Genomic DNA, 46,461 nt, shown 5'->3' on the forward strand with positions numbered 1-46,461 from the left:
TGTTGACCCGCATCCGGAATGCGTATGGCGCTTATCATAATGATGTCGCCATCCCGACTTCCAAGATGAAGTCTTCTATCGCGGGTATTTTGAAGGAAGAAGGTTATATCACCGACTACGCTGTCGAGGACAGGGACATCAGTATTACCCTCAAATACGTTGACGGAAAACCGTTGGTTACTGGCCTGAAAAAGGTCAGTAAGCCCGGTCGTCGCGTGTACGTTGGTGCTTCTGATATCCCCCGAGTCCAGAACGGCATCGGTATTTGTATCGTGTCTACATCCAAAGGTTTGCTCGAAGGCGCCAAGGCCAAAGAGGCCAATGTTGGCGGCGAGCTTCTCTGCGAAATCTGGTAAAGAGGTTCCACTATGTCTCGTATAGGAAAGAATCCCATCGACATCCCTTCGGGTGTTGAGGTATCTGTTGGAGCCTCCGAGATCCAGGTTAAGGGCCCTAAGGGGACCTTGCAGACTCCGGTCCACCCGACCGTTGAGTATAAGATCGAGGATGGCAAGGTGTATGTCTCCCGCATTGATGATTCCCGTCAGGCGCGTGGTCAGCATGGTCTTCGTAGGACCTTGCTTGCCAACTGCGTTGATGGCGTGACCAAGGGTTTTGCAAAGACCTTGGAAGTTATCGGTGTAGGTTACAAGGTGTCCGTGCAGGGCAAAAAAATCGTTCTTAACGTCGGATATTCTCATCCGGTCGAGTTCGATCTTCCTGCCGGTCTCGAAGCTAAGGCGGAAGGCTCCAAGCTGACCATCGAAGGCCTCGATAAGCAACTTGTTGGAGAAGTCGCGGCACAAATCCGCCGTGTGCGTCCGCCGGAACCCTACAAGGGTAAGGGCATCAAGTACGCTGACGAATACATCCGCCGCAAGGCTGGTAAGTCCGGCGCTAAGTAGGGGTATAAGTCATGAGTAAAAGCAAAAATGCACAGAGGCTTCTTCGGAAGCCCCGCATCAGAAAGAAAATATCCGGTACAGAAGTTCGGCCTCGTTTGGTCGTCTATCGTTCCAACCAGCATGTTTATGCTCAGTTGGTCGATGACGTGAACGGCGTGACTCTGGCCTCCGCAAGCACTCAGGTGCTGAATAAGGACGGCGAGACTCTCAAGGCAAATAAGGATTCTGCAACCAAAGTTGGTAAGGCAATAGCCGAAGCCGCTTTGGCCAAGAAAATTGATTCCTGTGTCTTCGACCGGAGTGGTTACATCTATCACGGCAAGGTAAAAGCTCTTGCCGACGGCGCCCGTGAAGCCGGGCTTAAATTCTAGGTAGCTAGGAAAGAACAATGGAACAGAATGATAGTGGATTGATTGAAAAAATCGTCTACCTCAATCGCGTCGCCAAGGTTGTCAAGGGTGGCCGCCGTTTCAGCTTCAGCTGCCTGGTGGTCGTCGGAGACGGTGAAGGTGGAGTCGGATATGGTCTGGGTAAGGCTAACGAAGTACCTGAAGCTATTCGCAAGGCGTCTGAACGCGCCAAGAAGAACATGATTAATGTTCCTCTGCTGGATGGCACCCTGCCGTATGAGGTCTTGGGACGCTACGGTGCAGGCCGCGTTATGCTGAAGCCTGCCAGTCGTGGTACTGGTATTATTGCTGGTGGTCCCGTTCGTGCGATCATGGAAGCCGTTGGCGTCCATGATATCCTGACCAAAGCTATTGGCACTAATAATCCGCACAACGTGCTGCGTGCCACCATGGCTGGTCTGGAATCCCTGCGGAGTGCCGAGGAAATGACCGCCCTGCGCGGAGTCCCGGTGTCTACGCCGAGAAAGTAAAGGAGATCGCCGTGATTAAAGTAAAACAGATCAAAAGCAAGATCGCGTGTAAGCCTGACCAGGTTAAAACCCTGGAAGCATTGGGCTTACGTCGTATCAGCCAGGTCAAAGAACACGAAGATACCCCGGTTATTCGTGGTATGATCTATAAGGTCAGACACCTGGTGGAGGTAGTAGAATAATGAAACTGCATGAACTCTACGCCTTCCCGGAAGAATATAAGAATCGTAAGCGTATTGGTCGTGGTTCCGGATCCGGTTGGGGTAAAACCTCCGGTAAAGGCCACAAGGGTCAGAACGCCCGCTCCGGCGGTGGTGTTCGTCCCGGCTTTGAGGGTGGCCAGATGCCTCTGGCTCGCCGTCTGCCCAAGCGCGGATTCAAGAATCCCTTCCGCGAAGAGTACCAAGCTGTGAACGTTGGTCGCCTTTTGGCCATGTTCGAAGGCAAGGACGAGATCACCCTGACCGATATGTATGAACGTGGTGTTGTCAAAGACAATGCCCCGGTCAAGGTTCTTGGAACCGGTGATGTCGCAAAGGCCGTGACCATTGAAGCTCATCGTTTCAGTGCGTCTGCAGCCGAGAAGATTGCCAAGGCCGGCGGTACCGCCAAGGCCATTGAAGCTTAACTCTATACTCGAAGGGTATTGATACGATGTCAGGAGTTGATAATATTGCCCGATTGCCAGAGCTGCGTAACAAGCTGCTCTGGACGTTCGCACTGCTTGCTGTCTACCGGATGGGCATTCATATACCTATTCCCGGCGTCGACAGTGCGGCTCTGACGGAGTTTTTCGCTCAGGCGCAAAACACCCTCTTCGGGATCTTCGATATGTTCTCGGGCGGTGGACTGTCCAACATGTCCATCTTCGCACTGGGCATCATGCCCTACATTTCGGCTTCCATTATTCTTCAGCTCTTGACCGTCGTGTCGCCTGAGCTGAAGCGCCTCCAGAAGGAGGAAGGTGAGGCCGGAAGGAAAAAAATTACCCAGTACACTAGGTACGGGACAGTTCTTATTACCATTGTGCAGGGCTTTGCCATTGCCACTGGTCTTGAGTCCATGAGCAGCCCTACGGGCGCGCCTATGGTGCTGTTTTCCGGCATAGGGTTCAAGATGATGACCATCTTGACCCTGACTGCTGGTACCGTGTTCCTGATGTGGTTGGGTGAGCAAATGACTGAAAAGGGGATCGGAAATGGTATCTCCCTGATCATCTACGCTGGTATTATTGCGGGCCTTCCGGCTGCAGTGATCAATACCATCCAGTTGATGACTGTGGGTGAAATCACACTGTTCATCCTCCTCTTTCTCATGATTGTGATGGTTGCCACTTTGGCCTTCATTGTTTTCATGGAAAGAGGACAGCGCAGAATTCCGATTCACTATGCCAAGCGTCAGCAAGGACGTCGCATGTTCGGTGGGCAGACTACGCATCTGCCTTTGAAGATTAACACCGCTGGTGTTATCCCGCCGATCTTTGCATCTTCCATTCTGATGTTCCCTGCAACACTCGCTCAGTTTTCGAACAATGAGTTCTTGCAGGATTTTGCAGCCATCATGAGTCCGACTTCCATTGTGTACAACTTGTTGTTCATTGGAATTATCATATTCTTTTGCTACTTCTATACGGCGATCATGTTTGATCCCAAAGGAATTGCAGAGAATATTCAAAAGCAGGGCGGCTTCATCCCGGGTATTCGCCCAGGTAATCGCACCCGTGAATACATTGATAGAGTGTTAGCCCGCATTACTTTGTGGGGAGCCTTCTATGTATCTGCGGTGTGTGTGCTTCCCATGTTTTTGATCAGCAAGTTTAGCGTGCCGTTTTATTTCGGCGGAACTTCGCTGCTGATCGTGGTCGGCGTGGCCATGGACTTCATGGGGCAAATCGAGTCTTATCTGATCTCTCGTCAATACGAGGGACTGATGGGCAAAGCAGGCAAATTGAAGGGCAGGCACTAGCCTTGAAAAAGTTCAGGGGTGTCTTCCTCAAAAATGATAAAGAGATTGGCCTCATGCGTGAGGCCAATCGCATTGTTTCCACCATTCTTGATGAGTTGGCAGAGAACGTCAAACCTGGCGTTTCCACCATGCTTTTTGAGGATATATGTCGATCCATGTGCGACCAATATGGCGTACGTCCGGCATTTTTAGGGTACCAAGGTTTTCCTTTTGCCCTATGTTGTTCAGTGAATGAAGAGATTGTGCACGGCTTTCCTTCCAAGGAACGCATTCTGAATGAAGGCGACATTGTCAGTGTTGACATGGGCGTTGTGTACGAAGGGTTTTACGGTGATTCTGCTCGGACCTTTGCGGTAGGAGCGGTTTCTGACGAAGCGAAAAAGCTTATGGACGTAACCCGAGAGTCTCTTTATAAGGGTATTGAGAAAGCCGTTCCTGGAAACAACTTGTATGATATCTCCGCGGCAATACAGTCATACGTTGAAGGGTTCGGTTTTGGTATAGTTCGTCGTTTTGTAGGACACGGGATCGGAAGTCATCTTCATGAGAAGCCTGAGATCCCCAATTTCGTTCCCAAGGGCATGCCCGGCGTTCCTCTTAAAGCCGGTATGGTGCTTGCCATTGAGCCGATGGTCACGGTTGGGAGCCACGAAGTTGAAGTTCTAGAGGATAAATGGACAGCGGTGACAAAGGATAGGAAACTGTCTGCTCACTTTGAGCACACCATTGCCATTACCTCCGATGGACCGATGATATTGAGTTTGTCGGATTAGCTCCCATGGAGATGGGCAAATTTAGACTTGCTTATTGTCGTAAAACGCTGTAGAAAACACAGCTTCGTTTAAAAGGCCACCCCCGAATTGGGGGCATAGGCATTATTGTATTCAGACAATGGAGATGGTCATGAAAGTAAGACCTTCTGTTAAGAAAATGTGTTCCAAGTGCAAAGTAATCAGGCGCAACGGTGTCCTGCGGGTGATCTGTGAGAACCCACGGCATAAGCAGCGTCAAGGATAGAGGGAAATAACTATGGCACGTATTGCTGGTGTTGATCTGCCGAAGAACAAGCGCATTGATGTTGCGCTGACGTACATTTACGGCATCGGCCGGACCATGGCCCTGCAGATTCTCGATACCACGAAAGTGGACTGGAAGACCAACAGTGATAATCTCACTGCTGATGAAGTCAGCCAGATTCGTCTCGAGATTGAAAACAACTACAAAGTTGAAGGTGATCTTCGTCGTGAGATCACTACCAACATCAAACGTTTGATGGACATCGGCTGCTACCGCGGTCTGCGCCATCGTCGCGGTCTGCCCGTTCGCGGTCAGAAATCCAAGACCAACGCTCGTACCCGTAAGGGCCCCCGTCGTTCTGTCATGGGCCGCAAGAAGAAATAAGTACGCGACATCGCGAAATATCGTTTACTGTCTGAGACAGTGAGCGTTAAATAGACATTTATTCAACGGAGATTAAGGCAATGGCTAAACCCCGTCGATCTGGGAAGAAGAAAGAGAAGAAGAACATTCCCGTCGGGATTGCCCACGTCAAAGCCACGTTCAATAACACGATCGTGACTTTCACAGACGTCAAGGGTAATGTCGTCAGTTGGGCTTCCGCAGGCGCTCATTTCAAGGGCTCCCGCAAGTCCACTCCTTTCGCGGCACAGATGGCAGCTGAATCCGCCGCCAAGCGCGCTCAGGATTCCGGTATGCGTACCGTCGGCATCTACGTCAAGGGCCCCGGCTCTGGACGTGAGGCCGCTATGCGCGCCATCAACAACGCAGGCTTCAAGGTTACCTTCATTCGGGATATCACTCCGATTCCCCACAATGGTTGCCGTCCGCCTAAACGCCGCAGGGTCTAATTAAGGAGAAGTATCGTGGCAAGATATACTCAAGCAAAATGCAAGCTGTGCCGTCGCGAGGGAGAAAAGCTCTTCCTCAAGGGCGATCGCTGCTACACCGATAAGTGCGCTTACGAAAAGCGTCCATACCCACCGGGACATTCCGGCCGCATGCGTCACAAGATGAGCGATTACGCCATCCAGTTGCGCGAAAAGCAGAAGGTTCGTCGCATGTACGGCGTTCTGGAAGGCCAGTTCCGTATGTACTACCATCGTGCCGACGGCATGAAGGGCGTCACCGGTCATAATCTGTTGATGCTCCTCGAACGCCGTCTTGACAACGTGATCTATCGTCTTGGCTATGCCAATTCACGTGATCAGGCTCGTCAGTTGGTTCGTCATGGTATCTTCAAGCTCAATGGCCGACGTGTGAACATTCCGTCCATGCAGGTTCAGTCTGAGGACGTCATTGAAGTCCGTGAAGAAGCCCGCAAGATCCCCGTGATCAATGAAGCTCAGGAAGTCATTGCCCGCCGCGGTTGCCCTGAGTGGTTGGAATCTGACGGTGCCAACTTCAAGGGCACGGTTAAGGCCATGCCGAGCCGGGAAGATATACAGTTCCCGATCAACGAGCAGCTTATTGTCGAATTGTACTCCAAGTAAATAGGGGACTTCATGCTTATTGAGAACGGCGACAAACTCATCAACACCCGCAATTGGAGCGAACTGGTCAAGCCCGAGAAATTGGTGCGCGATCTCAAGTCCTCTGAGATGTACGGTAAATTCATCTGTGAACCTTTGGAGCGTGGTTATGCTACCACTATTGGTAACGCCATGCGCCGGGTTCTTCTTTCCTCCATGCAGGGGTGTGCCATTGTGTCCGCCTCCATTGAGGGAGTGCAGCATGAGTTCACCACCGTACCTGGTGTTCTTGAGGACATGACCGAGGTCGTGCTGAACATGAAACTTGTTCGTATGGCAATGACCACGGACGAGCCTCAGCGCTTGACACTTGAAGCTAACAAGAAGGGCCAGGTTACGGCTGGCATGATTCAGGAAAATCAGAACGTCACTGTTTTGAACAAGGATCAGCTCATTGCTACCCTGACCGAGAACCGTAGCTTCAAGATGGAGTTGGAAGTCCGCATGGGCAAGGGCTATGTCCCTGCTGATATGCACGAAGGACTGACCGACGAAATCGGCTCCATGATCCTCGACGCCAGTTACTCCCCAGTCAAGAAGGTCGCGTACGCCGTCGAACAGGCGCGTGTCGGCCAGATGACCAACTACGACAAGCTCATTCTCGAGGTCTGGACCGATGGTTCGGTTTCCCCCGAGGATGCCTGTGCATACAGTGCCAAGATCCTGAAAGAGCAATTGTCTGTCTTCATTAACTTCGATGAACTCTCATCAGAGACTCAGGAAGAAGAAGATGATGCAATTGATCTGAACCCGAACCTCTTCAAGTCCATTGATGAACTCGAACTTTCAGTTCGTGCCACCAACTGCTTGAAGGCCGCTAACATTCAGTTGGTTGGTGAACTGGTTCAACGTACCGAACAGGCCATGTTGAAGACCAAGAACTTTGGTCGTAAATCCTTGGACGAGATCCGTCGCGTTCTGGATGCCATGACTTTGAAGTTCGGTATGACGGTTGAGGATTTTGACAAGAAATACCAGGAATGGTTGAAGAGGAAAGAGAAAAATGAGGCATAGAAAGTCAGGCCGTAAACTGAATCGGACCAATACTCATCGTGCCGCCATGTTTAAAAACATGGCCCGCGCACTGCTGACTTACGAGCAGATTCGCACGACTGAACCTAAGGCCAAGGAACTCCGGAGCATTGTTGATAAGCTTATCACTTTGGCTCTGCGTAACGACTTGCATGCACGTCGTCAGGCTTACAAGGTCCTCGGTAGCCATCAGATGGTCCAGCGTCTCTTTGACGAGATCGGTCCTCGCTTTGAAGGTGGTACGGGTGGTTACACTCGTATTATTAAACTCTCCCAGCCCCGTAAGGGTGACTGCGCGCCTATGGTCATCATTGAATTGACCAAGTTGGCCGTAGAAGCTCCGGCTGAGAAAGAAGAAAAGCCTGCCAAAGAAGAGAAGAAGGCTGCTCCGAAGAAGAAGGCTGCTCCTAAGAAGGCTGCTGCCAAGAAAGAAGAAAAGGTTGAAGAGAAGCCTGCTGAAGAAGCTGCTTCTGAAGAAACCGAAGATAAGTAATATTAAAAAGGGCAGGTCAATGACCTGCCCTTTTTTTGGTTTTATCTATAGATGATTTCAATCATAAGGATAGATGGAAATGGACGTTCGTAAGCTTGAAGCATTTTGCAGGGTGTATGAATTGCAGAGTTTCTCCAAGGCAGGCGAAGCCATGTTTTTGTCTCAGCCAACCATTAGTTCCCATGTAGCAAATCTCGAAGAAGAGCTTGGCGTTAAGTTTTTCGACAGGCTGGGGCGCAAGGTTATGCCTACCCAAGCCGGAGATGTTCTCTATGGGAGTGCGACAAAAATTTTTGCGAATCTGGATCGTGCCAAGGCATCGATTGAGATGTTGCGAGACAGAGTTGTAGGGGATCTTGGCATCGGTTGTAGTACGATTCCTTCCCTGACTCTTTTGCCGGAGTTATTGGCTGGTTTTTCCCGGAAATATCCTGAAGTGAGTTTTTCTGTACATACACATGATTCTTCCGAGGTTCTCAAGCGGGTGCTTTCTGGAGAATGGCCTATAGGTATTGTTGGTCAAAAACCAGAAGAGGCCGAACTTGTTGCGCATCATATTGCGGACGATGAGATAATGGTCGTAGCAGCACAGGGAGCATCATGGCTGCCAGGTAAGGGACCTGTTTCACTTGCTCAAGCTGCTTCTCTGCCTTGGATTATGCGAGAACGGGGTTCTGCTACCCGGCGAGTCTTGGAAAAGGCTTTAGAGGGCGTTGGGAAAAATGTTCAGGACCTTCTTGTACGCTGTCAGGTTGAAGGAACGTCGGAGAGTCTTGCCCATGCAGCCCATGGTGTAGGTATCTGCTTTACATCAAGGTTGGTCGCGGAAGATATGATTTCACGCGGAGTGTTGACTGCTTTAGATATACAAGAGCTTTCAGGGACAAGACAGTTTTACCTCGTGTATCACCGTGGCCGTCATATGTTTCCTGCCCTGAAAGCATTTGTTGACTTCAATACCAAGTAGTTCATCCACTACGGGATGAAATGCAATTCAGGTATAGCGTTGATCAGGCCATTTTTTTTGAGATGTGAGTAGAAAAGAGTGAGACCATCAATTTCATCTTTGGCAAGATCATAGACTAGCCCGTTAAAGTACGAACACATTTCTTTATCGGATAAGCAACTTTCATTTGCTGCCAGTGTGCACATTTGCTGGATGTTTTTTACACCCCAATCTTTGGCTTCGATCAGTTTGCTAACAGCATCCATGAGCGTTTTTTTTGATGCTTCCCAGCTTTCTCGTTGAACAATCCAAACTCCGAAAATAAAAGGCAATCCTGTGAGCTCCCGCCAAGCCTCGCCTAGATCAATTCTGTGCGGATAATCAGGGTGGAATCGCAGGTTTAATGCTTCGTCTCCAATGGCCAATATGGCGTCTGGCCGTTCTCCTTTTTCGAGAGTTGCCGTTGCATTACCTGTGGTGTAGCCGGTTTCAATTTTCCAGAGTTCGTTTTGCAATACAGAGAGTAAGGCTGCCGAAGTATGCGTTTGTGAACTCACCAAAATTGTTTTTTCCTGAAGTTCTTCTACTGGATACCGACTTAAAAGGAGAACGCTTTGGACAGGGCCGCGACTTCCGATAGCAATATTGGGTACGAGATAATATTTTTCTGGGTGGCGAGCATATTCAATGGAAGAGGCCGCTGAAATATCCAGTTTGCCGTCGTCCATGAGGTTATTTAATGCAGCCGGTGGTCCTGATTGTATCTGAAAGTCGTTGGTAATCAGGCCTGATTCCAATGGATGATAAATAGGCAGAACGTTGAGATAGCCGATTTTTCCAAGCTGAATGGACATTAACAATTCTCCAGAACGGTGTAATCCATGGACCGTTGTTTTGGTAAGAACCCGGCAGCCGTGACGAGACGATTGATTTCTTCACGTGAAAGCCGAAATGAAATGCCGGCTGCTTTAACAACATTTTCTTCGAGCATGGTTGACCCGAAGTCATTACCACCAAAATATAGGGCAAGCTGGGCGATCTTTGGCCCCATTGTTACCCATGAAACCTGGATGTTATCCACGTTGTCGAGCACAATACGGGAAACTGCCAGAAGTCGTAAGTATTCGATACTTGTCAGTTTTCGGCAGTGGGGAAGTTCGGTGTGATCCGGTTGAAAAGTCCACGGAATAAATGCTGTGAAGCCACCTGTACGGTCCTGTGTCTCGCGCACGGCGAAGAGATGCTGCAACCGTTGCACCGGAGTTTCTTCGTGACCGAACATCATGGTTGCGGTGGTTTTTAATCCCTGATTATGTGCTTCTTCCATGACATTGAGCCATTGAGTTGCGGGACATTTGTTCGGTGCGACTTTTGATCTGACTTCGTCCACGAGAATTTCTGCGCCCCCACCAGGGATTGAGTCCAGCCCAGCTTTATGCAGGCGATCAATAACTTTGGCAATTGGGATATCTTCCATTTCACTCCAGAATACAATTTCTGGCGGTGAAAAAGCGTGGATGTGGACTTTGTAATTCTTTTTAATATATCGAAGCATGTCCTCGTACCATGTCAGCGGCAGATCAGGGTGGTGGCCTCCCTGCATGAGAATTTGTGTGCCTCCGAGATCAAGTGTCTCCTGGATTTTGTCCCCGATTTCTTCATACGTCAGCACATAACCGCCGTCTTCGCCTGGTTCGCGATAAAAAGCGCAGAATTTGCAGCAACACACGCATACGTTGGAATAGTTGATGTTGCGGTCTACCACATAAGTAACGATCGGATCAGGATGCTTTGTTAATCTGACATGGTGGGCCAACCGCCCGAGGTCATGGAAATCAGCTTTTTCATAAAGACACTGGGCTTCGTAAAAATCAATACGTTTACCACTCAGAACTTTCTCAAAAATATCTTCAAGTCTGCACATATTTTTACTCACATGGATAATACGTCATTTTTTCTTCTCCTGCGCAAATGCGGCCCACAAAATTGGGAAAGAGAAGGACAGGGGCTGAAGGTATTAAATTTCGTTAAAAAAACCGTCGCGTTCTACGGGAGTGCAACCGCATCCCTTGATCATCTCGGTCAGTTCAGATCGTGTCATTCCCTGTTCGGAAGTGGCTCCGGCTTCGTGACCTATTTTCTCTTCGACCACAGTGCCGTCGAAGTCGTCTGCACCGAATTTGAGGGCAGCCTGCGCTTGCTTTACTCCGAGCATCACCCAATAGGCCTTGATGTGTGGAATGTTATCAAGCATCAAGCGACTGATGGCTATGGCGCGTAATTCATCCAATCCTGTCAGAGGATTTTCAATGGTTAACTGGCTGTTTTCAGTCAGGAAGGGCAGGGGAATAAAACAGGTGTAACCGCCGCCACGATCTTGGGATTCACGTAATTGAATTAAATGATCTATGCGATCTTCAATGGATTCGATGTGACCGAAAAGCATGGTGCAGTTCGTTTTTAATCCCAGTGCGTGAGCTTCTTCGTGGACAGCCAGCCATTCTTTGGCCGTGGATTTGCGGGGACAAATCTGTTCCCGTGTTTCGGGGGCGAATATTTCGGCACCGCCGCCAGGTAACATATCAAGCCCAGCGGTTTTGAGTCGAGTAAGTACTTCGTGTGTTGAAATATTTTCAAGTTGTGCGAAGTGCGCGATTTCAACAGCTGTGAAACATTTGAGGACAACCTCAGGCAGTCGTTCCTTGATGGCATTGAGAATATCTTCAAAATAATCCAGTTTGAGTTTTGGATGACAGCCACCGACAATGTGTATTTCACGTGGAGTCAGTGCGGCACTGTCTATTTTTGCAATGACATCTTCTTTGCTCAGTACGAAGCCGCCTTCCTGTCCCTCTTCACGTTGATAGGCACAGAATACGCAGCCATTGACACATACGTTGGTGTAGTTGACGTGTTGGTTAACCACGTAGAATGCCTTGTCGCCGTGCAGTCGGGTACGGACCATATGGGCGAGCGCTCCTACAGCCAGTGGTTCAGGACATTCAAAAAGTTTGATGCCGTCTTCGAAACTCAGCCGTTCGCCGACCTCGACCTTGTCTCTAATGTCGGCAAGGCCCATGTTCGCATAATAATCACTGTTGAATAGACGCATTGCTTCTCCCGTATTCAGGATGGATTACCCAGTCCACGCCGGAGAAAATCCGTTATGGCGCGGGCTTTGTTTTCCGTTGTTTGTTTGTCTGTGTCGTACAGGGTTATGGGGCCGTCCAGATATGGAACGGTGTGTGCCTGAAAAAAACGATCCATGATGGAATCCAGATGAAAAACTACCATATCCGGATCAAGATCATTGCGAAGTTCGCCTGATTTCATGGCCGCAGTGACCAATGGTCGGAGATATTTTGTTGATCCCCGGCGTACTTCACTGAGAAATTTGTCGCGCATGGGGAAATTTTCTTGAAAGAGCATTTTCAGGTAAATTCGATAGATGTGCGGGTGTGCTTGTATGAAGTCCACGCCGGCCAACAGGCTTTTTTCTATGCGCTCGAAAAAGTCTTTGTCCGAGGTGGTCTCTCGGATATGTTTGAGAGGCTGTTTGAATTGATTGATTGCATGGCCGAATAAGTATTCAAAAAGTCCCTGCTTGTTGCCGAAATATTTGAATAACGAGCCTTTGGCAATACCGAGTCGTTTGACGATCCGGTTGATGCTGGCTTGATGATATCCATGCTCGGCGAATTCGGACGTGGCTTCGTTTAATACGCGCTCTCGTTTTTCGTCGGGCAGATTTTCAAAAGTTTTTGGGTTCTGTGTCATATGGTTACTCTTGATTTCACCGCGTGGTTCGATTAGTGGTGACCAGGTGGTCACTATCCTTATAAGGGGCGGTCTCGCCTGTCAATAGGAGTGAAGCTATTTTATATGCCAGGAGGCTTTCATGAAGAGGACATTAACGCTCGGATATTCACCTTGCCCAAATGATACGTATATTTTTCAAGCGCTTGCATTAGGGACGGTCAACTGGCCGGGAGGTCTTGATATAACTTTGGCTGATGTTGAGGAATTGAATGGTCAGGCTGCGTCCGGTTTACTTGATGTCGTGAAGGTGTCTGTTGCCGCCGCTGCTGGGATTCTGGATGAATACGTGCTGCTTCGGGCTGGTGGAGCCATGGGGTATGGCGTCGGTCCTATTTTGGTAGCAGGAGAAGCGTGTGACCTTGCCGCTTTGGACGGCAGGAAAATAGCTATTCCGGGACGAAATACTACGGCCAATCTGTTATTTGGATTGTGTTGTCGTGAGGCTGGTATACATGTTGAGTTGGTTGAAATGGTTTTTGACGAAGTCATGCCTGCGGTTGTGGCTGGAGAAGTCGCTGCCGGGGTTGTTATTCATGAAGGCCGTTTCACTTTCGCTGATCAAGGGTTGACGCGAGTCCTTGATCTTGGAGCATGGTGGGAGAAGTACACGGGGCTGCCTATCCCGTTGGGTGCCATAGCTATTAAGCGTTCACTTGGTCCTGAGGTGGCCGTTCAAATGAACGAAGCCATTCGGCAAAGTTTGATTGCAGCAAGAGAGCATCCCGAAATCGGACGGGAATATATCAAGTTGCATGCACAGGAAATGGACGATGAGGTTATTGCGACACATATCGATACTTTTGTGACAGAGTATAGTTTGGATGTAGGAGACGGCGGCGTGGAGGCTGTGTCCAGATTGCTGAAGGAGGCGGGGTGTACTCGTGAAGATGTTTTTATTTCAGTGTAGGATTTCCACCTGAATAAATTCCATGACGGACGAGAAGCTTATGATGCGTTCTCGTCCGTTTTTTTACCGCCTTGGCTGACGAATACCCCGACAATTACCAGCGCAGACGCTGCGTATTGTATCCAATTGAGTCGTTCGTTGAGGAATAACATTCCCAAGATAAGCGTGATGACCGGGATCAGATTGATAAAGGATGAGGCTTGGCCAACCGGGATTTTTGACATGCCGTAGTTATAGAGACCGTAGGCCAGGATAGTGACCATGATGCCGAGATAAAAAATAGTGGAGATGCCGAAAAGGTCAAATGATGTTGGCAGGGTGGTTGATGGCAGGAAGATAAGGGGAAAGTAGAATATGGCTCCGATGAATGCTTGCACCATAGTTAGAAACCACGGATTGTAACGAGGTGTAAGTTTTTTAAGAGAGATCATGTACCCGACTGCACAGATCATGGCCATGAACTCCAAGAAGTTACCAAGGATCGGATTGGAGGCTGTTTCGGTGGATTCAGCTGCGGCAGACAGTATAACGGCCCCGATAATGGCGAGTCCAAAGCTGATAGTCATGCGGCGGGTGAGCTTTTCACCAAGGGTGAATCGGGCAACCACTGCCGCCATGAGTGGAAGCAGAGCGCAGATCATTCCTGCCTGTGATGCGTCTGTATATGTCAGGGCCATTGCTTCAAAGACGAAATAGAATCCTGGTTCACAGACGCCCATGAATATGAGGAGTTTCCAGTCGCCAGCTTGATAATTGATGTTTTTCAGTTTCTTGAAAACAAGAAGAAAACAGAGGCTGGCAATAAGCATACGCCCAAATATGACCACCATCGGGTCGAATCGCTGGAAAGCGAATTTGAGAACGATGAAGGAACTGGACCAGAGCAGGACAGCTATGCCGAGAGCTAGAAATGCCTGGGTTTTACCTGATATCTTGCGCAATATGGGAACCTCTTTTACAAACTGTATTTTGATTTACCATTGATCATATGGGATGGAAACAGGATTTGGTCCATGAAACGTGAAAAGGGTTTCGCATAGCGAAACCCTTTTCACGGTGTTCTATGAAAAAACTTTTAGTGAGGGCAGACGGCAAGGACGTTGACCGGCTTAAATCCATTGCCCGGATCTTCAGCGTACCGGCATCCCAAGTGGGAATCCTCGCGTTTATGAAGGATGTCCTCTTCGGAACCGAGGTAATGCGGACAGTTGTTGTTGTTGCAAATCAGAATGACATTCCACCCGGTTTCGGGCGGTGCGAGCCACGCTTCCATCGTTTTGCCGCAATGCGGACAATCTCTGTCAGGCAACTCGGTGACTATTCCGGCATATTCGTGAATGACCATGGTTATCTCCTTGCAGTACGACGGAATCTGCCGCCGATCATGTTCTGTCGGCAATAGATAAAACCTGATTGGCCCACGTCAAGAGGGAAGACGTTAATTTTCTCTATCTAAAGGCAAAGTGCGCAGTAATTTGAAGAGTGCTCGAGAGTCTTTGGGTGGTTTTCCTTTAGCCTTTTCTCTCCGTGCGCCCAGTGTAAGCTGACGGAGTCTCTGTCCGTTCTCGGGGTAGGTGTCGAAAAGTTCCTGCAGGAGATCGTCATTGCCGTCTATCAATCGTTCTCTTATTATTTCAAGTCGATGGAATCCTGCTGTTTTAATCGAATGCCCATTTTTCGCTGCTTCGACAATCTCTTGTACATGGCTGGTATCAAAGGTGCGCATGAGTTTGCCCACGTACTGCATGTGGCGACGTGTGGCTTCATGTTTGGGGATTTTTTTGATGAGCAGCAGAGCTTCTTCCACTTCAGGAGGGAGGTTGGCTTCTTTGATAGTGGCATCGCCAAGAGCGGCGAGGTCTATACCGAGTTGCTGCAACTCCCTCATATCTTTTTTCAATTGGGTACGGCTCGGACCTTCATAGGCTTCGTCGAATTCCTCGGGGCGATATATTTTGTTTTTCTTTCCCATTATTACTTCAGGCCTGCGGCTCTCAGGTCGGTTTCAAGATTGGTGTAAATGGTCTGGACTCCCTGAGTCATGGCGTTGATCAGGGCTGTAGCTGAAGACTCGGGCATGGGTATACGCTCGGTATAGGTGCTGGAGAAAATGATTTCATTATTCGCCGAAGCTTCATCAACTACGAAGAACTGCATTCCCACTACTGCGGCGGGTGTGTCAAGGGAATAGTCACCATAGAGCGAGTTGACGACGCCTTCCAGCGTTAATCCGGGGACGACCATGCTGCCGGGTTTGATAACGTGGGTAAAGAGTTTGGAACCTCTGAGCCACTTGCGCAGTTCCGTGGTCAGCATGTCTGCCGGGGGAACAAAGAACATATTGTAGAAGTCTGATTCAATACGTCCCTGTTTGCCGCGATATACCAGTTCTCGGGTGTTGTAGAGATTTGATATGGACAGCCTACGGATTTTGAGCACGAAATCGTACCCGGTTTGGACCTGCTCTGCCGAACGGGTTGGAGTGATCTGGAAATACCGTTTGTCCAAGGGCTTTCCGCCTAACTTGACGCAGGCTGCGGTGGTCAGGCCTACAGCCAGTATGAGGAAGAGAAGTGTGTTTTTTTTCATGATGTTGATCCCGGTTTATTGGTCTTCAGGATTGGGCTTGCTTGGCGGAGTGCCGAAGATCATGCCGGAGGGATAGCGTTTGGCATCCCCTGTGAGTTCTTTGACGTTTTGCATGACCTCGCGAGTGTCGCCGATAATAGCGTGAATGTTCGCTTCTTCTGAGGCGACAACACCGTTCAGGCGGTTGACTAAAGCATGAACTTTGGCCACTGCTGCGGTCAAATCTGTCGAGGCTTGTGAGATGTTTTCCAGAGTCGGTGCGATTTCGCCCATTGCTTTATCCATGCGCGGGTCGCTCAAGGTTTTGCCGAGAACGGCTGATGCCTGTTTGAAGCTGGTGATAGCTATTTTGGCTTCGTGAGCTGCCGCGATGATGTCATCTGCGGATTCCGTGATGATTCGATTTACGCCTTCAAGGGCTCCGGCGGTATTGGGAATAATCCTATCCAGAGCCGGATCGGCCATGAGCGTGTTGGTTCGGGCCAGAATGTTACGGGTGCTATCAAGAATGCCGAGCATCCGTTTACCGGCTTCTTTACCGCTTTCGGTGTTCATGAAGTTGTCGATGGAATCAACAATGGATTTGACATCACCGATAATGGATTCAAGGTCTTCCTGTTTGAGGCTGCTTAATGTCTTACTAATGGTGGCGATAGCTCCTTCAACCCTGCTTAGAGTGGAGGGGACGGACGGAATGTAAGCATGTTCAGGTGTCCATTTGAGGGGGAGAGGGGGGTTGCCCTTTGGATCGTCATAGATGATGTTCAAGAAGAGCTGTCCGGTTAAGCCAAGTGACGTGGGGCGTATACGCAGACCACGGGCAACATCTTTACGCAGAACTTCAATGAATTTTTCTTCATCAATGAATTCAAAGAGATCTGGGTTGATGTCGCATTCCACATAGACATATCGGACTTCTCCGATATTCGCGGGGTCGTATTTGTTTGATACGAAATTGATTTCAGCCACACGGCCGACGTTGACGCCTCGGAGTTTGACTGGCGAACCCACGGCAAGACCGTTGACTGATTCGTCAAAGTAGGTTTCCAGCGTATAGGTCGTCTGGAAATATCTTCCGGCTCCGAGGACGATGACCATCGCGACGAGCATGCTAGCTCCTACGATGATGAACATGCCTAATTTGAAATAATCTCTTTTTCGTACCATTCCGTATCCTTACTTTGCCGTTTGGGCGTGTGTGCCTTCAGCGGCTTCCAACTCCGGTTGGCGGAGGAAGAAACGTCTGACAAACTGATTGTCCGAGGTGTCCCTGAGTTCTTTGGGGTCTCCTTCGGCAACAATGGATTTGACGTCCTTGTCGAGCATGATAACCCGATCCGCGATTTTGTAAATGGATTCCAGTTCGTGGGTGACGATGACAAAGGTGATGCCAAGGTTGCGTGACAGGTCGAGAATGAGTTCATCGAGTGCCGCGCTGGAAATAGGATCAAGTCCCGCACCTGGTTCATCCAGAAAGAGTATGCTTGGGTCCAGAGCCATTGCCCGAGCGATGGCGGCCCGTTTCTTCATGCCGCCGGACAGGGCCGCGGGCATTTTGTACGTGGCGTTTTCCAGACTGACCATTGCGAGCTTGGACTTGGCAATGAGGGCCATGGCTTCTTGTGGTAGGTTGGTGAATTCTTCCAGTGGCAACATGACGTTTTGCAACAGTGACATGGAACCAAACAGGGCGCCCATCTGATACATTACGCCGAATTTACGAATGATTGCGTCCCGTTTGGCTCCAAATGCACTGGTTAATTCTTCGTCACCGTAAAAAACTTCACCGGCCATGGGATGTATAAGCCCGATCATGTTTTTGAGAAGCGTGGATTTGCCGCAACCGGAACCGCCGAGGATAATGAAAATTTCGCCTTGCTTAATGTCGAAGCTAACATCTTCAACAATGACTGTATTACCATATCCGCAAGTCAGATTCTGCACGCTTATGACAGTATCTCGTTCGCACATGTCTTATATCCCCAGATAGTAGAATGCCATGGCGAAAATGCCGTCGGCAAAAGCGATGAGAATAATGCCCGAGACCACTGCACTGGTGGTGGACAGGCCGACTGCGCTGGCACCGGATCGAGTCTGTATGCCACGCAAGCATCCTACACCAGCCACCAAAAAGCTGAAAACCAGTCCTTTACCCATGCCGCTCCAGAAATCTCCGTAGTCTAGATAGGAGAAAACTCGGGAGGTGAATGTGACGAGGGGGTACCCCATGGAGAGCATGACGACGGCACCGCCGACCAGTGATGCCAGATTGAAAAACATGATCATCAAAGGAACGACAAACATGGTGGCAATGATTTTGGGTACTACCAGAAAGCGCATGGGAGATAATCCCATGGTGGTCAGGGCATCTAGTTCTTCATTAATTTTCATGGTCCCGATTTCAGCGGCAAAGGCGGAGCCGGATCGGGCGGCCAGCAGGATGGACGTAACCAGTGGGCCCATTTCGCGGAACATAACGAGACCAAGCATGTTCGGGACGAAAATTTCACCGCCGAATCGTTGCAGACTGATCGCGGATTGAAATGACATGATCAGCCCCATGAGAAAGCCTATGAGGGTGATGATGAATAGGGATTCAACGCCGACGTTAATGCAGGAGAGCAGGACATTCTTCCATCGAACTTGACTCGGATGAAGGAAGGCCTCGGTGAGCAATACGGCTGATTCTCCTACGAATGCGATCATTTCGCGGATGCCGGACCATAATTCCCCGATGGCTTCACCGATAGCTGAGGCAAAGTTCCGCCGGTTCTTTTTCTGGGAGTCCCATGCCGGTATGGGGCTATCCCAGGTCAGGCCGATAAGTTTACGATCCTCTTCCCGAAGATTATTTAGCGTGAGTTGAGCTTCTTTTTGGGCTGCGAGTTCTTTGATCTTGAGCAGCAGAGCAACCCCGGCTCCGTCGAGATAGGTGACACCGGTCATATCAGTTTCAATGGATGTGAAGGGGGTGGAATTGCCTGCCTGCACAGTCTCATCCCAAATGCTGGTGATTCCGGGGGCGTCGAGACGTCCTGCGAGCGTAATGACAAGGATTCCATTTCGGTCAGAAATGGAAACAGTGGCATCGGAAGATTGCATTGTCAGCGGTTGGTTTTTCACACCATATCATCCTAATTGTGGGCAAAGATCAAAATTAATCGACTACTTTAAATAACTGAGGTTTTGAAAAAATGGAAGGTAGTTGTGTGTATTTATCACGGTGTTTTTCAGTGGGGATTGACAGAAAGAGAAAAGAATATTATTCATTTAAAGTATGAATAACAGAAAAATCGACAAATTGGACTTGGAAATCCTGAACATACTTCAGGCTGACGGTAAGGTTTCCAACGCGGAAATCGCTCGAAAGGTAGGCAAGGCACCGTCTGCCGTGCTTGAGCGTGTACGTAAGCTCAAAAAGAGCGGTATCATCGAGGGATATGAGTGTATTGTCAGTCATAAGTCTCTTGGTCGAGGGCTGACAGCATTTACTTCCATACGAGTGGAAGAGGGTGTGGGAGCCACAGAGGTGGGGCAGAAGCTTGCCGAGTTTCCCGAAGTGCTTGAGGTTCATTATACTGCTGGTCGCGATTCCTATCTGGTCAAGGTCCGTGTTGAGGACACTGAGGCGTTACAGGCGACGCTGGCAAAATTCGGAACTATCGGGCCTGTGCGTGACACCAACTCAACTATCGTATTGACCACGGTCAAGGAGTCCCGCGTTATTCCACTTCCCCTTGAAAACGACTAACCTTCGAGGAGTCACAGATGACAGTAAGTATTTCCTCCCTGGACCCGCAGATTATTTCTCGGGGCAGGGAGTTTTTTGCATCCATTTCCGGTGAATCCCCTTCGGTTTTCAATAAAGGCTGGTGGACTGGAAAGGTCATGGATTGGGCCATGAAGAACGAGGATTTCAAGGTCCAGATGTTTCGTTTTGTGGATGTACTGCCATATCTTAATACTTCCGAATCATTGTCCCGGCATATCGAAGAATATTTTTCCGGCGAGGACTCTAATATCCCGGATGTTCTCAAATGGGGTGCCACCAAGACCAAGATTGGTGGAGGATTGGTCGCCAAGGTCCTGAACAGGACTATTCGTTCCAACATTGAGTCCATGGCCCGTCAGTTCATCATTGGTCAGGTCTCCAAGGAAGCGGTCAAAGGGATCAGAAAACTCCGCAAGGACGGTTTTGCCTTTGTTCTCGATTTGCTTGGCGAAGCGACTGTGTCCGAAGTCGAGTCTGATGTGTATCGTGATGGATACCTCGAAGTTCTGGAAGCTATTCAGAAGGAACTCGGCAAGTGGAAGCCGCTTGATGGTGGGGCCAACGATCTCGATTGGGGGCATGCCCCCAAGGTCAATGTGGCCGTGAAGCCGTCCGCTTTTTATTCTCAGTCCAAACCAGTGGACCTTGAGGGTACGGTAGTGGGCATGATGTCCCGTATTGAACCCATCTATAAGAAGACTATGGAAATGGGTGGGTTCATGTGTATTGATATGGAATCCCTCAAGTACAAGGAAGCCACGGTCGAGTTGTTCAAGCGTTTGCGTCTTAAATATCCCGACTATCCGCATCTCGGCATCGTGTTTCAGGCCTATCTGCGGAGTGTGGATGATGATGTCCGTCATTTACTTGAATGGGCGCATGCGCAGAATCTTCCGATTTCTATTCGTTTGGTCAAGGGAGCCTATTGGGATTACGAGACCGTCATGGCCAAGCAGAATGATTGGCCTGTACCGGTCTGGACGCATAAGCCTGAATCCGACATGGCTTTTGAACGTGTTTCCAAGATGATTTTGGAGAACAGTGATATTTGTCACTTTGCTTGTGCCTCCCACAATATCCGTACGATTTCTGCTGTCATGGAGACAGCCTCGGCATTGAATGTGCCTGAGGAACGGTATGAGTTTCAGGTGCTCTACGGTATGGCCGAACCAGTGCGCAAAGGCCTCAGGAATGTTGCCAAGCGTGTTCGATTGTATTGTCCGTACGGTGATTTATTGCCGGGTATGGCTTATCTTGTTCGTCGTCTGCTTGAAAACACGGCAAACGAATCGTTTTTGAAACAGACTTTTGCCGATGAAGCGGACATGGATCACCTTTTGGAGAATCCAGAAGCGACGTTGAAACGTCAGCTTGACAGTCGGTGTGCTCCGAAAGAAGAAAAGCAGATTGGCCCGTCTCGTTTTGTAAATTTTCCGGTGGCTGATTTCACCATCGAGGCAGAGCGTAATGCGTTTCCGGATTCCATTGCCACGGTGCGTGCGCGCATGGGCGGTGAAGTCCCGTTGTTTATCAATGGGAAGGATGTCGTGACGAGCGACAGGCTGGAATCCTATAATCCGGCTGATCCGTCAGAGATTGTTGGTTCAGTCTGTCAGGCTGGTGTCACCGAAGTGGACATCGCTATCGAAGCCGCGTCCGACGCCTATTTGTCATGGCGAGACGTGGCACCGGAAAAACGTGCAGAAGTTTTGTTCAAGGCTGCGCAATATCTTAAAGATACAATTCATGAGTTGTGCGCTCTTCAGGTTTTGGAAGTGGGAAAGCAGTGGGATCAAGCGCACGCCGATGTGTCTGAGGCCATTGATTTTCTTGAATACTACGCACGAGAAATGATTCGATTCGGTAAACCGCGTCGCATGGGACGGGCTCCCGGCGAAATGAGCCAGCTCTTTTATCAGGGCAAGGGCGTCGCCGCTGTTATTGCACCATGGAATTTCCCGTTGGCTATTTCCGTGGGCATGGTGTCTGCTGCTATCGCTTCCGGGTGTTCAGTTGTTTATAAACCCGCAGGTATTTCCTCCTGTGTGGGGCATAATTTGGTTGAAATGTGGAAAGCCGCAGGTTTGCCGGATGGCGTATTCAACTACTGCCCCGGTCGCGGGTCGGTTATGGGTGACCATCTTGTGGATCACCCAGACGTTTCCGTCATCGCCTTTACTGGTTCCATGGAAGTGGGGCTACGTATTCAGGAGCGCGCCGCCAAGGTTCAGCCCGGACAGCAACAGTGTAAACGGGTTATCGCTGAGATGGGCGGCAAGAATGGAACCATTATCGACGATGATGCCGATCTCGACGAAGCTGTGCTCGGCGTACTGTATGCCGCATTCGGTTTCCAAGGTCAGAAGTGCTCGGCTTGCTCTCGGGTTATTGTACTTGATTCCATTTATGATCGTTTCATTGAGCGACTTACCGAGGCTGCCAAGTCAGTCAAGCTCGGTCCATCCGAGAATCCGGCCAATTACATGGGGCCGGTGGCGGATAAGGCAGCACAGAAAAATGTGTTGCGGTACATCAGGATCGCAGAGGAAGAAGGCAATGTGTTGGTCAAGCGCGAAGTCTCCGATGATCTCAAGGCTACCGGAGGCTGTTATGTCCCGTTGACCATTGTGGACGGTATCACCAAGGATCACCGTATTGCGCAGGAAGAGGTTTTTGGGCCGGTCCTGTCCGTCATGCGTGCCAAGAATATGGATGAGGCTCTTGATATTGCCAACTCCACCAGGTTCGCTCTGACCGGTGCTATCTACACACGCAGTCCGGCCAATTTGGAACGTGCTTCCAGAGAGTTTCGTGTGGGCAATCTGTACCTGAACAAGCCATCGGTTGGCGCGCTCGTCGAGCGACATGCCTTTGGTGGATTCAAGATGTCAGGCGTTGGTTCCAAGGCTGGCGGCCCTGATTATTTGCTTCAGTTCATGGACCCGCGTCTGGTTTGCGAAAATACCATGCGCCGAGGATTTGCTCCCATTGAAGAGGATGATGAGTGGATTAGCTAAAGGGTTGTATTTTTAATGACTAAAAGCCCGGTAGACTGGATCTACCGGGCTTTTCAAATTTACCGATCAGGTTCTGTAGCAGCGTGCTGCTATCGAAAGCCGTGCTACAGAGCCAATGCCATTTCGTGCCACTCTGCGCCACCATGGTCGGACTCGGAAATACCACTATCCGTGAATCCATGGCGGGAATAGTACGGAATAAGATCATCTTTGCACAGTAGCAGAACGCGCTTCTTGTCGAGCTTGTGTGATTGTTTGATAAATTCGACCATGAGTTGGTCTGCAATGCCACGATGCTGAAAGTCAGGTAGGACGGAAAGGGAAAAGATGACGATGTTCTTTCCATCCGGGTCGTGACCTATAAGCTGCTTGAATTCTTCGTCTGTAATGTCTTCTTTGTCTGTGGCGCCGGAGTTGACCTGCCCTACTATTTGGCCATCGAGTTCGGCCACGAGATAACCTTCAGGATACTCGTGAATCCGTTTTTCAATGGATGAGGTCAGAGCAGCTTCGGAGGCCGGGAAACAGTTGCATTCGACGGTGTGACAAGCTGTCAGGTCGTCAGGCTCAGCAAAACGGATGGTCAGATTCTTCATAGGCTAATCCAGTGTAACGCCTTCAAGGGCGGCTTCGAGTTCTTCCCAGGTTTCGTAGGCGACTTCAAGGTTTGCTTCGATAGTCTCAAGGCGTTCTTGGTCATCGGCCATTGCCTGGGGTGTGTTTTTGAAATAATCAGGCTGCGACATCTTTGTCTGCAAGTCGTCGAGCTCGGTTTCCAGCTTTTCAATGAGCGCGGGCATGGTCTTGAGTTGCTCTCGCTTTTTCTCCAATTCGAATTTTTCTTTGTAACTCAATTTCTGCTTTGCGGGTTTGGCCGTTTTTTGTGCAGATTTAGGCTTGCATGCTTTTTTTTGAGTAACAGGAACGTCCGGTCGTTGTCTGAGCCAGTCGTCATAGCCGCCTACGTATTCGGCGACCACGCCGTTGCCTTCAAATCCGATGCTTGATGTGACGACGTTGTTGAGGAAGGCGCGATCATGGCTGACCAGCAGCAGGGTGCCGGGATACTCCATGAGCAATTCCTCAAGAAGGTCGAGTGTCTCGGCATCAAGGTCGTTGGTCGGTTCATCCATGACCAAGACATTGGAGGGGCGGGTGAAGAGTCGGGCCAGAAGCAGCCGGTTGCGTTCTCCACCAGACAGGACTGACACAGGCACTTTGGACCTGTCAGGTGTGAACAGGAAATCCTTTAGGTGCGACATGACATGTCGCTGCTGGCCGTTAATGGTTACGAAGTCATTGCCATCTGCCACATTGTAACGAGCTGAGCGGGTCTCATCGAGCTGTTCACGGAGTTGGTCGAAATAATTGATTTGGAGATTGACGCCGCGCCGGATCGACCCGCTTTGTGGTTCAAGTTCGCCCAGCAGAACCTTGAGTAGGGTGGTTTTCCCAACGCCATTGGGACCAATGAGGCCGACCTTGTCCCCGCGCATAATGGCGGTCGAAAAATCTGAAATGAGTGGAGTCTCGTCGAATCCAAAACATAGGGAGTTGGCTTCCACGACCAGTTTACCGGTGCGTTCGGCTTCCTGGATAATCATATTTACGGTGCCAACGCGGTCCCGGCGAGCCTTGTGTTCTTCACGCATCTTCCGCAGGTCGCGGACTCGTCCCATATTACGAGTGCGGCGAGCTTTGATACCCTGACGAATCCATGTTTCTTCTTCGGCCAATTTTCTGTCGAAATTATGATTCTGTTTGGCTTCGGCGTCGAGGGCCGCTTCTTTGCGTTGGAGATAGGTGGCGTAATTACATTCCCAATTATGGAGTTTGCCTCGGTCCAACTCCACAATGCGTGTCGCGACTTTTTTAAGGAAGGTACGGTCATGGGTGACGAAAAGCAGGGCCGTGGTTTGGCGCAGCAGGAAGTCTTCAAGCCAAGAAATGGAGTCGATATCCAAATGGTTTGTGGGCTCGTCAAGAATGAGCAGGTCCGGCCTGGAAACAAGTGCTCGAGCGAGCAGAGTACGACGTTTAGTGCCGCCGGACAGGGAAGAAAATCGTTCGTCGCCATTTAGTTTGAGATGGGACAATACGGTTTCGATAGTTTGGTGGTGCGGCCATCCACCGGCTTCTTCAAGCGCATGTTGTGCGTGCTCCAATTGAGCGACCAATTGGTTATTGTTGGAGTCTATGGTGTCAATCAATGCACTGGACGCCTCATGGTAGGCCGTCAGGTGTTCACCAACTTTGCCGAGCCCCTGCGCCGTGATATCATAGACCGTGCCTTTCAAATCTTGTGGGACTTCCTGTGGCAGCATGGCCACGCGGGAGCCTCGAGCATAATCAGCACTGCCTGAATCGGGACTGGTTACGCCTTCGATAATGGAGAGCAGGGTAGATTTTCCTTCCCCGTTTCTGCCGAGCAGGCAAACGCGCTCGCCCGGTTCGATCTGCATGGATACTTTGTCCAGCAGCACCGTTCCGGTGAAATTGATTGATATGTCGCGCAGGGAAACAAGGGCCATAATACCTGTCCATTGAAAAGGGGGCTGATGGATCAGCCCCCGGAATTGTTACCATCAGATGCTGTTTTACTTGCAGATGTCCTGAAATGCCTGATGCCGTTCGCCATAAGGTGGGTAGCCGAAGAATGCGGAACCGGAAACCAGAACGTCTACACCGGCTTCGGTCAATTTACGAGCATTTTCCAGAGTCACGCCGCCGTCGATCTGGATGAGTGTTTCGGCACCGGCTTCGTCGATCATGCCACGGAGTTCGCGGACTTTGTCTTTGCAGAAGGGGATGAACTTTTGACCACCAAAGCCCGGATTCACAGACATGATCAATACCATGTACAATTGTGGGATAAGGTATTTGATTGTTTCAAGCGGTGTGTGCGGATTAAGGGCCACTGCTGGCTTGGCACCGGTTTCAGCAATTTGAGCACAGACACGTTCAAGGTGGTCACATGTTTCGGCATGGACGCAAATGAGGTCAGCGCCCGCATCGGCAAAATTTTGAACGTAACGTCCTGGATCTTCAATCATCAGATGGCAGTCGAAAAAAAGGTCTGATTTTTTGCGCATGGCCTTGATGATAGGGGGGCCAAAGGTGATATTGGGGACAAAGCAACCGTCCATGATATCAAGGTGGACCCACTTGAGGCCAGCATCTTTCAGGGCTTTCAGTTCAGATTCCATGTTCGTAAAATCCGAGGAAAGCATCGAGGGTGATAAAATCATCTGTTCAACTCCACTTGATCGATTTTGATAGGGGGATGTGTACCCGCTCCTGTGTCGGACTGCAAGTTTTTCAACGGCAAGAGAGTGCTGCCTTTGTGAAAATGGATATAACGATCTGGTGAGGTCTGAATAAATCATGTATGTTTAATGAAATTTAAAATTGTTGCCCAGGTAGTTATGCGAGTTTTTATTTTTTATTTTTTGATAGTATTTATTTGTGTAGGTTTGTCGTCAGTATGTCATGCTGATGATATTTCTTTTTATATGGGAGAAGTTTATCCACTGAATTATGTGGCGGAAGATGAACTTCGGACCGGGGCGGTGGTGGAAATTGTCTCTACAATTATGCGTGAGACGGGGCAGAATGTAAATCCTCGGAATATCAGGGTCATCAATTGGGCACGTTCATTGTACGACGTCGCGACATATCCGAATACGGCTATTTTTTCAGTTGCACGAACTCCAGAACGGGACAAGAAATACAAATGGGTAGGACCTGTTGCCGAGTTGAACATTGGATTGATTGCTAAAAAAGCAGACAATATCATCATCGAAAATGAACAGGATGTCGGTAAATATAAGATCGGTATTGTTCGGGGGAGTGCCCCGGAACATATTTTAATCAGTAAATATGGCATGAAAGCTTCACAATTGAACCAACTGAAAGATGATCTAACACAGTTCAAGATGTTGGATGCAGACAGAGTCGATTTGATTACTCAGGCCGATACCTCCGCTTCCAGTGGTCTTCAACAAGCAGGGTTGGATCCGGGGCTTTTTGAGATGGTGTATGTCTTACAGCATGTCGATTTATATATTGCTTTCAATCCGAAGACAGATGATATGCTGATTGAAAAGATTCAGAAGGCGCTTCTATCATTAAAAGAGAAATTGGCAAATGGTGTAAGTCGATATGACGAAATTATGAATTTATATTATGGCGAAAACCGAATCTCCATACGCAGTTATTGAGAGTCTCATATAAAAGGAAAACTCCCGCAATCATGTAGTTACGGGAGTTTTTTATGGCTGGTTGTTAATTAGGCGGTCCGATGTGTATCCGAGGAGTCCGCCGAGAATCGTGGAAAAAATGATGATCGGGAAAACGGACATGGGTTCCCTTGGATAAGCGAGAACCGCTATGGGGATACCGGTGAGCAGGGCGATGAGCATTCCTGACGCCCAGCTTGTCAGAGGCAGGCGAGCATATGTGATAATGATGCCTAGGCCCAGCCAGTGAAGCAGTGCCGAGATATTCGCTTCCCAACTCAGTCCTTGAAAGACCATGGGGATGACATCAATGATGCCGGCAGCCAGCCCAAGCAGTAACGCCTTGAATATTTTATGCATGCACCCTTTTGCCAGTCTGAAGGCTATTTGTCCATTTTGAAGTCGACTTTGATCTTGAACAGTTTGTCAGCAGGCAGGTTGAGCACCTTGATCCCCGTGGCTTTTGTGATGGATGCAAGGATGGATTCAACTGCGTCCATGTCCGGTGCGATCAGTGCGAACCAGATATTGAATTCGTTTTCGCGCAGATAGTTATGCGTGACGCCATCATGCTTATTCACTTCGGCAACAAACTCGTCAATTTTGTCTTCCGGGCACGACGCGGCACACAGTGTAGACTGCCATCCCAGTGTGTTGGAATTGAAGTTGGCACCCATGCGGCGGATAACACCAGCCTTTTTCAAGTCGCGTACACGTTCCAGTACGTCAGATTCCGGCAGACCGATTTGTTTGCCGACCTCTTCATACGGACGCGAGGTTAACGGGAAGTGAGACTGGATGATGTCGAGTATCTTTTTGTCGTAATTGTCCATGTGATGCCTCCGGCGGCTCAAGAACCTTTTGAAAAAGGTTCTTGAGAATCTCCAAAACTTTTTATCGCGCTTCGCGGGATCGTGCGATTTTTATTGTATTTTTCCGTAAGGAATCAAATCCTTTCCATGCATCCCTTACTTTCGCCCAAGGCGACCCAAAAAGTTTGGGAAAATGAGGGGATGGAGGTCTGGGGGAAGGGGAGGAAATACCCCTTTTTAAAGAGTGTTTCCTCCCTTTCCCCCAGCCGTCGGAGGCTCTTACTTCTTTGCCTTTTTCTTCGGCTGGTAGGAGCAGAGCGGTTCTTCTTTCAAATAATGACCGTTCATGGTCTGAGCGCGTGCTCGGCAACCGCCGCAGACGCGTTCGTATTCGCAATGGCCACACTTACCGTCATAGACTTCTGGGTTGCGCAGATTGAGGAATTGCTGGGATTTTTTCCAGATGTCAGGGAAATGCGTCTCGCGCACCTGACCACAGTCGAGTTCAAGATAGCCACAGGGTTGCACTTGACCGCGATGGGATATGAAACAGAATCCCACGCCGCCGAGGCAGCCACGAGACACGGCATCCAGACCGAAGTTCTCGAAGTTGACCGGGATGCCTTCTTCTTTAGCGCGTTGGCGCAGGATGCGGTGGTAATGCGGGGCGCAGGTGGCCTTGAGTTGCATGTCCGTGGTCTTGCGGAAGTCGTAGAACCAGTTGAGCACGTCTTCGTACTCTTCGGCAGTAATGACTTCAGTGCCAAGTTCTACGGCCCGACCGGTCGGTACGAGCAGGAATATATGCCACGCGGATGCACCGATTCCTTCGCACAGATCAAAGATGTCCTTGAACAGATGAAGATTGTTCTTGGTCACCGTAGTGTTGATCTGGAATTCGATGCCCACGTCTTTCAAATATTGAATGCCTCGCATGGAAGCTTTGAATGCACCGACTTCGCCGCGGAATTCGTCGTGCTGGACCGCTTCTGGTGCATCGATGGAGATGGAGCATCGTTCGATACCCGCATCTTTCATCTGTTGGGCTGTTTCAGGCGTGATGAGTGTCCCGTTGGGAGCCATGACGCAACGAAGCCCTTTGGTTTTGGCGTAGGCGATCAACTCGTAGACGTCGTGCCGCATCATTGGCTCGCCGCCGGTAAAGATGATGATAGGGCTGCCTATGTCCGGGAAAGTGTCGATGAGAGCCTTGGCCTCTTCGGTGGACAATTCGTTCTCGTATGGTTCCGGGTGCGCTTCGGCCCGACAGTGCTTGCAGGCGAGGTTGCAGGACCGGGTCACTTCCCAGGCGATGAGCCTGCAAATGGGGGTGACGCCGTCGTCGAGGAAAAGCTTGGGTGCGTTTTCAGCACCAGGATGACCTTTGCCGTGGGGATGACCAGGGTGTCCGTCGGGATGGCCTTCAGAAGGGCAGCCGCCGGGATGGCCTTTGGGATGTTCGCTCATGTTATTTCAATGCCTTTAAGACGTCTTCTGTAAAGTATGTGAGAATAAGATCAGCCCCGGCGCGTTTGAAGGCAACCAAGGATTCCATGACCACGCCCATTTCGTCTATCCAGTCGTTTTGGGCAGCGGCCTTGATCATCGAGTATTCGCCGCTGACCTGATAGACGGCCACAGGCGTGTCAAAAGTGTCTCGCACCTGACGGACCATGTCGAGATACGGCAGGCCGGGCTTGACCATCAGGATGTCCGCACCTTCTTCCAGATCGGCAACGGCTTCGCGCATGCCTTCGCGGGAATTGGGAGGATCCATCTGGTAGGTCTTGCGGTCCCCGAATTGCGGGGTGGATTCGGCGGCTTCGCGGAATGGGCCGTAGAATGCCGATGCGTATTTTATCGCGTAAGACATGATCGGGGTGTTGGTAAAACCAGCGTCATCCAGTGCGGCGCGGATGGCGGCAACACGGCCATCCATCATATCAGACGGGGCCACCATGTCAGCTCCGGCCTTGGCTTGGGCTACAGCGGCCTTGGCCAGAAGATTCAAAGTGGGGTCGTTTTGAACGTATTCGTTTTTCACCATGCCGCAATGGCCGTGGGAGGTATACTCGCACAGACAGGTGTCAGCGATGACCACGAGTTCGGGAAATGTGTCCTTGAGCAGACGAATGGCCTTTTGGACAATGCCCATGTCGTCGTATGCACCGGACCCAACTTCGTCTTTTTCGGCAGGAATACCGAAAAGGATGCAGGCTTTGAGGCCATCGGCAACGGCTTCGGCTACTTTGATTTTCAGTTGTGTCAGAGAAAGCTGATATTGGCCGGGCATGGATGAGATTTCTTTTTTAAAGGAATCGTCATCGGTTTCGACCACGAAATAGGGCATGATCAAGTCATTGGCAGTGACCATGTTTTCGCGGACCAGTTCTCGCATGGCGAGACTGGAGCGAAGGCGACGGCCACGGAAAAAATCAGAGGGAATCATAGTATCTCCAAATCAATAATGTGTCTTTTGAAGACCCCTATACTCTTTTTCAACGGTATCGCCAACAAGTGCAACAAGTTGCTCACGCATGCATTTGTCGAAGGCGAAACAAAAAAGTTTAGGAAAGAAGAGGGGATGGGAGTCCGGGGGAAGGATAGAGGGGAGAACCCTTTTTAAAAGGAGTCCCTCTTTCCTTCCCCCGGCCGCCGGAGGCGAATATCGCTTACAGCTTTTCGCCGGTGATTTCTTCGTCGGTGAGATAGCAGGCAGGATCCTGCGCCCAGAAGTCATCATAGTAGGCTTCTGCACGGGCGCGGAAGTTGCCGCCGCAGATATTGAGGAAGCGACACTTGGCGCAACGGCCGCCCACATGAGGACGTTTGTCCTTGAGCTTGTGGAGCAGTTCGATCTTGGGATCGTTCCAGATTTCGGAGAAAGGACGTTCCAGCACGTTGCCAAAAGTATGATGGCGCATGAACTGGTCAGCGTGAACTTTGCCGTCCCAGGAGATACAGCCGATGCCGCGTCCCGTGGAGTTGCCTTCGTTCATCTTGAGCAGTTCAAGTACTTCCTTGGCACGTTCCGGGTCTTCCTTGAGAAGACGATAATAGACATGCGGACCGTCTGCGTGGTTGTCCACGGTCAGAACTTCCTTGGGCTTGCCTTTTTCAAACAATGCCTTTGTGTGGTCCATGATCAGATCGACAACGTCACGGGTTTCCTGATGGTTCAGGTCTTCTTTGATCAGTTCGGAACCACGACCGGAATATACCAGGTGGTAGAAACAGATGCGGGGAATTTCCAAGTCTTCAATGAGACTGAAGAGATGGGGGATCTCAGGAGCATTACGCTTGTTGATGGTGAAACGCAGGCCGACTTTGAGGCCTTCTGCCTGACAGTTCTCAACGCCTTTGAGTGCCTGTTTGTAGGACCCGGTCACGCCACGAAATTCATCGTGGACCGCCTCATTACCATCGATGGATATACCGACGTAAGAGAGACCAACTTCTTTCAGTTCTCTGGCTTTTGATTTTGTGATGAGCGTGCCGTTGGTAGAGATGACTGCACGCATGCCCTTGGCGGTTGCGTGTTTGGCCAAGTCGACCAAGTCTTCACGTACCAGAGGCTCGCCACCGGAAAAGAGCATGACAGGTGCGCCGAATTGGGCGAGATCATCTATCATCTCTTTGGCTTTTTCGTTGGAAATTGGGTCCTTGTGCGCGTTGATATCAACGGCCTGAGCGTAACAATGGACACATTTAAGGTTACACCGTTGGGTCATGTTCCAGACCACGACGGGCTTCTTGTCCTTGGAAAATTGGAGAAGATGGGAGGGCAACTGCCCTGATTCACGACTGTAACGCAGGGCGTCAGAAGGTTCTACTGCTCCGCAGTAGAGCTTGGAAATACCGATCATTTAAATAAACCTCTCAGCTGAAATGAAGGTCTCAGGTATCATATATCGTTCTGAGTGAAAAGAACGAAAAAGAGGGCCTGGAAAGGCCCCCGTCATGCGCTTCCGAAGAGGAAGATAAGAATTATTGCCAAAAAGTCAAGAAATCATCGTTTGACCTATCCCGCGAGGCGTATTTCGACCCGTCGGTTTTTTTGCTGTTCTTTGGTTGTGAGCCCTTGATTTAACGGTCTGGACTTACCATATCCCACGGTTTCAATGGTCGCAGGATCAACGCCGCCCTTGTTGACGAGGTATGCCTTGACTGCATCAGCTCGTTTTTTGGAAAGGGAGAGGTTGTACGCTTCATTGCCTTTGGTGTCGGTATGACCGCCGATGATGATGCTTTTGCCTTTGAGTTCCGGTGAGTTTAGAGCTTCACTTAAAGCATCCAGCAAAGGATATGATGATTCTTGAATAGTTGCTTTATCAAAATCGAAATGAACATCCAGATTTACGCCCGGAACGTCCGGTCGAACCACGGTGTTTTCATTTGATTCCGGTGGAAGGGTTACGCCGGGGCCGGGATCGGTGGCGGTAGTCGCGGGCGCTTCGACCAACTGGGTTAGACTGGGTTTTACCTGAGCCGGGTTGTCCACATATTTGTATTGTGTGTCGGGTGAAGGCAACCATGCCTTGAGCGGAATAGTCATGTCCTTGGCAATTTCACGAATGATTTTGTTGAAAGGAGCTTCACTCATGCGGAATTCATGTTTGAAATAAAAATAGTCGTCCGGCGGACGTTCTTCAAGGCGGCCTGATTGCATCATGGTCCAGAGGAGAATGCCGCTACCTGCCGCATAGATGTCGACCTGTACGGTAATCGCGGTGTCATCCAATGTATGCCCTGCATAGAAGTAGGGGACTTTGCCCAGAATGAGCAGATCAGCACCCCGTCTTCGAGCGGTTTCCAGAGCGGTGGACAGCCCTTGGTACCGTGTGCCTGATTGTAGTTCCATGACTGGGAAGAGGCGTTCCTCTGTCCAGGCTGAATAGAATATTTGTGCAAAGGAGTCGGATAGGCTGGCGTGATCGCTCGTGCGCTGCTGGATAACAAAGGGATAAAAATAGGCCGTTAAAGGTCTATATTGTTTCCCTCTGGGATGGACCGAAACTTGAAGTGGCGATTTCCTGACGGTTGGATCGGAATAGACTTTTGTCTGATCCGTCAAGGAAAGGTCCACGTTCGCGCACGCGGATAATATGAGTAACAAAGCGAAAAATAATACTTTTTTCATGACATTCACCGGCTTGTGGTTGCAACCGTTCCGCCCCATGCGCCAAGTGCGTGACAGGGGCGGATTTCAATGGCTCAATTAAAGCAATATGTATGCCGGGAATATTATTGAACGGTTTGTGTGGGTGCAGGTGCAGACTCTATGGATTCTAGCAACTGGTCGCGGGATTCCTTGAGACCCTGACGAAGCAGGAGTCGTTTCCCCGTGGAAAGCCGTCTAAATTCTGGTCTGTCAGTCAGTTCGGATAGGCGGTTCATTTCCACGAGAACATTGCGGATTAATTTTTGGATATCCCGTTCTCTGGGGTTGAGTTGGGCAGCCAGTACTGCCAAATCTCGGATTTCCATCGCCATCTCCTTGAGACGACGTGGGGCTATTTGCCGGGCGAGTTTTCGTTGTGCCTTGAGGTCCTGTATTTTGTTTTTGAACCAACCAAACATAATCCCTCCTACATCGTAGGCATCTGTCCCTGCATACCAATAACGGCGAGGATCATACCGATAAGCAGTGGCATGAGTATAACCGGAATGATAATGAAGTAGGATATCTTGTGGATATACTTGAGGCCGATGGCAGTCAGGACCAATCCCCATATGGCGTTCAGGAGCATCCATACGCTGACCACTTCAAGGGTCACTAATGGAATTATCCCCGTAATCATTGGGGCATAGGCATAGGCAACAGCTCTGAAAGACCCTTCGAAACCTTTATTGCCTGCTCGAAACAGTTTCAGGATGAGATGGTAGAATCCAGTAATGAAATAAATGGACATGGCCGCAAAGGCGGGTGTGACCAGAAGTTCGAACAGTCCGTTGGTTGTGTTGTATGCGACGACTTCCAGGCCGTTTGAAGTGATGTCAATGCTGGGAGTCAGGCCTGCAACACCCCATGCAAATTGGGCCAGAGCCTGAATCATCGCCACAAGAATGGCAAAAGTCAGAGGTTTGGACAAACCTCCACCTACGGGCATGACCGAAAAGAAGAGACGCGGTGAAAACAGGGCCAGTTTTATTGTCATGAACAGGCCGCCGAAAAATCCATAGCGATCCAATTGCTCAAAGGGCGGCGGAACTTCCATGGAGGCTTCTGGGGTTTCGTTTTCATCGCTTTCAGTCTGCATGGGATCGGGGAAATCTTCACTAAATTCGCCATTCCAGCCATCCACGGGCTGTTGCTCGTCGGTCTGTGGCGTCTGGCCGGAAGGGTAGATTATTTTGGGTTCGTCCAATGGCTCGGGGAAATCTGCATTGAATTCACCGTTCCAGCCATCGACAGGTTCTGGCCCATTCTGATGAGTATAGGGTTCAGTTGATGTCGGTTCATTGGACGTGTCAGAATTGTGTTGAGGTGTTGCTTTCGGTTCGGGCGGAGCCATGGCGTCCAGCTGTTTCCATAGGTCTTCCTTGGGCTTTTCGCCCGGAGTGGGAAGGTCTGGGAAAGTCCGTTCGGATGTTTCCGGTTCCGGGGACTTGGCTTGTTCTTGTGACGTAACAATGGGCTCCGGTGCCGGAGCTTCCGGTTCCTCAATGACAAATTCCTGTTCCGGTATTTCGCGAAATTTGAATTTCGTTTGACATTTTGGGCAGGTGGCAACCTGCGAACGAGGGGGTATCTTGCTTTCGTCCACTTCGCGGGCGAATTTGCATTCGGGACATATTATCTGCATTGCCGTTCCTTGAATGACATGAATGATGACGTTGAGAGGTCCTAGCCATTTTGTACGCAACAATCAAGCCGTCTGCAAATCCGTGCAGGATTATGCAGGGTTTTCTTCGAGCATAAGCATCTGAATCGCACCCATGATGAATGACGCTTCGGCGAAGAGGGATCGTTCCACATTGGGATAATCCTCGCTGAGTACATGCGTTATGGTGTCACCACCTGCTTTGTCAAAGCGTTTTAATTTGGCGGTCAGAACCTCAGGCGACTTGCGTAGGCGGCTGTAATGCAGGATAGGAGCGTCCAACGCAAGGGCTGTGCGTCCCTGAATACCTGTCAGTCGTTCGTGGATGGGGCGCTCAAAGCGGATGTCTTTACTGTTTTTGAAAAGACGTAATTGGAGGTCGGGCCAAAGACCGTACCCAACTTTGGAATGATTTTCGTCCGGGTACAGAGTCATCCTGGGAAAATAACAAGCTTCCAGCCTTTTTACGAGCATACAGGCCGGGAAGAGATCCCACACTTCTTCGTTGAACATCTCGTCACCGTCCAGACATAGAATCCAATCGCCTTCACATTCGTCAAGCATGCGGTTTCGCTGGGATGCGAAATCATCGAGGGGGTGGGCGAAGTGACGGACCGGAGCAGCACAAGGGTAGTTTGTTTCTGGGACGGTTTCATTGTCCCAGACTACGACCACTTCTTTGACCCAATCAGGGAATTGACCAAAATATACGTCGAGGTCTGGTTCGTCCGGGCTGAGAATGGCGCCGACAGAGAGATCGGGGGCAGCCACACCCACGTGACTTAGGTAGGAACTATTGATGGCCTGATGTGGTTTGCTCTGCATGAACAGTCGTTGCAGAGATTGATATTGTTGTTTGGTTTCGTCATCCATGGTTGGGTTTAGAACGAGGGTGGCCGTGTCTGACGATACATTAGCCAGAGCCAGGAGATACAACTGTGCCCACAGGGAAGTATCGCAGATGAGATTGACGTTTGAGTTCTTGTCAGTCCAATCCGAATTGGATTTCAGAAAGGTCCGGGCTGTATTCATGTCAGTTTCACATACGAATAATTTGGTGGTTTCCGGGAGGGCCGCGTGAAGGGCCAAGGCATGTTTGCCGTCACCCAGTCCGAAGAGAACCAGAGCCGTGGCTCGGCTCTTTTTGAAGATATTGAGGGTGCGCTCGGTGAAAGCCGGGATATCTTCAGAAGTTTTTTGTAGAATCGTTTTGGATGGTTGGTCTTTGAAGGCAAAGGCCAGAACTGCGTCGGTATAGTGTTTTATCAGTTTGCTCATGCGGTGATTCCTTTACGGTGGAGTAGTTCTTGATACACGGTTTCGAGTTGACGGGTGACCGTCTGTGCTCGATAGAGGCGGGCAGCTTTTTTCTGTCCGGCCAGCCCCATGCGCCGTGCTTCATCAGGATGGGAAAAAATATATTTCAAGGCATTGGCGTACTCTTCGGCGTTTTGTGCCACGAGTCCGGTGGTCATATGGTCGACCAATTCCAATTGGGCATTGTCTTTGAGTCCTTCGCTGGGATGGGTGATGACCGGTAGGCCGCAAGCCATGGCTTCGGCAATGACGAGGCCGAAGGATTCTCCGGTGTCGTTGGCATGTGCCAAGACTGAGACTCCGTTAAGAAAAGAGGCTATTTTTGCATCGGTTTGCACTGGATCATGGAAGATGACATTGCGTGAAAGATTGTTGGCGGCAACATATTCTTGCGCTTCGGGAATGGTCCCGATGACATGATATCGGAAGTCAGGGATGTCACGAACAACCAGTGGCAGAAATTCCAGAGCCAATCGAGACCATTTGCCGGGGTCAGCCCGTGATATGCGTCCGGCAGCAGGGATGGAAAAATCTTTGTTTGTACGTGCTGCACCCGCGAAGAAATCCGTGTCCACCGGATTGTATAGAAAGGAGTAGCGGGACGAGTCAGCTGGTATACCGGTGGTTGTCGTAAATCGTTCCAGACAGAATCTCGAGACAAAAAGTGTCCGGTCAATAATGGCAGCGGATGGGCTTGGGTCATGCCTTCCGAATACGTTGGTTTCAACCACAACAGGTGTCTGTGCTCGCTTCATGGGCTTGAGCAATTCTGGTTCAGGCCAGCCTGCGCGGTGGACATGGACAATTTGAGGTTTGAAGCGATCAAGTACGCTGAGGAGGTCCGGGTTGATGTAAGTTTCGATTCCCAGAGCACGAATTTGTCTCCCCCGTTCTCCATCCTGCGGACAGTAGGCCGCCGCGGTGAAGTGAGAAGGGGTCAGATTGGCGACGAAAAGCTGCATGACTTTTTCGGTGCCGCCAAGGGTCAGAGACTTGGATACGTGAAGAACACGGACAGGGGATTCAACCATGGGCGAAAGGTGACACAAGGTCGTGACATTGTAAACATGTCCAAGACATGGTGGGATGCAAAAAAAAGGCCCTTTGAAGGGCCGTTTTTTTATCTGTTGGTGTTGGTATAGGCGTTGGCTGCCCTGAATTTTGCTGCAGTAGCGGCGGAACGCATTTTGAGAGGTTGCGGAGGCACAACGGGTTGCGGCTTGGCAACCGGTTGTTTTGGCGTCTCTCGTGGCGTAGCCGAGGCGGGCGGTGTTTGCACGGGCATGGTCGGCGGAGCGGATGGCATAGGTTGACCTGACGGAAGAGTTGATGTCTTCGCGTTTGTCGGAGCCTGCTTGCCTTCGTATCCGGGAATGATCTGGGCATAGGCGGAGCGCAATCCTTCGAGAATATTGATAACTTCATCAACCATCTTGTTGTCCAGACGGATGTTTGCCTTGATGAGATGAGAGGTACAGAATTGATACAGAGCACCAAGTCTCGGCGTGATATCGCCACCTTTTTCTTTGTTTAAACTTTCTGACAACTCATGGATGATCGCCATGGCTTTGGAAATATATATACCTTTTTTTGCGAAATCTTTTTTATCGATTTCTACCTTGGCGCGTTTCAGGAATTTGATTGCTGCCTCATAGAGCATGAGAAGCAGATCACCCTGAGTCGTGGTCTCAATCTGTGTCGCGAGATATGCTTTTGCTGGGTTAGCCATTTATATCCTCCTAATTGCCAAGCTGTGCGATTGCCGAGCTTAGTTGCCCCTGCTTGAGGCTGTATTGTCCGAGTAATGCGTCCAGGCGTGAGAACTTTAGACGCATGTTTGTTTCCATTTTAGAAATTCGAGTGGTCTCGTATGCAATTTTGTCATCGATGGAGCTCATGATGTCGTTGTAATTATTCTGCAAAACCGCCAACGGTCCGCCTTCATAGGTGAATTCGTTGTATGGTTTTGTCAAGGAAGTGAGTTCGTCTATCAATTCACCAGCCTTGCCCTTCTGGACAGCAATTTTACCGGAGTGGGAGCCGGCACTGGTGTTGTCCAGACGGATGGCCATACCAAGAGAGTCACCTGATTTACCAGTGATCTCCCAACCGGAGACAGTGGCCTCTTCTCCATTGATGGTTGCGCTGGTGATTTGTGTTCCGTCACTGACTATTTCAATATCGTAAAATCCCGCCTTGGTAGTGCCGTCAATCAATGATTTGAAAGTGAAGTCCGGTGACTGACTTTTACCTTGGCTTTCTGAAGAGAAAAGTTTGGCAACGGCGTCAGGGTTTTCGTCCAAGGCTTTGGAGAGCTCGTCGTAATCGATTTTCAGTAGGCCGTATGTCGGTGATCCTTGTTCTGCATCCGTGAGGATACCGAGTTGAGAAAGAGCTGAATACTTGTCTCCTGTCAGCGTCTCTTCGTCCCAGGGAGCGAAGCCAAGTCCCATTTCTGCGGTGATGTTTTTAAGATTTTGTGAAACAATATCAATACCGTAGTTGCCGGTAAGAATAGATCCTTTGGTGTCCGAGACGTCGACCAGAGAGCTCCCACCAGTACTGGTTGTTCCTTTTGTTTCATCGACTTTAGTCATGGCGATGATGTTAGCGCGAACCAGGTTGATCGCTTCCACGAATTTTGTGACGGTGTCCTGCATCGCCTGCTTATCTGTGGTGACGGAGATAGTGACCGTACTGCCGGGATCCGAATCCTTCAGGTCAAGAGTTAACCCTTCGATGGCGTCGTCCACAATATTAGTGGATCTTTCCAGCCATCCGGCACCTGAGGCCGGGAAGCCGTTGATGCGAAGCTGGGCGTTTTGTGCATCCTGAGTTTGTGTGAAATCTCCGGTTCCGAAAACAAGCGAACCCGCATTGGAAATGACAATCTGATTGTCCGCACCCGGATCAATTCCGGTGAGTTGGAGATGGTAAACAGATCCGTCAAAAAGGGTTGAGGCCCTTATGTTGCTGCGTGAATCAGGGTGATTGTTGATGATGTTTACAAAACTATCGAGTGTTGTTCCGGCAGCAATGTTATCCACGGTGTAACTTTTGCCACCGTAGGAATATGTGAAAGATGTGTCGGCAGTGGCAATGACTGAATCCAGCCCACTGGCCCCTGAAGTCGTAATAAGCACGTCGTTTGTAGCCAGTTGGCCAACTTCGACAGTATGACTTGCTGCCTGTGCATCGGCATTGGCTGTGGCGACAAGAACATTCGTGTTGGTACTCGACACAGCCTTGGACATGAATTCGTTGGTTGTATCGAAGCCTTCAAGTGTGGTCTTGAGACTCAACATCTGGGTATTCAAGTTCTTGAATTGTTCGTTCTTGGTTTCCCAAGATGCTTTCCAATTTTCCAGCCGGGTGACGCGCTTCTGCTCCACTTCGACGAGGCCGTCGATGAGTTTGTTGAAGTCTGTCCCGTTTCCCAGGCCGGCGAAATTGATTGAGCCGGATGTGTATGCGTTTTCTGCCATGGCTATACCCTTAATCGGAATATTTTTCCCTTTACATTAGGTCGCCTTTACACTTGCAATCCTGGTGCCACAGAGGAAGCCTTTTCAACCTTTGAACGCAAAGGGCCGAACTCCTCGATGGAGTTCGACCCGAATACTCGTTATAAAGCAGCGTGCTTTACGACTAACCGATGAGGGACAAAGCCATTCTCGGCATGGAGTTGGCCTGGGACAGCATGGAAACTGCGGCCTGGGTCTTGATCTGGTTGCGAACGAATTCGGTCATCTCGGTTGCGACGTCAACGTCGGAGATACGGGATTCAGCAGCCTGAACGTTCTCGGCCTGGATACCCAGAACTGTTACGGTGTTTTCAAGTCTGTTCTGCAAGGAACCCAAGTTGGCGCGAATCTTATCCTTGGAAATGATCGCGTTGTTCAGGGTGTCCAGAGAGGCCTGAGCCAAAGCCTGGGTTGAAATGGAGTTGCTTGCAGCAAGACCGACGCCCAGAGAAGAAGCTGTGGAACTGCTGATTTCAACGTAGTAGTAATCTTCTGCGCAGTCGTTACCGGTACCAAAGTGAACCTTCAGCTTACCAGTGGACTGGAGACCTGCGCCAGAGTGGGTACCTGAAAGGTTACCGTTGAGCAGGTAGATGCCGTTGAAGTCAGTAGAGTTGGCGATACGAGTGATTTCCGAAGCCATGGCCTGATACTCGGAGTCGATGATCAGACGCTGGTCAGAGTTGTAGGTACCCGTGGATGCCTGCATGGCCAGTTCCTTCATACGGATCAGCTTTTCATCGATAACGCCGAGGGCGCCGTCAGCTGTCTGGATGAGGGAGACTGCATCGTTTGCATTACGAATGCCCTGATTGAGAGACTGAATGTCAGCACGCATCAATTCGCGAACTGCCAAGCCTGCAGCATCATCAGAAGCTGTACCAACACGAAGTCCGGAAGACAGACGACGAGTTGATGTTTCCAGGGCGCTGTAGGACTGGCCCAGGTTGCGGGATGCATTCATTGCCATCATGTTGTGGTTAATTACGAGAGACATAATTTCCTCCTTGAAATTGTTTCGGCTTCCATGCCTAGATTTCAACCCGGCGGTTGAGTTTTTACCGGGCAAACCATTCGTTTGTTGCTCTACTCATCGTCGGGGTACGGAAAAACTTTAGGGTCCATGAACGTTTTTTTTGTAATCAAAGTCAGGGAAATGGCTGAACAAAAAAAATATTTATGAGGATTTGAACTTTATAGTTTGCAAAGTATTGGGCGTGACGAATCGCCAGAGTGTGACTGGGGTTTGCAGAATTAAAAGGAAAAGTGTTGTAAAGCAGTGACTTAGATGTGTGTTAGCCGAAAGTCTGACGCATGGTTTTTATAAGCTGGGTCATGCGTATCTCATAGGTGTGTTCGGCCAAAATGCGTTTTCTGGCTGCCATGGAAATGGCCTTTCTTTTTTTGGGGTCGGCGAGAAATTGATCAATGAGATGTGGGATCTCTTCCGGGTCTCGATAGACCACAGCTTCTGTATCGAGGTCGAACAGGTTCTCCATCTGATCACGATGGTCTGTGATGAGAAAGCCGTTACAGGCCGGAACATCAAAGACTCGTTGGTTGACGGCTCCCGGCATCTGGCGGCTGGTGCAGTTGAAGTTGATTGTAGAGGCTGGGTAGAATCGAGGGAGATCTTCGTAGTAGTCAAGGCGTTCCAGTCGTCGAACTTTGGCTCCCTGCGGAAGGATAGTGTCCCAACCCGTATCTCCGACAATAAGCGGAGTGTACTGTAGAATGTTTTTTATGCAGTTGAGTCGGTATTGCCGGGTCGCTTCCCAAGTCAGCAGGGACTCACTGGCCAGCCTGTTTTCTTTGGTGGGCAGATTCGCGATGGTTTTATGCCAGTCTGGATGAAAGGTTTCCAAGAAATTTGCGATCAGAGTTTCGCCGGAATCGCCAAAGTGGCGGGCGACATTCTCATAATTTGCAGCGAGGTGCGCTGGCAGGTTTGCCTGGTCCAGACTCTCGGCCACAGGGCGGACCATGGAGTTGCCTACGAATGATACGTCAGTATGCCATTGGGTGGGTGCTGTTTTATCGTGCCCGGGTACGAATCGAGCCGGGTCTGTCGCCAGAGGAAGATAGTGGACGTGCTGAAATCCCTTATTTCGGACAGCTTCAGTGCTTCCCGCATCAAAGGAGAAAATAATAGTATTGTCACTGCTAGGGTGGGCGTAATCAAACAAAATGAGATGGGGATTGTCCACGAACCATGATGCCAGAGGTAGGTTGAGGTTCGCCAGTAATTCTGCCAGTTTGCCTTCGCGATCCAGGCCGAAGTGGTTGACGGTCAGGACGAAGTCCGGTTTGAAGTCGATGACTGCTTTGAGAATCGCTTCAATAAATGACTGGTCGCCGGTTTCGCGGTTGTTCAAGGGAATGGTTTGGTATTTGATATCAAGACAGTCAAAGGCCGACAGAATTTCCCTGCACAGAAAATAATTGGAATCGAAAAAAAGGACACGAGGACTGGTTGATTGAAATTTGGGGTATCGCGTCTGGCTCCAGAAATCGGAAGTGTTACTAGCCTTTATTGTGTCGAGAATCGGACCATAATACTCTCGGTCCAGTCGAGGATATAGTGGAAGAATGACCGGGTGCAATGGCCGGTCGTCGTGTTTTGCCTGCCACTCCACAATTCTTTTGAAGGCTTTGCCGGGATTAGTGTCATTGATTGCAAGGATTGTGTCTTGTTGTGAGATGGCTTTGGTCAGGTCGAGGACCGTTTGTTCCTTGTCCACCACGGCAACGGGGAATCCTTTCCGCTGTAAAGCGTTGAGGCAGTGTCCCAAACCTGAACCGATGAGTACGGGAAGAGTGCCAGTGGGAACGGAATCGGCAAGAGCCAGTTCCCGTTCCATGCTTTTTCGACCCCACATGTGCCAGACTTTGCCCTGTCTGTGAATACGGATGTCGGTCAGTTCGCCGTCGGTGGTGATGGGTTCGGCTGTGTAAGGGATACGGATCATGGGTTTGTCATGTACGTCATATAGGGGTGTGCAGGCAAGGCGTCTTATACATGACATATATAATAAGGCCCCGCCGAATGGTTCGACGGGGCCTTTGTTTTTTCTATTGTTTAGTTGTCGGAACCGAAAAGTCCTTTGATGGCATCTCCGGCAGAGCCTGCGCCCTTGGTGACGCCTTCAACGGCTTTGCCCAGTTCTTTCTGAAGCTGTTTGCCGACTTGAGTGACTGTGCCGGTGATGTCGCCTGTCATTTCGTTCAAAACCAGAGCGAACGCCTCAGCCGGAGTGGTGTCCTTTTCCTTGCCGATGTCCTTGAGGTGGATGTCGGGAAGATCGATGCCCATGGATTGATCTCCAAAAGCATTCAGCATGGTGCCGCCAAGATTGATGTGACCGTTCTTAACAATGAAGTTATTGATCTGAATTTTCTTTTCTGCACCGGTTTCCGTGGGCTCGGCTTCTGTCTTCTGTTCTTGTTTCTGCTCGCCTGCCACGGTTTTCTTGATGTTGTTGACGATGGTTTTGAAGTTGTCGGTGTTTCCCTTTTTCTCATAGCTGATGATAGGACCATCGACGAAAATTTCTTCGATAATGATACGGTCAGTTGTCAGGGAATCGGTTACGACTGACACGCGGATGGTGTCGCACTCAACAGCGCTGGGCATAGAGAATCCCTTGGGGTTGCCCAAGAGGAAGTCGGACAGGGAGCCTGAACCGGACAGGATGGAAATGTCTGCCGAGCCAAGTTTGACTTCGGTTTTGGTGATGGGCGGTCCGTATTCTTCGACGGCCGTTTTGATGATATCTCCGAGGTTCAGAACGATGAGAACTGCTACAGCAATGATGGCGGCGGTAACTACGCCGATACCGATGAATATGAATTTCTTCATGTTGTCTCCTTGGTGAGGGTGGGAATGATTAAAAAAGAGTATGTTATTTATGACTGTAGGGCAACCGGTTCACGGAAACAATCAGGGAAGCATTGGGAATGGTGGATTGGCAAAGTGCCGCATGTGTCGTGTTGATATGCCCGGTTCTCCTGAATCCAAAGAGGGACCGAAGCCCTTTTGAATGAAGGGCTTGTCGAGAAAGATCGTCTCTTCCATGGACTGGCACAGAAGGCTTGCTCTAGTGGCGGCTTCATCCATCATTGTTTTAATGGATTTGTTGAATGGTTTGCCGGTGACAGGGTGTTGGTATTTGATCTTTCCACGTATTTTTTCAGCCTGACGCATGAGTTGTGGCGCATAAAAAAGAGTGATTATTTCTTTTGCCTGTCGTGGAAGAAGTGGTGATAGAGCAAAAAACGTTCGGGAAAGGGTGGGCTTTAGGTATAATCCTTGAAGAGTCGCAAATACGGTGAAAGCGTGACTTAACCCGGCGCGAAGTTCTTCGGATGACGTGCTAGCCAGTTCGGCCATATGTTCTATGGGCAGGGCTTCGTAAAGATCATTTTCCAGGCGTGTCAGGAGTCGTTTGATGGAAAAAAGAGGCCGTCCGATCATTTCCGGGCAGATGACCATATCCATCAATGATTCAAGGGCGCGGTGTCGTTGCCTAGTCTGTGATTTGGTCTTTGGGTCAACGTCAAAGTAGTCACCAGAGAGATGCCAGACCATGGGATGCATGGTAGCATCCGCAAATACATGGGAAGCCATGCCGACAAACAGGGCCGTTGCCAGTTCATTATCAAGAGCCGCAGCTGCGTGTTTTGCCTGAATTTTAAGCAGGGTAAAGGTGTCTTGGCCATCAACACCATGAAGTTGGTGAGCTAGTTGATTCAGTGGGCGAGCGTGTTTGTTTACGCCATAGAAAAGGGCATCATGCACCACCGATCCCAGAAGGAGGCCGTGGGGATAGGCGTTCAGGCAGGAAGAAAACCGAGTTTCGGAGAGAATCTCCGCAGTTTTTAAAGCGGTTTTGAAGTGTATCAGTTCTTTTGGCATATGATTCCGTTTTCAGTTTGCTTTTTGGGTACCCTACTTGATAACGTCCGCAGGGCAAAGAGAACTTCAGGAACACCAAGGAAACAGTATGACGAAATATTTTATTAATGAACAGTACGATGTGCAGGATGCCGATGCCAGCAAGGGATTTGGCAAAGGAGAAAAGCGTGAAGATTATGCTGACGCCTGGAAGGATACCGGTAATATAATTTTAATAGGATTGGGCGGTTCAGGTAAAAAGGCATTGGCTAACCTTCTCGGCGGACGAACCGGACTGGTTGTCGTGGCCCCGAAAGGAGTCACCGAGGCTGTGCAGGTTTTGGGCGCAGGGCCGCGTATTATCGTGCTTGAAGACGGATTGGTCGAAGCCGCCGAGGTCCAGGCGCTCATCCATGGTTCTGGCAAGGTCTTTTATATAATGGTTGATTCCAAAATTTTGTCGGAACGTGTTGCGGACAGAGAAGGCGTAGGAGATACGGAAGCCCTGTGGCGTGAAATTTCTGCCCGTCTGGCCGTTATGGAACCCGTGTTCTATAGTGTACTTCATTTTATTATGCAGGGAGCGCAATCCCCGGATGAATTGGTGGATGATGCCATGGAAAAAATTGGGTACTAATTTACTTTCATACCCAGTCGATTGATGACATGCGTTGCGGTTTGCGGTAAGCACAAAATCTCGTTTGCGACACAGACCATTCATAGGGAGCTTTACATGCCGGAAAAGAAACTCAGGGTCGACTTTATGACCATGACACCTGATGCTTTGTCACTTATCTACGCCGCTTTTCGCCAGTGCTATCATGCTGGATTTGTAGCAGATATGTGGCCTAGATTGCTTTCTGGCGACATTGATCCCGAGGTGCAGGCGGACTTTGTGTCCAAAACTATGGAATCCGGACATGACAGTCCCGTTGAACATGTGTCCATGACCTTCGCTGTCGAAGGTATTTCCAGAGCGTGCTCCCATCAGATTGTGCGTCATCGTATCGCTTCCTACTCTCAGCAGAGTCAGCGGTATGTGGCCGAAAATGATATGGAATATATCCTGCCCCCAGCCATTGCCAAGATCCCCGAAGCCAAAGAACGTTTTGAGTCGTTTATGGAAGAAGTGCAATCCGCTTATTCCGATCTGCGTGAAATCCTGGTGGCCAACGGGCGTAAGTCCAAGGCCAATGAGGATGCCCGTTTCGTGTTGCCTCAGGCTGCAGAAACAAAAATTGTCATCACCATGAATTGTCGCAGTCTGAATCATTTTTTTCATTTGCGGTGCTGTAATCGTGCCCAGTGGGAAGTTCGAGCCGTGGCAGACCAGATGCTTGCACTTTGCAAAGAAAAGCTTCCCGCCATCTTTATGAATGGTGGCGCTCGGTGCGAACAGCTAGGATATTGTCCGGAATCTCCGAAATTTGCCTGTGGCAAGTACCCGAGTCGCGATAAAACTTCAGGTTAACTTTTCCAAAGGCCGGGATAAAATCCTGCCCCTCTGACACCTTGTGCTTTTTGGCATTTTTGTGTCGTGCTTTTTTTTGTCATATTTTTCAGCATGTTGATGCTGTTCAAAAATGACAGCCCTGTGTCAGCCCTTGGGGGACGGGGCTTTTTGACTCCTTGTGCAACATGTGTTTGACAGGCTGCGGGGAGTAAGAATTGTTGCTGTTAAGTTTAGTGTAAATAATTTAGATAGTTATCACTAATTTTTAGTTTTTTTACTTGATTTACCATTGGTTAACCTGTCATAAAAAATAATCAATGGAAAAGGAATTTAATGTAAAAATGATGAATTTGATGAAATCTGAGTTTTAAACTGTTTAAAACATTTTCAACAGTTGTTAAGAACTGTACTCTCTAGATATATTTGAGAGTCCGAAAACCCTTGTAGCTCAGTTGTTTCATGGGGTGGGCGGTGAAAAGAAGGGCTGAGTGCGGGTTTCCTGATTTTGTCTTGTTTTATAACAGG

At 49.7% G+C, this 46,461-nt stretch carries 51 protein-coding genes (1 of these 51 cut by a window edge); 21 read left to right on the forward strand and 30 right to left on the reverse strand.

Going from position 1 to position 46,461, the window contains the following annotated elements; genetic code table 11:
- The 15 genes from rpsH to SYK_RS17475 all read left to right on the forward strand — a co-directional run.
- Positions 1–356: the 3' portion of a 30S ribosomal protein S8 gene (rpsH, locus tag SYK_RS17405; protein ID WP_281761530.1), read on the forward strand. The gene continues 28 nt to the left of window position 1, outside the view; 356 of the gene's 384 nt are visible here — the last part of the coding sequence; its start codon lies beyond the left edge, outside the window; it ends in the stop codon at positions 354–356.
- Between the two features lie 12 nt (positions 357–368).
- Complete coding sequence (rplF, locus tag SYK_RS17410; protein ID WP_281761531.1) at positions 369–905, forward strand: 50S ribosomal protein L6; 537 nt, start codon at positions 369–371, stop codon at positions 903–905.
- An 11-nt stretch (positions 906–916) separates the two neighbouring features.
- The gene (gene rplR, locus SYK_RS17415; protein ID WP_281761532.1) at positions 917–1,276 is read left to right on the forward strand and encodes a 50S ribosomal protein L18; all 360 of its coding nucleotides are present in this window, start codon (positions 917–919) and stop codon (positions 1,274–1,276) included.
- A 17-nt stretch (positions 1,277–1,293) separates the two neighbouring features.
- Positions 1,294–1,785 carry a 30S ribosomal protein S5 gene (gene rpsE, locus SYK_RS17420; protein WP_281761533.1) on the forward strand — a complete coding sequence of 164 codons (492 nt, stop codon included), beginning with the start codon at positions 1,294–1,296 and terminating at the stop codon, positions 1,783–1,785.
- A gap of 11 nt (positions 1,786–1,796) precedes the next feature.
- Entirely contained in the window at positions 1,797–1,967 is a 171-nt protein-coding gene (gene rpmD, locus SYK_RS17425; protein WP_281761534.1) for a 50S ribosomal protein L30, read from the forward strand.
- Positions 1,967–2,413: a 50S ribosomal protein L15 gene (rplO, locus tag SYK_RS17430; protein WP_281761535.1), complete on the forward strand. Its 447-nt coding sequence runs from the start codon at positions 1,967–1,969 to the stop codon at positions 2,411–2,413. The genes rpmD and rplO overlap by 1 nt, the downstream gene beginning before the upstream one ends.
- A gap of 26 nt (positions 2,414–2,439) precedes the next feature.
- The gene (gene secY, locus SYK_RS17435) at positions 2,440–3,750 is read left to right on the forward strand and encodes a preprotein translocase subunit SecY (RefSeq protein ID WP_281761536.1); all 1,311 of its coding nucleotides are present in this window, start codon (positions 2,440–2,442) and stop codon (positions 3,748–3,750) included.
- 2 nt (positions 3,751–3,752) lie between these two features.
- A complete protein-coding gene (map, locus tag SYK_RS17440) occupies positions 3,753–4,523 on the forward strand; it encodes a type I methionyl aminopeptidase (RefSeq protein WP_281761537.1) in 771 nt (256 codons plus the stop codon).
- 130 nt (positions 4,524–4,653) lie between these two features.
- On the forward strand, positions 4,654–4,767 hold the full coding sequence (gene rpmJ, locus SYK_RS17445) for a 50S ribosomal protein L36 (protein WP_014324049.1): 114 nt from the start codon (positions 4,654–4,656) through the stop codon (positions 4,765–4,767).
- Positions 4,768–4,779: 12 nt separating this feature from the next.
- Entirely contained in the window at positions 4,780–5,151 is a 372-nt protein-coding gene (gene rpsM / locus SYK_RS17450; RefSeq protein ID WP_281761538.1) for a 30S ribosomal protein S13, read from the forward strand.
- 80 nt (positions 5,152–5,231) lie between these two features.
- Positions 5,232–5,618, forward strand: coding sequence for a 30S ribosomal protein S11 (rpsK, locus tag SYK_RS17455; protein WP_229592243.1), 387 nt, complete (start codon positions 5,232–5,234; stop codon positions 5,616–5,618).
- A gap of 15 nt (positions 5,619–5,633) precedes the next feature.
- Entirely contained in the window at positions 5,634–6,260 is a 627-nt protein-coding gene (gene rpsD / locus SYK_RS17460) for a 30S ribosomal protein S4 (RefSeq protein ID WP_281761539.1), read from the forward strand.
- 12 nt (positions 6,261–6,272) lie between these two features.
- Entirely contained in the window at positions 6,273–7,313 is a 1,041-nt protein-coding gene (locus SYK_RS17465; RefSeq protein WP_281761540.1) for a DNA-directed RNA polymerase subunit alpha, read from the forward strand.
- Positions 7,303–7,824: a 50S ribosomal protein L17 gene (rplQ, locus tag SYK_RS17470; protein ID WP_281761541.1), complete on the forward strand. Its 522-nt coding sequence runs from the start codon at positions 7,303–7,305 to the stop codon at positions 7,822–7,824. Before SYK_RS17465 ends, rplQ begins: the two co-directional genes overlap by 11 nt.
- A 79-nt stretch (positions 7,825–7,903) precedes the next feature.
- The gene (locus SYK_RS17475) at positions 7,904–8,791 is read left to right on the forward strand and encodes a selenium metabolism-associated LysR family transcriptional regulator (RefSeq protein WP_281761542.1); all 888 of its coding nucleotides are present in this window, start codon (positions 7,904–7,906) and stop codon (positions 8,789–8,791) included.
- Positions 8,792–8,799: 8 nt separating this feature from the next.
- On the opposite strand, the gene SYK_RS17480 is transcribed toward SYK_RS17475, so the two are convergent.
- The 4 genes from SYK_RS17480 to SYK_RS17495 form a co-directional block, all read right to left on the reverse strand.
- Positions 8,800–9,624 (reverse strand): menaquinone biosynthetic enzyme MqnA/MqnD family protein, encoded by an 825-nt coding sequence (locus SYK_RS17480; RefSeq protein ID WP_281761543.1) that lies wholly within the window; start codon positions 9,622–9,624, stop codon positions 8,800–8,802.
- Positions 9,624–10,694 (reverse strand): cyclic dehypoxanthinyl futalosine synthase, encoded by a 1,071-nt coding sequence (mqnC, locus tag SYK_RS17485; RefSeq protein ID WP_281763292.1) that lies wholly within the window; start codon positions 10,692–10,694, stop codon positions 9,624–9,626. The genes SYK_RS17480 and mqnC overlap by 1 nt, the downstream gene beginning before the upstream one ends.
- Positions 10,695–10,787: 93 nt before the next feature.
- Entirely contained in the window at positions 10,788–11,882 is a 1,095-nt protein-coding gene (gene mqnE, locus SYK_RS17490; protein WP_281761544.1) for an aminofutalosine synthase MqnE, read from the reverse strand.
- A 14-nt stretch (positions 11,883–11,896) separates the two neighbouring features.
- Positions 11,897–12,547, reverse strand: coding sequence for a TetR/AcrR family transcriptional regulator (locus tag SYK_RS17495; RefSeq protein WP_281761545.1), 651 nt, complete (start codon positions 12,545–12,547; stop codon positions 11,897–11,899).
- Positions 12,548–12,668: 121 nt separating this feature from the next.
- Here SYK_RS17495 and SYK_RS17500 point away from each other — a divergent pair, with 121 nt between their 5' ends.
- Positions 12,669–13,496: a 1,4-dihydroxy-6-naphtoate synthase gene (locus SYK_RS17500; protein ID WP_281761546.1), complete on the forward strand. Its 828-nt coding sequence runs from the start codon at positions 12,669–12,671 to the stop codon at positions 13,494–13,496.
- A 38-nt stretch (positions 13,497–13,534) separates the two neighbouring features.
- Here SYK_RS17500 and SYK_RS17505 read toward each other — a convergent pair whose 3' ends face one another.
- From SYK_RS17505 to SYK_RS17535, 7 genes are all read right to left on the reverse strand, one after another.
- On the reverse strand, positions 13,535–14,440 hold the full coding sequence (locus tag SYK_RS17505; protein ID WP_431194137.1) for a DMT family transporter: 906 nt from the start codon (positions 14,438–14,440) through the stop codon (positions 13,535–13,537).
- A gap of 131 nt (positions 14,441–14,571) precedes the next feature.
- A complete protein-coding gene (locus tag SYK_RS17510) occupies positions 14,572–14,841 on the reverse strand; it encodes an Ogr/Delta-like zinc finger protein (RefSeq protein WP_281761548.1) in 270 nt (89 codons plus the stop codon).
- A gap of 93 nt (positions 14,842–14,934) precedes the next feature.
- Positions 14,935–15,468 carry a ribosome biogenesis factor YjgA gene (yjgA, locus tag SYK_RS17515; RefSeq protein WP_281761549.1) on the reverse strand — a complete coding sequence of 178 codons (534 nt, stop codon included), beginning with the start codon at positions 15,466–15,468 and terminating at the stop codon, positions 14,935–14,937.
- A 2-nt stretch (positions 15,469–15,470) separates the two neighbouring features.
- Positions 15,471–16,085, reverse strand: coding sequence for an ABC-type transport auxiliary lipoprotein family protein (locus SYK_RS17520; protein WP_281761550.1), 615 nt, complete (start codon positions 16,083–16,085; stop codon positions 15,471–15,473).
- Between the two features lie 15 nt (positions 16,086–16,100).
- Positions 16,101–17,252 carry an MlaD family protein gene (locus tag SYK_RS17525; protein ID WP_281761551.1) on the reverse strand — a complete coding sequence of 384 codons (1,152 nt, stop codon included), beginning with the start codon at positions 17,250–17,252 and terminating at the stop codon, positions 16,101–16,103.
- A 9-nt stretch (positions 17,253–17,261) separates the two neighbouring features.
- Positions 17,262–18,056 (reverse strand): ABC transporter ATP-binding protein, encoded by a 795-nt coding sequence (locus tag SYK_RS17530; RefSeq protein ID WP_281761552.1) that lies wholly within the window; start codon positions 18,054–18,056, stop codon positions 17,262–17,264.
- Between the two features lie 3 nt (positions 18,057–18,059).
- Positions 18,060–19,208 carry an ABC transporter permease gene (locus SYK_RS17535; protein WP_281761553.1) on the reverse strand — a complete coding sequence of 383 codons (1,149 nt, stop codon included), beginning with the start codon at positions 19,206–19,208 and terminating at the stop codon, positions 18,060–18,062.
- Positions 19,209–19,362: 154 nt separating this feature from the next.
- Between SYK_RS17535 and SYK_RS17540 the strand changes: the two genes are divergently transcribed.
- Together SYK_RS17540 and SYK_RS17545 are read left to right on the forward strand one after the other, a co-directional pair.
- Positions 19,363–19,836: an Lrp/AsnC family transcriptional regulator gene (locus tag SYK_RS17540; RefSeq protein ID WP_281761554.1), complete on the forward strand. Its 474-nt coding sequence runs from the start codon at positions 19,363–19,365 to the stop codon at positions 19,834–19,836.
- 17 nt (positions 19,837–19,853) lie between these two features.
- Complete coding sequence (locus tag SYK_RS17545; protein WP_281761555.1) at positions 19,854–22,874, forward strand: proline dehydrogenase family protein; 3,021 nt, start codon at positions 19,854–19,856, stop codon at positions 22,872–22,874.
- Positions 22,875–22,978: 104 nt separating this feature from the next.
- Here SYK_RS17545 and SYK_RS17550 read toward each other — a convergent pair whose 3' ends face one another.
- The 3 genes from SYK_RS17550 to rpe all read right to left on the reverse strand — a co-directional run bounded on the left by SYK_RS17550 (position 22,979) and on the right by rpe (position 26,122).
- Positions 22,979–23,470 carry a GNAT family N-acetyltransferase gene (locus tag SYK_RS17550; RefSeq protein ID WP_281761556.1) on the reverse strand — a complete coding sequence of 164 codons (492 nt, stop codon included), beginning with the start codon at positions 23,468–23,470 and terminating at the stop codon, positions 22,979–22,981.
- A gap of 3 nt (positions 23,471–23,473) precedes the next feature.
- The gene (locus tag SYK_RS17555; RefSeq protein ID WP_281761557.1) at positions 23,474–25,405 is read right to left on the reverse strand and encodes an ATP-binding cassette domain-containing protein; all 1,932 of its coding nucleotides are present in this window, start codon (positions 25,403–25,405) and stop codon (positions 23,474–23,476) included.
- 66 nt (positions 25,406–25,471) lie between these two features.
- The gene (gene rpe / locus SYK_RS17560; RefSeq protein WP_281761558.1) at positions 25,472–26,122 is read right to left on the reverse strand and encodes a ribulose-phosphate 3-epimerase; all 651 of its coding nucleotides are present in this window, start codon (positions 26,120–26,122) and stop codon (positions 25,472–25,474) included.
- A gap of 147 nt (positions 26,123–26,269) precedes the next feature.
- Here rpe and SYK_RS17565 point away from each other — a divergent pair, with 147 nt between their 5' ends.
- A complete protein-coding gene (locus tag SYK_RS17565) occupies positions 26,270–27,094 on the forward strand; it encodes a substrate-binding periplasmic protein (RefSeq protein WP_281761559.1) in 825 nt (274 codons plus the stop codon).
- A gap of 51 nt (positions 27,095–27,145) precedes the next feature.
- Here SYK_RS17565 and SYK_RS17570 read toward each other — a convergent pair whose 3' ends face one another.
- The 16 genes from SYK_RS17570 to SYK_RS17645 form a co-directional block, all read right to left on the reverse strand.
- Positions 27,146–27,472: a hypothetical protein gene (locus SYK_RS17570; RefSeq protein WP_281761560.1), complete on the reverse strand. Its 327-nt coding sequence runs from the start codon at positions 27,470–27,472 to the stop codon at positions 27,146–27,148.
- Positions 27,473–27,495: 23 nt separating this feature from the next.
- Entirely contained in the window at positions 27,496–27,945 is a 450-nt protein-coding gene (ahbA, locus tag SYK_RS17575) for a siroheme decarboxylase subunit alpha (protein WP_281761561.1), read from the reverse strand.
- Positions 27,946–28,203: 258 nt separating this feature from the next.
- Entirely contained in the window at positions 28,204–29,391 is a 1,188-nt protein-coding gene (ahbD, locus tag SYK_RS17580; protein ID WP_281761562.1) for a heme b synthase, read from the reverse strand.
- Between the two features lies 1 nt (position 29,392).
- Positions 29,393–30,373: a porphobilinogen synthase gene (hemB, locus tag SYK_RS17585; RefSeq protein WP_281761563.1), complete on the reverse strand. Its 981-nt coding sequence runs from the start codon at positions 30,371–30,373 to the stop codon at positions 29,393–29,395.
- Positions 30,374–30,596: 223 nt separating this feature from the next.
- Positions 30,597–31,790 (reverse strand): 12,18-didecarboxysiroheme deacetylase, encoded by a 1,194-nt coding sequence (ahbC, locus tag SYK_RS17590; RefSeq protein ID WP_281761564.1) that lies wholly within the window; start codon positions 31,788–31,790, stop codon positions 30,597–30,599.
- Positions 31,791–31,945: 155 nt separating this feature from the next.
- Positions 31,946–33,064, reverse strand: coding sequence for an OmpA family protein (locus SYK_RS17595; protein ID WP_281761565.1), 1,119 nt, complete (start codon positions 33,062–33,064; stop codon positions 31,946–31,948).
- 104 nt (positions 33,065–33,168) lie between these two features.
- Entirely contained in the window at positions 33,169–33,504 is a 336-nt protein-coding gene (locus SYK_RS17600) for a hypothetical protein (protein ID WP_281761566.1), read from the reverse strand.
- Between the two features lie 8 nt (positions 33,505–33,512).
- Positions 33,513–34,730, reverse strand: coding sequence for a zinc-ribbon domain-containing protein (locus tag SYK_RS17605; RefSeq protein WP_281761567.1), 1,218 nt, complete (start codon positions 34,728–34,730; stop codon positions 33,513–33,515).
- A 90-nt stretch (positions 34,731–34,820) separates the two neighbouring features.
- Positions 34,821–36,026: a glycosyltransferase family protein gene (locus tag SYK_RS17610; protein WP_281761568.1), complete on the reverse strand. Its 1,206-nt coding sequence runs from the start codon at positions 36,024–36,026 to the stop codon at positions 34,821–34,823.
- On the reverse strand, positions 36,023–37,096 hold the full coding sequence (locus SYK_RS17615; protein ID WP_281761569.1) for a glycosyltransferase family 4 protein: 1,074 nt from the start codon (positions 37,094–37,096) through the stop codon (positions 36,023–36,025). The genes SYK_RS17610 and SYK_RS17615 overlap by 4 nt, the downstream gene beginning before the upstream one ends.
- An 89-nt stretch (positions 37,097–37,185) precedes the next feature.
- On the reverse strand, positions 37,186–37,794 hold the full coding sequence (fliS, locus tag SYK_RS17620; protein ID WP_281761570.1) for a flagellar export chaperone FliS: 609 nt from the start codon (positions 37,792–37,794) through the stop codon (positions 37,186–37,188).
- Positions 37,795–37,804: 10 nt separating this feature from the next.
- The gene (gene fliD / locus SYK_RS17625; protein ID WP_281761571.1) at positions 37,805–39,550 is read right to left on the reverse strand and encodes a flagellar filament capping protein FliD; all 1,746 of its coding nucleotides are present in this window, start codon (positions 39,548–39,550) and stop codon (positions 37,805–37,807) included.
- 163 nt (positions 39,551–39,713) lie between these two features.
- Entirely contained in the window at positions 39,714–40,586 is an 873-nt protein-coding gene (locus tag SYK_RS17630) for a flagellin (RefSeq protein WP_281761572.1), read from the reverse strand.
- 298 nt (positions 40,587–40,884) lie between these two features.
- Positions 40,885–42,558 (reverse strand): CgeB family protein, encoded by a 1,674-nt coding sequence (locus SYK_RS17635; RefSeq protein WP_281761573.1) that lies wholly within the window; start codon positions 42,556–42,558, stop codon positions 40,885–40,887.
- Between the two features lie 110 nt (positions 42,559–42,668).
- Entirely contained in the window at positions 42,669–43,448 is a 780-nt protein-coding gene (locus tag SYK_RS17640) for an AsmA family protein (RefSeq protein ID WP_281761574.1), read from the reverse strand.
- A gap of 81 nt (positions 43,449–43,529) precedes the next feature.
- Complete coding sequence (locus tag SYK_RS17645) at positions 43,530–44,504, reverse strand: zinc dependent phospholipase C family protein (protein ID WP_281761575.1); 975 nt, start codon at positions 44,502–44,504, stop codon at positions 43,530–43,532.
- 88 nt (positions 44,505–44,592) lie between these two features.
- Between SYK_RS17645 and SYK_RS17650 the strand changes: the two genes are divergently transcribed.
- Together SYK_RS17650 and thyX are read left to right on the forward strand one after the other, a co-directional pair.
- Positions 44,593–45,120: an ATP-binding cassette domain-containing protein gene (locus SYK_RS17650; RefSeq protein ID WP_281761576.1), complete on the forward strand. Its 528-nt coding sequence runs from the start codon at positions 44,593–44,595 to the stop codon at positions 45,118–45,120.
- 96 nt (positions 45,121–45,216) lie between these two features.
- Positions 45,217–45,954, forward strand: a complete 738-nt coding sequence (gene thyX, locus SYK_RS17655) for an FAD-dependent thymidylate synthase (RefSeq protein ID WP_281761577.1) — start codon at positions 45,217–45,219, stop codon at positions 45,952–45,954.
- The last annotated feature ends 507 nt before the right edge of the window (positions 45,955–46,461 follow it).

Origin of the sequence: Pseudodesulfovibrio nedwellii (assembly GCF_027923765.1) — a bacterium.
GTDB lineage: Bacteria > Desulfobacterota > Desulfovibrionia > Desulfovibrionales > Desulfovibrionaceae > Pseudodesulfovibrio > Pseudodesulfovibrio nedwellii.

Bases quoted from the DNA above. Each gene is read 5' to 3' on its own strand.
- rplF (WP_281761531.1), top strand. From the start codon at position 369: ATGTCTCGTATAGGAAAGAATCCCATCGACATCCCTTCGGGTGTTGAG.
- rplR (WP_281761532.1), top strand. From the start codon at position 917: ATGAGTAAAAGCAAAAATGCACAGAGGCTTCTTCGGAAGCCCCGCATC.
- rpsE (WP_281761533.1), top strand. From the start codon at position 1,294: ATGGAACAGAATGATAGTGGATTGATTGAAAAAATCGTCTACCTCAAT.
- rplO (WP_281761535.1), top strand. From the start codon at position 1,967: ATGAAACTGCATGAACTCTACGCCTTCCCGGAAGAATATAAGAATCGT.
- secY (WP_281761536.1), top strand. From the start codon at position 2,440: ATGTCAGGAGTTGATAATATTGCCCGATTGCCAGAGCTGCGTAACAAG.
- rpmJ (WP_014324049.1), top strand. From the start codon at position 4,654: ATGAAAGTAAGACCTTCTGTTAAGAAAATGTGTTCCAAGTGCAAAGTA.
- rpsM (WP_281761538.1), top strand. From the start codon at position 4,780: ATGGCACGTATTGCTGGTGTTGATCTGCCGAAGAACAAGCGCATTGAT.
- rpsK (WP_229592243.1), top strand. From the start codon at position 5,232: ATGGCTAAACCCCGTCGATCTGGGAAGAAGAAAGAGAAGAAGAACATT.
- SYK_RS17465 (WP_281761540.1), top strand. From the start codon at position 6,273: ATGCTTATTGAGAACGGCGACAAACTCATCAACACCCGCAATTGGAGC.
- rplQ (WP_281761541.1), top strand. From the start codon at position 7,303: ATGAGGCATAGAAAGTCAGGCCGTAAACTGAATCGGACCAATACTCAT.
- SYK_RS17475 (WP_281761542.1), top strand. From the start codon at position 7,904: ATGGACGTTCGTAAGCTTGAAGCATTTTGCAGGGTGTATGAATTGCAG.
- SYK_RS17480 (WP_281761543.1), bottom strand. From the start codon at position 9,624: ATGTCCATTCAGCTTGGAAAAATCGGCTATCTCAACGTTCTGCCTATT.
- mqnC (WP_281763292.1), bottom strand. From the start codon at position 10,694: ATGTGCAGACTTGAAGATATTTTTGAGAAAGTTCTGAGTGGTAAACGT.
- mqnE (WP_281761544.1), bottom strand. From the start codon at position 11,882: ATGCGTCTATTCAACAGTGATTATTATGCGAACATGGGCCTTGCCGAC.
- SYK_RS17495 (WP_281761545.1), bottom strand. From the start codon at position 12,547: ATGACACAGAACCCAAAAACTTTTGAAAATCTGCCCGACGAAAAACGA.
- SYK_RS17500 (WP_281761546.1), top strand. From the start codon at position 12,669: ATGAAGAGGACATTAACGCTCGGATATTCACCTTGCCCAAATGATACG.
- SYK_RS17510 (WP_281761548.1), bottom strand. From the start codon at position 14,841: ATGGTCATTCACGAATATGCCGGAATAGTCACCGAGTTGCCTGACAGA.
- yjgA (WP_281761549.1), bottom strand. From the start codon at position 15,468: ATGGGAAAGAAAAACAAAATATATCGCCCCGAGGAATTCGACGAAGCC.
- SYK_RS17520 (WP_281761550.1), bottom strand. From the start codon at position 16,085: ATGAAAAAAAACACACTTCTCTTCCTCATACTGGCTGTAGGCCTGACC.
- SYK_RS17525 (WP_281761551.1), bottom strand. From the start codon at position 17,252: ATGGTACGAAAAAGAGATTATTTCAAATTAGGCATGTTCATCATCGTA.
- SYK_RS17530 (WP_281761552.1), bottom strand. From the start codon at position 18,056: ATGTGCGAACGAGATACTGTCATAAGCGTGCAGAATCTGACTTGCGGA.
- SYK_RS17540 (WP_281761554.1), top strand. From the start codon at position 19,363: ATGAATAACAGAAAAATCGACAAATTGGACTTGGAAATCCTGAACATA.
- SYK_RS17545 (WP_281761555.1), top strand. From the start codon at position 19,854: ATGACAGTAAGTATTTCCTCCCTGGACCCGCAGATTATTTCTCGGGGC.
- SYK_RS17550 (WP_281761556.1), bottom strand. From the start codon at position 23,470: ATGAAGAATCTGACCATCCGTTTTGCTGAGCCTGACGACCTGACAGCT.
- SYK_RS17555 (WP_281761557.1), bottom strand. From the start codon at position 25,405: ATGGCCCTTGTTTCCCTGCGCGACATATCAATCAATTTCACCGGAACG.
- rpe (WP_281761558.1), bottom strand. From the start codon at position 26,122: ATGATTTTATCACCCTCGATGCTTTCCTCGGATTTTACGAACATGGAA.
- SYK_RS17565 (WP_281761559.1), top strand. From the start codon at position 26,270: ATGAAATTTAAAATTGTTGCCCAGGTAGTTATGCGAGTTTTTATTTTT.
- SYK_RS17570 (WP_281761560.1), bottom strand. From the start codon at position 27,472: ATGCATAAAATATTCAAGGCGTTACTGCTTGGGCTGGCTGCCGGCATC.
- ahbA (WP_281761561.1), bottom strand. From the start codon at position 27,945: ATGGACAATTACGACAAAAAGATACTCGACATCATCCAGTCTCACTTC.
- ahbD (WP_281761562.1), bottom strand. From the start codon at position 29,391: ATGAGCGAACATCCCAAAGGCCATCCCGGCGGCTGCCCTTCTGAAGGC.
- hemB (WP_281761563.1), bottom strand. From the start codon at position 30,373: ATGATTCCCTCTGATTTTTTCCGTGGCCGTCGCCTTCGCTCCAGTCTC.
- ahbC (WP_281761564.1), bottom strand. From the start codon at position 31,790: ATGATCGGTATTTCCAAGCTCTACTGCGGAGCAGTAGAACCTTCTGAC.
- SYK_RS17595 (WP_281761565.1), bottom strand. From the start codon at position 33,064: ATGAAAAAAGTATTATTTTTCGCTTTGTTACTCATATTATCCGCGTGC.
- SYK_RS17600 (WP_281761566.1), bottom strand. From the start codon at position 33,504: ATGTTTGGTTGGTTCAAAAACAAAATACAGGACCTCAAGGCACAACGA.
- SYK_RS17605 (WP_281761567.1), bottom strand. From the start codon at position 34,730: ATGCAGATAATATGTCCCGAATGCAAATTCGCCCGCGAAGTGGACGAA.
- SYK_RS17610 (WP_281761568.1), bottom strand. From the start codon at position 36,026: ATGAGCAAACTGATAAAACACTATACCGACGCAGTTCTGGCCTTTGCC.
- SYK_RS17615 (WP_281761569.1), bottom strand. From the start codon at position 37,096: ATGGTTGAATCCCCTGTCCGTGTTCTTCACGTATCCAAGTCTCTGACC.
- fliS (WP_281761570.1), bottom strand. From the start codon at position 37,794: ATGGCTAACCCAGCAAAAGCATATCTCGCGACACAGATTGAGACCACG.
- fliD (WP_281761571.1), bottom strand. From the start codon at position 39,550: ATGGCAGAAAACGCATACACATCCGGCTCAATCAATTTCGCCGGCCTG.
- SYK_RS17630 (WP_281761572.1), bottom strand. From the start codon at position 40,586: ATGTCTCTCGTAATTAACCACAACATGATGGCAATGAATGCATCCCGC.
- SYK_RS17635 (WP_281761573.1), bottom strand. From the start codon at position 42,558: ATGATCCGTATCCCTTACACAGCCGAACCCATCACCACCGACGGCGAA.
- SYK_RS17640 (WP_281761574.1), bottom strand. From the start codon at position 43,448: ATGAAGAAATTCATATTCATCGGTATCGGCGTAGTTACCGCCGCCATC.
- SYK_RS17645 (WP_281761575.1), bottom strand. From the start codon at position 44,504: ATGCCAAAAGAACTGATACACTTCAAAACCGCTTTAAAAACTGCGGAG.
- SYK_RS17650 (WP_281761576.1), top strand. From the start codon at position 44,593: ATGACGAAATATTTTATTAATGAACAGTACGATGTGCAGGATGCCGAT.
- thyX (WP_281761577.1), top strand. From the start codon at position 45,217: ATGCCGGAAAAGAAACTCAGGGTCGACTTTATGACCATGACACCTGAT.